Raw genomic sequence first — 57671 nt, 5'->3', positions numbered from 1 at the left:
CTCGAAGGGTTCCACGAACTCGACACCAGATTTCATCACCAGATGACCGAGAGCCTCAGTCTCGCACGCGTCGGCGAAGTGCTCGATCCGATCCGAACCCATCTCGAGCGCGTTCGCCGCACCCTGCTTCCCGAGCCCGGACGGCCTGAAGGAACGTACCGCGAGCACGAGGCAATCTACCGCGCGATCGTCGGGCGCGCCCCAGATCAGGCCAAGCTCGAGATGGCCAACCATCTCGACCGCGTCGCGCGCGAGCTACAGACATTTGTGGCGAAACATCCACTGTTCTTTGACGAATGAATGTGGTGCGGCGGGGTCGAATACGTAATCGCGACCGCCGTGGCTTGGGCGACTAGCGCCCGTTTTCCTTGGGCGGTTTCTGGATCAGCCTGCCCTCGCGAATCTCGTGCGTGGTGACGGTCTGCTTCAATGCGATGGCTTGACCAAATGCTGCATTGCCTGCGTCATAGGAACGGTTCGAATGCGGTTATGTTACCCTCGGTCCTGAAACTGAGACCTGTCATGGCAACGATCGCGGCCGGAGATCTCGAGATTTCATACAACGAGCAGAGATCGGTAGGGCGCCCCGTCGCTCCACGGATGGCCTGATGATTTGTCCACCCGGAATGGCATCGCACCCGACCTTGCTGCCGCGGGCTGGGGGGTCATGGTGCCTTCCTTGAGAGGATTCGGCGAGACGCTCTTTACGTCTGATAAGGCTTACGTCTGATAAGGCGCTAAGAACGGGCAATACGGGCGTCCTCGCATTGGACGCGACAGCCTTCATGGATGCGCTCGATATCTCGCGCTTTTCTGTTGCGGAACACGACTTTCTGCTTTCTGAGCTACTCCCATTTCCTCGGATTTTGGCTCTCGAAATCGTCCATCGCGAAGCTCCCTGTCGTGTGCGTGATGGCTCACGAGACGAAGAGTTTCGACGATGGACGATTTCCGGGAATGTCAGGCTTTTGCTGCCTCCCCGGCAGAACCTAGGATCTTGCTAGCCAGGCCGCTGTGCTATCAAGTACGGACTACTTGGCGACACAGGTGTCGATGTTCTTGGTCGTGCAAACGTCGAGGCCCGTATAGGTTGGATCGGCGGGCGCAGCCTTGCCGTCCTTGATGTCCTTCAGCGCGAACATAGTCTTATAGCCCATCTCGAACGGACGCTGTCCAACCTGGCCGAGCGAAAGCCCTTCCTTCATCTGGTCGATCTGAACCGGCAGCGTATCGGCAACCACCAACGCGAGTTCTTTCTTGGCGATCTTGTCCTTGAACGGCGCGACCGCGGCGCGATTGGCGTCCGGCAGGAATTGCGGGAAGCCGCCCGTCGGGGTGAACGCGTCCAGGTTCGGGTTCTTTGCCATGGTGTCCTGGAATTGCTGCACCGACAGCGGGAAATCGTCGTTGGTGTAGAGCGGGCAGCCGTCGATCTCCTTCCAGCCGTTCTGCCCAGTCAGCCGTTCCCCGGGCGATTGAGCAGACTCCTTGCCGGCCAGCGTGTCACGGATGCCCTTCATGCGCTCATTGTGGTTGGCAGCGGCTGCGCCGCCGGACTGGATGCAGATTGTGCCGCCTTTCGGCTTGATGGTCTGTACGATCTTGGCGATATTGACGCCGATCTCGTAGTTATGGGTCCCAATATAGGCAAGGCGCAAGTCCTTGTTCTCGGGCAGCAGGTCGGAGTCCCATGTCAGCACGGGAATGCCCGCTGCCTTAGCATTCTGCAGCGCAACGGCCATCGCAGCCGCGTTGGATGGTGACACCGCAATGCCGTCCACCTTCTTCGCGACGAGGTCTTGCACGATCTGCACCTGCTCCTCGCCGCCGCCATGCTCGCCGGGGCCAATATACATGCATTGGAAGGCCCCCTTGGACTCGGCTTCCGCCTTCTTGCAGCCGTCGCGCGCCTGGTCGAAGAACGGGTTGTTCATGTTCTTGGGAACGAGCGCAAAAGTGAACTTCTGCTGCGCGCAGGCCTGTCCTCCCATCAGCGCGGAAAATGCGACGGCAGCCATCAGTAGATGTTTATGCACGTGTCTCCTCCCTGTTTGTTGACTCCAACTTTCCGACTCTGTTGTCGTCGGCCTCCTAAACCCGCTTCCAGACAATCCACTCACGGATCGTAGCAACAAGCGACGTTCCGCTCGTCTGCATGCCGAGCAGCACGGCAATGACGATGAACATGCCGACAAAGGCGCCCTGCCAATTTGAATCGATGCCAGCCATAAGAAGCGCGTTGCGGATCACCTCGAGGAAGGCCGAGCCGATCACGGCACCGAATGCGGTTCCGTAGCCGCCCATCAAGTTGGCGCCACCGATGACGGTGCCCGCGATAACTCGAAGCTCGTAGCCGGTCCCCATCGCGTTGATAGCCGAGCCGCTGTAGCCAAGGAGCAGCAGCGAGGCGATCGAAGCCGTCAAAGCCGAAAAGACGTATGCCTGGAACTTGATCCAGTCGACCGGTACGCCGGTCAGGCGCGCAGCGTTCTCGTTGGAGCCGATCGCATAGAGATGGCGCGCCCAGGCCGTAAAGATGAAGACGGCACCGAGAATGAGGGCAAGGATCACCATCACCCAAAAATGGGAGGAGAACTCCGGCATCCAGCGCGGCGCCCAGCCGGCTGGCGGATGCAACGGCCATTTCGCCTGACCGATTGCCCTGACGATCGGCGCGTCCGGACCAAATTGGTACAGCATCTGGTTGCCAGAAAGCACGACGGCGAGCGAGCGCGCGATCGAGAGCATGCCAAGCGTCACGACGAACGACGGCATGCCAATATAGGCGACGAAGAAGCCGTTGAAGGCTCCACATGCCAGGCCCGCCAAAAGCCCGGCGGCGAAGGCGACATACCAGGAATGGTGACAGGTCAGCAGCAACCCGGTGACAATGGCAACGAGCCCCATCACCGAACCGACAGACAGATCGATTCCCCCAGTGATGATGACCACGGTCATGCCGAGGCTCATGATCGCAAGCGGAGCAAAGTTGCGCGTTATGTTCGTTACGTTATCGGCTGTGCCGAAGGTCGGCTCCAGCCAGGTCATGAAGACCACCAGAGCAAACAGCGCGGCGGCCACCCAGAATGCCTGACTGGTCATCACGCGATGGAAGGCGCTCTGCTCGCGGATGTTGACGATATCGCTGATTGCGGCGTGCGTCTCTTCGGTCGTTTGAATTGCACTAAGCTTCACGGATCGCTCCCGTAATCAGCCCGGTGATCTGCTCCGGCGAAGTCTTGGCTGTTTCCTTGTCGGCCACCTTCGAGCCACGCCGGAGCACGACGATACGATCGCAGACGGTGAACACATCGGGCATGCGGTGGCTGATCAGCATCACCGACACGCCGCTCGATTTCAGCCGCCGGATGAGTTCGAGCACCTCAGCGACCTGTCGCACCGAAATGGCCGCGGTCGGCTCGTCCATCAGGACGAGCTTGGCATTGGACAGCCGAGCCCGGGCAATCGCAACAGCCTGCCGCTGCCCTCCTGACATCTTCTTCACGAGATCTCGGGGCCGGGTTTCCGATTTGAGCTCGTCGAACAGCTCGCCGGCGCGCCTGATCATCGACTGCTTGTCGAGGATGCGGAGTGGCCAAAATCCTTTTTTGATTTCGCGCCCGAGGAAGACGTTTTCCGCGGCGGTGAGATTATCGGCCAGCGCGAGTTCCTGGTAGACGACCTCGATGCCCTCCGCCCGCGCCTCGATCGGCCTGTGGAAATGGCATGCCTTGCCATCGACGACGATGGCGCCCTCGCTCGGCGGAAAGTTTCCGGCAATCAGTTTCACCATGGTCGATTTGCCGGCGCCGTTGTCGCCCATCAGCCCGACCACCTCACCTGCCTCGACCGAAAAGCTGACGTCGTGCAGTGCCCGAATGGCACCAAAGCTCTTCGAGATACTTCGCACGTCAAGCAAAGCCACGCGTCCCTCCATCGTGCGGTGGCAGCTCTATCCGGCTGCTTCACCTCCTCGATCCATGCAATCAATATTGCACAAACGCCAATGTCGCAACATCTACTTCATGCAATCTGGGATCGCCTTGGCAGCGCAATTTCTCAGAGCGGCGCTTCCGGTTGCGGTGACGTATCGTAGGCGCCCCAGATACTTTGGTCGAAGTTGATCGTGGCTCCCGTCATCATTCCGGATTCATCGCAGGACAAGAACGCAACGGCGCGCGCAACCTCGACCGGATCGAGCAATCGGCCGAAGGGTTGCCGCGCGGCGGCTTCCTCGAGCCAGTCCGCAGTGCGGCCGTGATAGACCTGCTGGGTGTTGTATTCGCCTTCCGAGGCCATCCAGCCGATATTGAGACCATTCACTCGGATGCGGTTGCGTAGCAGCGCATGAGCCGTGTTTCGCGTCAGCGTGTCGAGCGCGCCTTTCGATGCGCAATATGCTGCGATGAAGGATTGGCCCCCCAACGCCGACATCGATGAGATGTTGACGATCGTGCCCTGCACCTTGTCGCGGCGCATGAGCTTGATCGTGTCCTGCATCAGGAAGAAGGGCGCACGGGTATTGATTGCGAAGATCCTGTCGAACAGTTCGGGGCTCGTGTCGATGATCGTGCCGCGGCTCGTGTCGCCCGCGGCGTTCACCAGGGCATCGACGTGCCCGAACGCCCTGTCCGCCTCGGCCACGACTCGGGCGCAATCCTCCGTTTTCGCGAGGTCAGCACGCACAAAGACGACTGCTGCGCCTGTGGCTGCGGCGATCGCATCTGCTTTCGCGCGGCCCTTCGCCTCGTCACGACCGCACGTGATGATGCCCTTGGCGCCACGCTCGGCGAAGAGTTTAGCGATGGCGGCACCGAGCCCCTGCGTGCCGCCCGTAACGATCGCGATCTTTCCATGCATCGAAGTCATTTTGAGTTCTCCAACGCCCGGCAGGAGCGCTGTTTAGCTTGCCGCATCGCTGCTCGATGCCTGGAAGCACGCCCCATTTGGCATCATGCGATATCGCGAACCTCGACTTTCTTGCCGGTCTTGGCGGACTCGACCGCAGCCTCCGCGAGCACGAGCGCACGGTAACCGTCGTCGAAAGTCGCCTGGATCGGCCGGCCGTTGCGAACGGCGGCAATGAAAGCGGCGATCTCGGCCTGATAGGCCTCGGCGTAACGTTCGATGAAGAAGTTGAGGTAGGGCTCGGCCGCATCGGTCGTGGTCGAGCCGTAAAACTTCAGCTCGTGCTTCTTCTTGTTATCGGAGATGACCATCCCCTCGCTGCCAAACAGCTCGATCCGCTGATCATAGCCGAACGTTGCGCGTCGCGAGTTATTGATATGGCACAGCTTTCCATCGGCAGTGCGCATGATCACCATGATTGAGTCGAAGTCGCCAAAATCAGAGCCAGTGGCAGGGTCGACAAGCGCACTGCCGGTGGCGAAGACCTCGGTCGGCTCGTCGTTCAACATGAAACGCGCCACGTCGAAATCATGGATCGTCATGTCGCGGAAGATGCCGCCCGACACCGCAACGTAATTTCGGGGTGGCATCCCGGGATCCCGCGACGTGATGACGACCTGCTCGAGTTTCCCGATTTTGCCCGCAGCACAGGCCTCGCGCGCGGCGCGGTGCCCGGGATCGAAGCGGCGATTGAAGCCAATCTGAATTGGTACGTTGCAGCCTTCAATGGCCTTACGGCATGCGCGTACCCGATCCAGATTGAGATCAATCGGCTTCTCGCACAAGATCGCCTTGCCGGCCTTTGCCGCGAGCTCGATCAGATCGGCATGCGTGGGAGTCGACGTCGCGATCAGAACCGCGTCGGCCTTCTCAATCGCATCTCCTGCAGTGGCTGCGACCCTGCAGCCATTTGCACTGGCGACCGCCTCGGCAGCAGATGTGTTCGGATCGAATACCGTCTCCAGGCGGGCTCCTTCCGCACCGGCGAGATTGCGTGCATGCAAGACGCCGATGCGCCCACACCCGAGCAATGCGAATTTGATCGCCACCCTTTCCTCCCGTCGACAAATGTTCGTTTTTTTTGCAAGAATTATTGCAAATATGCAAAAATGTCAATAATTGTTCACTAGCACAATCGGCGATTCTGCCGCGTATCGGGAGACTGAGGCCAGAGCGCGTCGATCTCCTTTGTCTTTGGCCCGTCCGGCCTGACGAGAGCAAAGCTGTCAGCAGTCGCGCACGATGACACAATGACGAGAGCACCTTGAATGCAGGACCTGAAGACACCGGAAGACTACGAGGAATTGATCCGTGTCATCCACGACCGCTATGATGACATGAGCAAATCCTATCAGAAGATAGCGGTTTATCTGACCCAGAACCCAAACGATGTCGCAGTCCTGTCGGTCAACGCCATCGCCGATCGCTGCGGCATCCATGCATCGAGTTTCGTGCGCTTCGCCCAGTCGCTTGGCTATGAGGGTTTCAAGGAGCTTCAGGCGTTGTTTCAACGGCGCCTGTCGACTGCTGCTCCCGGTTTCGAGGCACGCATCAAAGCACTGGAAATCGAGTTGGGCGCCCGCGCCGATCGCAGCGAGGTCGGTTTCCTCCGCGACCTGGTCGTCCGCGACATCGCCTCCCTTCAGGACATGCTCGCGGACGTTTCCCCGAAAGCTCTCGCAGACGCGGTGAGCCTCCTTGAGAAAGCCGATTCCGTTTTTCTGATCGGACAACTGCGTTCGGCGCCCGTCGTTGAATTCCTTCGCTACATATTGACCATGCTGGGCAAACGCTGCGTGCTGCTTGATGCGGGCGGCGGACTCGCGACACACATCGCGCGCACAATCCGCAAGAAGGACGTGCTTCTGGCGGTGTCGTTCCGCTTCTACGCAAACGAAGTCGTCAACGTTGTCGAGGAAGCCGGTCGCAACGGGATTCCGATCATTGGGATATCGGACAGCACGCTATCTCCGTTGGCCAAGAGTGCCCGCGTGCTGTTCGCCGTCCCAGAACACGAATATACGTTTTCGCGTTCACTCGCCGCTCCGATGTGCCTCGCCCAGGCTTTGACAGTCGCGCTGGCGGCGAGGCTACAGAAAAACGATGTCAATCCGCGGATTCCCACGGTTACTAGTCAGTAGAACAGCTCGAGCATGCGCGCCAAGGCCCCCTCCAGGTTTGCGGCGCCTCAGAACACCAGTCGTCGATCGGTTACAGGGGTCACTCGCACCATGTCGGGCGTTGGATGGCGGGCACGTGGAAGCGATGTGATGGTTTGCGGTTGTCCGGTCAGAGCGGCCGTTTCAATTGCGACCAGTGCGCGCAAATCGGCCAACCCTTCCTCGCCATCGGCCTCGGGCGGCGTTCCAGACTTAATGCAATCCGAAAAGTAATCTACCTGTGCGCCAAAATGGTCGATTTGCGGAAACTGGGTTTCGCGGATCTCGCCATCGCGGCGCAGGCGCAGTTTTGTCGCGGTCTCGAACCTGAAGCCGGGGTCGAGTTCAAGGTCTCCCGCCGCTCCGACAACCCGATAGTTGTCGACGTCGGCCGCCCCGAAGCTGGCGACGAATTGCGCCAAACCGCCTGAAGGGAACCGTAGCAAGGCCGCGAGCGATGCATCCACCTCGCGAAAGCGCGGGTCATCGCTTGGTCGGTGCACCATCGCCATGGCCTCGATCGGTTCTTCAGCAAAGATGTGGCGAGCCGCGTTGACGCAATAGACACCGATGTCCTGGAGCGGTCCCCCCCAACTCGCGGCCTTTAGTCTGTGATTGCCTTGCGCGGCCTGAAAACTGAAGACTGATTGAAAGAAGAGCGGCCGGCCAATGGCGCCGTTGCGGATATGTTCGAGGACCGCCACGGTTCCGGGCTCGTTGTGGAGCCTGTACGCCGTCATCAGAAACACGCCGGCTTCGCGCGCCGCAGCGATCATGGCCAGCGCATCTTGTTTGTTGGTGGCTAAGGGCTTCTCGACCAGGATGTGCTTGCCGGCGCGAGCCGCCCGAATAGCATAGTCCGCGTGCAGGTGGTTGGGCAGAGCAATGTACACCGCATCGACGTCAGAGCCCCTCAAAAGGGCATCGTATCCATCATAACCGACGATCTGGCCAATCCCATGGAAATCCGCCAATCGCGCGGCCTTGTCCCGGTCGCCGGTCACGATCGCGGTGACCTTCGAATTTGTCGACTGTCCGACTCCCGGCAGAAAGGCTTGTTGCGAGATCCAGCCCGCACCAACGACTGCATATTTGATCATCGGTTCCTCTCCCAGGACTAGCGTTCTCTCGCGCGAGAGGCTGATCGCAGCCCGCCCAGTCCTCGCTCGCTCTGTCAGTCATACAACGAGGGACGCGGCCCATATTCCAGGCAGGCCACACCATTTCCGGCAAGCGCCTCTGCGATTTGCTCCGCGATGGCCGAGGCGAGATAGCCGTCCCACGCGCTCGCTCCGACAGATACTCCAGCTTTCACGGCGCTGATCCACTCGGCCATCTGCCTGCGATATGCCTCTTCGAACCTCGGCACCCAATTGTCCGGATACGAATGACCACCTGCTCTGTCTCTGTTCAACAGCGTCAGTGACGCCGGAGCCAGCGACACTGTGCCTTGCCGACCGACCAGTTCGACATGCACATGGTAGCCGTAACCAGCGTTCACGAACACCTCGGTCGAAACGATCTCGTCTTTGTCGGTTTTCATCGTGATCATGAGGGGTTCGCCGCCGGACCCCGCTTGCACATGCGCCGAAATCATCTCCGATCCCAGAAGCCAACGGCTGGCATCGATCTCGTGGACGAACGAATTGGTGACGGCCATCGGACCGGTGAACCACTCCGGGGCGCGAACGTTTCGGTGCACGTTGTGCAGCAACACCGGTTCGCCCAAGCCGCCGGTGTCCTTGACGCGCTTGATCTCCCGATAGCCTGGATCGAACCGGCGCATATAGCCGACCTGGATGAGCCTGCGACCGAAAGCGACTTCCGCCTGCACGACGTCGAGGGCATCCGCTGCTGAGGATGCCAAGGGCTTTTCGCAGAGAACTGGCTTCCCCGCCGCGATGCAGGCGCGTGTCAGGGAGGCATGTGTCGCGTCAGGAGATGCAATCACGATCGCGTCGATCTGATCCGACGCGATCAGCGAATAAGGATCCGAAAAAACGGTTGCTCCAGAGGCAACGGCCGCCGCCCGCGCCGCGTCGGCATCAAAAATCCCCACGAGATGAGCACCCGGAGTCTCGTGCCGGAGTATCCGGGCGTGCTCCGCGCCCATAACACCTGTCCCGATGATTCCTATCCCGACGCTCATTTCACCTCCATCGCCAGGCTCGCCAACATGACCCGCCAAGCCAGTGCAAGACCTGCGTGCTTCTTCGAGCACGACGATATCGGAGCTCTGCGGTTCATTGTACGACTTCATATCCGGCCGAGGCCATCAAGCGCATCAGTTCCGCATGACCTTTCTTGGCCATCTCGAGCGGCGGACTGACCTTCGGGTCCTGTTCCGCTTCGACGACAAACCACCCTTCGTAACCGTAGGACGCGAGGCGCGCGATGATCGCAGCGAAGTCGAGCGAGCCGTCGCCCGGCACCGTGAAGGCCCCTTTCACCACCGCATCGAGGAAGCTCTCCCGCTTCCAGTCGAGCTTCTCGATAACGCTGCTGCGGATATCTTTGGTGTGCACATGGCTGATGCGGGAATGATGTTTGTCGATGACACGCAAGACGTCGCCGCCGGCAAAAGCCATGTGGCCGGCATCGAACAACAGCGGTAGCGCCTCACCCGAATTGGCCATGAGCAGGTCGAGCTCGGCTTCGGTCTCGATCGCCGCAGCCATGTGGTGATGATAGGCGATCGGCATTCCCTGCCCGGCGCACCACTCCGCGAAAGCCGTCATCTTGCGTCCATACGCCCTGATCTCCTCCTCCGAGAGCCTGGGTTTGGTATCGAGCGGCGCAGAGCGAATGCCCTGGATGGAACGAGCGGTTTCGCCGTAGATGATGCAGGGCGCCTTGGCCGCGATGAAGAACTCCATCTGGGCGCGAATGCGATCTTTTTCCCGCTCGATGTCGCTGTCGAGCAGAAGGCCGGAGAACCAGCCGCCGCAAACGGAAATGCCAAATCGGGCGAGCAATGGCCCGAGTTCCTCCATGTTCATGGGGAACCGTCGTCCGGTTTCCATCCCCGTGAAACCAGCGACGCTCGCTTGGCGCAAACACTCCTCCAGACTCACGTCATCGGACAATTCGGCCAGATCATCGTTCCACCAGGCAATGGGGGCAATTCCAAGTTTTGCTTTCATGGCTGTCACACTCCGATGCGCTGCTTCGCGCGGATCTCGTCCTGCTGCTTGCGCGCGCTTCGAACCGTCTCGCGCGAGGATACTTCTGGCACGCCGACGTCCCAGTCGGCGTCGCCAGGAGCCCACGAATACGCGTCTGAGGCGATCGAAAGCACGGTGGTGCGGTCGTTGCCTTTGGCCCATTCGAGCGCGGCGACAAGGTCGGCGAGGCTCTCGCAACGCCGTGCAGCAGCCCCCATGGACTCGGCGTGCTTGGCAAAATCAACGTGAAGAGGGGTGTCGCGATTCTGAACGCGACAATCGGTCAATAAATTATTGAACCCTGGCACGCCTTTGAATTGCTGCAACCGGTTGATCACCGCGAACCCGCCATTGTCACAGACCACGACGATCATCTTGTGACCGCTCAGAACTGTCGAGTAGATATCCGAGTTCATCATCAGATAGGTGCCGTCGCCGACCATCACGATCGGCGTTCCGCCCAGCCCGCCAGGCCCGGAATTGGCCATCGCGTGCCCCCAACCGGCCGCGATCTCGTAACCCATGCAAGAGAAGCCGAACTCGAGGTCAAAGGTGTTCGGCGACTTGACGCGCCAGCCTTTTGCTACCTCGCCAGGCAGGCCGCCGGCTGCTGAAATCAGCGTGTCTTTCTCGCCTGCTGACGCGTTCACGGCCTGGACCACCTGCGCGTAGGTCGGCACCGGCGCGTTATTCGGAGCCTGCAACGACTCCAGCAAAGCATCCCACTCCTTGAAGAGCCTCTGAGCACGCGCCATGTGGGCGGGATCGATGCGCCAAGCGCCAAGCTCGGCATCGAGTTCCGTAACCGTTTCCAGCGCGTCGCCCACGACCGCGACTGCGCGATGCTTTACCGCATCGAACCTGGCCGCATTGATCGAGATAAAGCGCGCGTCCGGGCTGAACGCGGTCCATGATCCCGTCGTGAAATCCTGGAGACGGGTCCCCACCGCAAGGATCACATCGGCTTCGGCTGCGAGCCCGTTCGCCGAGGTTGAGCCGATAACTCCGATCGGTCCCGCATGGGCCGGGTGATAATGGGTGACGGCGCCCTTCCCTGCGACCGTCTCGACAATAGGAATTCCATGCTTGACCGCAAACTCCGCGACGACATGTCCTGCCAGCGAGTAGCGCACGCCGCCGCCGGAGATGAGGATCGGCTTCTTCGCGGTCTTGAGCAGTGCGGCGGCTTCCGCGAATTTATGGCGGTCGGGACGCGGACGCGGGATGGTCCAGGTTCGAGCCTCGAAGAAGACCTCGGGGTAGTCGAAAGCCACCTCCTGGGTGTCCTGTGGAAGCGCGAGGAAGGCCGGGCCACAGTCGGCCGGATCGAGCATCGCTGCCGCCGCCTGCGGGAGCGACGAAATGATCTGCGCCGGATGGGTGATGCGATCCCAGTAGCGTGTGACCGCCTTGAACGCGTCGTTCACAGTGACGGTCGGATCGCCAAAATGCTCGACCTGCTGGAGAACCGGATCTGGCAAGCGGTTGGTGAACGTATCGCCGGAGATGAGAAGAACCGGCAAGCGGTTTGCATGAGCCGTTCCCGCCGCCGTCACCATGTTGAGCGCCCCAGGGCCGATCGACGACGTCGCTATCATGATTTGCCGCCGGAGCTTGGCCTTGGCGAAACCAATGGCCGCCAATGCCATCGACTGTTCGTTCTGCCCGCGCCAGGTCGGTAGACGATCCTGCACAGTTTCCAGAGCCTCGGACAGGCACGTCACGTTGCCATGACCAAAAATGCCGAAGACACCGGCGAACAGGGGGACGCGAACGCCTTCGATTTCAGTGAACTGTTGAGTAAGCCATCGCACCAAGGCCTGGGCCATGGTGAGTCGGATTGTGGCTCCGGTCATGTGGTCTCCTCCCTCGACGGTTTGTGGCCAACATAACCTCTTGCATTGAATATTGACAATATACTTTCTCCGCAACAATTATTGCCAATGGCGGCGGGCGACCTCCATAACTCTTCCGACCGGGCGTTGCGGCGATCGACGACAAATCTCTTCTTCAGAACGTGTTCGGGTTTCTCGCCGGTCACTGAACTGCGACCTCATCGTGAATAAGGATTCCGACATGACCAAACGGAAGCTTCGCATCGGCCTCATCGGCAGCGGCTTCATGGGGAAGGCTCACGTTTTCGGTTACTCAATTGCGATGCGCGTCTTCGACCTTCCCTTCGATCTGGAACTGCATACGATCGCCGACATCACCGACGAGGCGGCCGCGAAAGCCGCCTCCTCCCTGGGCTTCGCGCGCTCAACTTCAGACTGGCGTTCGCTCGTGGCGAGTCCCGACATCGACGTCGTCAACATCACCACGCCCAACGCGCTTCACAAGGACATGGCCTTGGCTGCAATTGCCGGGGGCAAACATGTCTATTGTGAAAAGCCACTGGCGCCGCTTGCGACAGACGCCCGCGAAATGGCGGAGGCCGCCGAAGCGGCGGGAGTAAAGACGCAAGTCGGCTTCAACTATCTCTGCAACCCCATGCTGGGCCTTGCGCGCGACATGATCGCGGCCGGAGAACTCGGCGAGATACGCGGCTACCGCGGTGTCCACGCCGAGGACTACATGGCAGACAGCGCCGGACCCTTCACCTTTCGGCACGACCCGACGGGCGGCGGCGCGCTGGCCGATATTGGTAGCCACGCCTTGGCGACGGCAGAATTCCTGTTGAGTCCAGCCGCGGGACCGATCACCCAAGTGATGGGCGATTGCGTGACGATGATCAAGGAACGTCCGGACGGCAACGGCGGACGGAGGCGCGTCGAAGTCGACGATGTCGGCCGGGCTTTCCTCCGTTTTGCCAACGGCGCCTCCGGCTCGATCGAGGGGAATTGGATTGCGACCGGGCGGAAGATGCAACACGACTTCGAGGTCTATGGAAGCAAAGGCGCTCTCGCCTTCAGCCAGGAACGATTCAACGAGCTGCATTTCTTCTCGACCGCCGATCGCCCTGGCCGTCAGGGATTCCGCCGGATCGAGGCAGGCCCGGACCATCGGCCATATGGCCTGTTCTGCGTTGCGCCTGGCCACCAGCTTGGTTTCAACGACCTGAAGGCGATCGAAGCAGCAGCGTACCTGGACGCCATCGCTGGACATCGATCGGAGCCATTCAGTTTCCGCGCTGGCCTGCGCATCCAAATTCTCGTCGAGGCCATTCACACCTCAAGTCGCGCCGGAACGTGGAAGGATGTTGGTTGAGCGTCCGTTGCGCTGTTTCGGGAGCTTTCTCGACACTCTCGACAGAACGATCCGGTACGACGAGTTCGTAATCTGAGGATGCGATAGACACAAAGGAACCTTTCATCAAGGCCGGGACCTTGCCGTCGGCATACAAGCCAGGCACAGGATTTTACATCGACGCGTCACAAGATGGCGAACCTGCTACTCTCGTCCACACGAACTGCAGCAGCGCTCACTGCGAGACGCGTCGGCAACTACGCGATCGAAATGCAATCCCAATTGCGGCTCATGCCAGACGAGACAGCACCAGTTCGCCAACCAACGGCGCTTCTTGGTGCAGTGAAAGAATGGATAGGTAGGACTATACTTGACTTCGCAGAACTGATCTCCTTAGCACCATTCGTTATGATGGCTCGCCTCTCGCGAACGCCTCGGCATCGTGTGCCGTTCTGTGTGACGCGCCACAAAACTACAATGGCAAAGTGGTACTCATATCCGCAAGGCATTGGATCAACAACGATGAATGCCGGCGCATGGGATGGGCATGTTTGGCGTAGCGTATCCAGCGCTTGCTATCGCGGCGGCAAAGTCGGCGCCGATCTCTGCCTTTTCGGCTGATTTCTCGATCATCAATGCCTCACACGTGCCGCCGCGAGGGATCAACAGGGTTAGGAGTCCGAATGACCGACTTAACCTACTACGTCACCCTATCGGTCTTGTTGCGCTGCGCCTTGCGCGGCGCGGACATGAAGGGTCTCCAGAGACACGCCGGCAGCCCCAGTTTGACCAGCTCCGGATGCAGCCAGGGCGACAACGACCCGGCCTCGTGGCCGAGCCGCCGTAAGCGGCCAAGATACGGCTTGAGCGCGGCTTTGATCGCGTCCGGATCGGTCACCGCGGTGGTCTGAAGCGCCACCTAGCCCTTGTCGTCGACCACGCAAATCACGCTCTCGTCCATGCCGATATCCAGTTAATCGGGCCTTACTTGCGCTTCACCGGATCGCTTACTCGCGCGTAGCAGACATCCTCCACTCTTGGCGGTCTGGATTTCTTAGCGAGTTTCCTGCTGCGGCTCGAACCCATTTCCTTTGAATGTCAGCGCCGCTTCTGGTCCTCTCAGAAACTCAATCAGTCCCTTTGCGTTTTCGGCCGAAGCACTTTCAAGGCCGATCGCACCGGCAAAAACAGTTACGCTCGCAAGATTGCCTGGCAGCGGACCGATCATTTGAACGCCGGCGACTGGCACAATTTCGGATGCTTGCGCAATACCTATGTCGGCGTCACCCGCCGCAACCGCCTTCGCAGCTTGGCCTCCAGCCACCAGAACGGTCTTTCCGCTCATCTGCTTTGCGATGCCCATTCGTTCTATAGCTTGCTCGGACACGACGCCACTTAGTCCGCCTTTTGCAGGATCCGAGTATGCAACTGCTTTTGCTCCTAGCAGAGCTTGCCTGAGGGCTTCTACGGAACCAATATTCGGCATTGGCATGCCGGACCTTGTCACCACTGACACCTCAGTAGTCGCCAAGGTTACGGCGCTGCCGGTCACAACCCTATTTTGCTTCTGTAGATCATTTATCATTCCTCGAGTGAGAATGACCACGTCGACGGCCTCCCCATCCGAAATCCGCTTCATAAGATCTGCCGCCACCTCGCACGTGATAAGGAGTTTATTACCCGTGTCCTTTTCATACGCAGGAGAAAGTTGATCAAGAACGGACTTCAAGGCGACGGACGCAAAGACTTTTACTTGCGCGGCCTGGCCACAAGTAATGGATGCGATGAGGCCGCCAACGGCGAGCGCTGCTGTGACACAACTCGATCGAGTTTTCATTGATATTACGACCCCGCATTGTTCGATTCAGTGGGTGGCGCACCGCGAATAAGCGCACCAGATTTCCATTGAATTACAATCGTCAGCTATTGCGCTGCATTAGCAACACTTGGCCGAGCAACCCGCACCTTGTTATCGAAATGCGCCTTTGAGCATGCGTGACGAGTGTCCGCTCAGTTTCCAGCCACTGACAACTTTATTCTACGCCTTCACAACTTCGCAGACTAAGGCCGCACCGGCGCCAGCCACGCACCGCGGGACACTGAAGCTCGCCGACACGCCACGCTCCTTGGACGTGCCAGCAGGACTACAGCGCTGGACTAAAAGGTACCGGCCCGACGAAGAAGAATATCCGAACGGACGTGTGCTTCGGTCACGGACCTTCCAGGCGCGGTTATGTCTTTTTGTCGACCGGCCGCTTCTAGACTAAGCGTCGGTAGCGCATTTTTTCGTGGGCTGGCATCCAGTCATGGTGGCCGGCACACCGGTGTTCTTGGTTGATTGACTGCGCAGCGCGAATTGCTTGGACTCCAGATCGAGTCTGGAAGACGCTCAACGGCAATCGTTCGCATTTCATGCGTAACTTACTCAGGACGATTTGGAACTGAGGTGTAGCGAATGGCCCCTATTTCCTTTTTTTGATCGCGGCGGACACCAAATCGTAGTGCCAAAAGGCTTACGATATTTGCGAACAGATCGGAAACGGACCTTTCGGCCCGCCGCGCTCTACGAACACCTCAAAGACCTATTTGGATTAGTCCGTTTTGCCAAACTGGTCAGATCAACAGACAGTCATGATGCACTTCGCCGACGCGTTCGACTGGCATTCTTTCCAACGCATCATCCCGAATGGCGTGTTTGCGATTACCCAAAATGCCGCGCCGTTATGCCGCGGAGCTACGCTGGTAGCGAGTTCACACGCGAGCCGCCCGACGATGAACTTGCCTACGCAGCGTGGATCCCGAATGGTGGCAACCTTGGTTGGCTGACCGACGTCTTCACCAGAGACGCTGGAGCGATCTGCACACCAGCCTGCCTGAACACAGCGAGTCACCCGCCCCTATGGTTGCAGGCTCACGCATTAATTCCTATTCCCTGGAGATGATAGATGTCACACTCGGCTTGTTTCGACAACACGAAGCGACGGTGTCTTCCCTGCCGCTGCAGCCTACTCCTTCGGGGGCCTTCTCTAGTGGCAACCATCGTCATGCTGCTGACGCCTGCTGCATGGAGCAAGGCCCGCTCAGAGTTCGGACCAGCAACAGAACCTGTGCTTGTCATCAACAACGGAGCGAACGAGCAGCGCTTTACGGCCGCCCAATTGCTGAACAGGCCAGACGCCGTAATGTTGAGCGCAACGGGTGACATCTATCATAACACCGTCGTCTATCGCGCCGTGCCGTTTTTGGCCCTCTTGAGCAACAGCGTTGATCCGAAATTCGATACCGTCGAAATGGAGGCACGAGACGGCTTCGTCAGCCAAATTCCGTTTACGCTGATCAAGCGCGGCGCAATCGGGGGATCCGTCGCTTATATTGCCGTCGAAGATCCTGCGCATCCCTGGCCGCCATTGCCGCAGAAAACAGAGACGGCTGGTCCGTTTTACCTTATCTGGGACGATCCGGAGAAATCAGAAATCGCACGCGAGCAATGGCCCTATCAGTTGACCCGCGTGACCCTCGTCGAGAGCCCGGTTCACCGCTGGCCTCAGATCGCGGTGCCGGCGACGACGGCAGCCGACGCTCCGGCTCGACGCGGGCAAGACGTTTTTGTTGCGCAATGTCTGCCGTGTCATCGGTTGAATGGAGGCGGCGCGAGCGATACTGGACCCGACTTCGGACGCCCGATGTTTCCGACACAATACCTGACCGATGCCGGATTGCGCGCCATCATCCGAGATCCGAAGGCAGTCCGCACCTGGCCAGCTCAACAGATGATCGGCTTCAGCAAACGTAACATCTCAGACGCGGACCTCGGTGCACTAGTCGCATATTTGCACACCATGGCGACGACCTCAGGGGAATGCCTCAGTCAAGCAAACGATTCGTCGTGCACGCGAAAGTGATTTGATCTCGATAGCGCGCTACGAAAGGATTCCAGCCCGCAGGTTTCCTGCTGCGCGACGGATACCTCAAGCCTTGATCGGCCGCGCAGATCCGTCCGGATGCCTTGACGAACATGTTAGCTGGGGGCATTCGGCTGCTGATCATAGACAGCCGGCGGTCGATCTATACTGTGCAGGTCGGCATTGGCCTGATCTTTTTTGCTCATCGCAGCTGATCGGGATTTCGCGAGAGCGCAAGGCTTGATGCGGCTGGTTGCCTCGTGCCCACGGCGATGACAAGCTAGCTTCACGAGCTGACGCATCCGATTTCGCTCGCCTACTCCGGGTGGGCGCTGTCCGCCGCGCTTCGTGGAGCTACTCGTTCGTCCAGATGACAGGTATGCACAACCGCGCTCCGTGCAATTTGGATACGTCTGCCCCATGAAACGTGCCATTTTTCCTCCAATCGCAACCACATGGAGCGCTGCGGTCGCATGAACTTCGTTGAGTATCCAATTGCCGTCGGCGCAAAAGCCTCAGCGGAGGAGGAGACTGGCATTCTAAGATGTTTTCGTTCACCGCAGCCCCTTTCCGATATTCTCGAGGCAATCTGGGATTGCGATATTCCGAATGCTAGATTCGCAAAGTCGCTTACAATCAAGTGCGCCCCCGGCACCTCTCTTCAGCTAATTGGTCAATATCGACGACCGGCGGAGATACATCAACGCGCCAAGCTCCTGCCAGCGAAGTGCGCGACCCACATTCAATCGCATGCCGTCACCTTGCGCCCCACCGGAGGGCTTGGCGTTATCATCGTTTCTCTTAGGTCCGACGCGGCGAGCCGCGTAGTCCAAGCTCCGATTAGGGAGTTCGCAAACGCCACTGTTTATCTGGGAGATTTGTTCAGGGCTTGGGAAGTGGCAATGTGCGATGAAATGCTCGCGGCGGCACAGACGAGTGAAGAGCGCGTTGCCGGCGTCCAGGCCTTCCTGCTTCAACACCTTCGCCCCCATACAGATAACCTCGCTAACCGCGCGGCCTGCTTTCTCAGGAGAAACCCAACAATACAGATGAGTTCACTTGCAGCGAGGCTTGGCACCAGTTCACGCAACCTTTCGCGTGCCTTCAGTGCTGCTTTTGGCCTGAGTCCGAAGCGGTTTGCGCGGTTGGCTCGTTTCCAGAAGATCCTCGCAGAACGCCGCCGCGGCCGATCCTGGGCACAGACCGCCTACGCCTGTGGTTTAACCGATCAGGCGCACCTTATCGACGAATTCCACGACCTGGTAGGCGAAGCGCCGACAGATTTTTTCGCTCACGAGCTTAGCGTCGGCGCCTGCGGTATGGACGAAGCCAACCTCATTATTCAGCGCGCCGCGCCCATTGCTCGGCCGATCACAGTTCCTTGAAGCGCATGGCCGAAACCGGCCAAGATCGAATTCGATGATTCCATGTAACTGATGCCGGAATTGAAGCCCAACCAACATCGTCGAGAGTCCCCACGACGGTCTCGAACGCCACGACGACTGCGTCGAACGAACGTGTCGTGCGGTAGACGAGGTGGTTAACCGATAGCTGCGTTATCATCTTTTCTCCTTAGGGCTCGGATCTCAGGCTGTTCCGCCACGTTCCGCACTGGTGCTCTTAGCGACCCGGTCCCTCCGATTGTTATTCAGTCTGTTGCTTCTCGCTCGAAGGCATAGCGGGCTTCCAAGCCAAGTAGTGCCGAGCGTAGCGACGACGCAGCTCCATTTTTTGCACCTTACCCGTGGCACCATAGACGAGCGCTTCGACAAAAATGATATCGTCGGGAAGCCACCATTTCGCAATCTTGCCTTCGAGAAAAGCGTATATAGACGCTGCCGTGGCCGGGTTGGATGCAGCGGGGACGATCAGAAGCAGTGGTCGCTCTTCCCATTGCGGGTGAGGAATTCCGATCAACGCAGCATCTGCAACGCCGGGGCAGCTAACCGTGAGATTCTCTACATCGATGGAACTGATCCATTCACCACCTGACTTGATCACGTCCTTGGCGCGGTCCGTTAGACGAATGTGATGGTCGTTGTCCATGACGGCCAGATCCCCAGTGTTGAACCATCCGTCTTCCAACAATGGACTTTCGTCGCGGAAATAGCCGCTTGTAACCCAGGGACCCCGGACCATGAGCCGCCCGACCGACACGCCGTCTCGTGGCAATTCGTTTCCATTCTCGTCCGCAATCTTGATATCGACGCCGTACATCGGATGGCCCTGTCCGGCTTTCCGCTTCAATTGCGCGTCCGCAGCAAGCCGGGCGGTTTTCCCCGAAGGTTCGGGAAAGGTCGCGGCGGGGCTCGTTTCAGTCATGCCCCACACGTGGCAGACGGAAACGCCCATTCGCTCGAACCCCTCTATCAGGCTCAAGGCAGGTGCCGAACCTGCGACAACGATTCGTCTCAAGGAACCGGCACCTCGCCCTTCCGCCTCGAAGTGCTGCAACAATCTTGCATACAAGACCGGCACGCCGGCGGTTACCGTCACTTCTTCTGCTTCGATCAAATCGCCGATGCTCGCAGCATCCAGCTTCGGACCTGGCAGCACCAACTTGGCCCCGACCATCGGTGCAGCGTGCGTGAACCCCCAAGCCCCGTTGGCGTGAAACATCGGGGTCATGGGAAGGACCGCGTCCAGCGCTGTGAGGCCCCCGAACGACGCGCTGCAGATCGATAGGCAATGCAAGACATCCGACCGGTGCGAATAAAGCACTCCCTTAGGATTGCCGGTGGTACCCGACGTGTAAAAAAGAGACGATGCGGACAACTCATCGAATGAGGGCCAGGTGAAGTTTTCGTCACCCTCGTCAACAAGATCTTCGTAGCTGCGAACGTTGGGAATAGTTGTTGAAAGCATGGCCGCCCGATCTGCCAACACCACAAATAGCTCCACCGTCGGCAGTTCTCCGGCAAGCTTCTCGACCATCGGAACGAAGGAGGGTTCGATGAATAGAACCTTGTCCTCGGCATGTGCGGCGATGTAATGAATTTGAGCCGGCAGCAGCCTTGGATTAATTGCGTGCCATACTGCACCCATTCCGGTGACAGCATACTCGATCTCAAAATGACGATGAGTGTTCCAGGCCAGGGTCCCTACCCGATCGCCCTGGACGATGCCGAGTTGCCGAAGCGTGTCGGCAAGCTTTCGTGCGCGCCGCGCCGCGCTCCCATAAGTCTGGCGATGTATAGGCCCTTCGGCGAAACGCGAGACGATTTCGACGTCACCGTGGAATCGACTTGCGTGCTGCAACAACGACGACAACAACAGCGGTTGATTTTGCATTAAACCCTTCATAGCCTCGTACCCCGAGCTGCCTCGTTGCGTTATCCGAAAGCCACTACTTCCTTCAGATGTGAAAATCGGAGCTGGCGATCTCATCGAACGCCGTTCGCCGGATGCTCAACAGATTGAAAAGCGGAGTTAGGACGACGACCAGTGCAACGTTAAGGACCACCGTATAGAGCGCGGCGTAACCCGGGAACACGTAGCCGGCGATCTTGAGAGGATAAGTCGGCGTAAGGTTTACTGCGACAGCCATTGCTGTTCCGGCGATGGTTCCCGCGGCCCAGCCGACAAGCAGCGCCCAGCCGTTAAACCAACTCGTATACGCGCCGAGCACCACCGACGGAAATATCTGAATAATCCAGATTCCGCCGAGGAGCTGTAGGTAGACTGCGTACTGCGTTGGCACCGCCATAATAAACGCCAAGGCGCCGAATTTGACGATCAGCGATACCCGCTTCGCCATTTGCGCTTCCTGCCTATCCGAAACAGACTTGTTGATGAACTCTCGGTGAATATTGCGCGTATAAAGATTTGCTGCAGCGATCGACATGATTGCCGCCGGCACCAAAGCACCCATACCGATGGCAGAAAAGGCAACGCCGACAAACCAGGATGGGAAGCTATTGAGAAAAAGGGCCGGCACCGCGAAGTTGTTGCCGAACCGTTTGAATCCGTCGGCGTATTCGTGAAGCGTATTGACTCTGGCCGCGATGGCGAAAAATCCGAGGAGCGCGAGCAAGCCTAGCAGGAACGAATACGCCGGCAGCAGTGCAGCGTTCCGACGGATAGCGCGACCGCTGCTAGCGCTCAGAATTCCCGTGAGAGAATGGGGATACAGATAGATTGATAGTGCCGAGCCAAGCGCCAGGGTCGCATAAGCGCTGTATGCGCCTGTGCTCCCAGGGCCGGGAGCCGCCAGAAGTAATTTCGACGACGGCACCGCCGCAAAGATCTTTCCGAAGCCGCCGAGTTCGATTGGAATAATGATCACGGCGGCGAAAGCCGTGATGTAGATGAGTATATCCTTGACAATTGCGATGGAGGCCGGCGCCCGTATACCACTTGAGTAAGTGAAGGCCGCCAGGACCATGAACGCAATAATCAGCGGCAGATCGGCCAACAATCCCGTCCCGGAAACACCCAGCGCGCTAATGATGATCTGTAGGCCATCGAGTTGGAGGGCCATGTAAGGCATCGTCGCCACAATACTGGTAATCGCCACCGCAAGAGCCAGCCAACGATTCCCAAAGCGGCCGCGCACGAAGTCACCGGCGGTGATATAGTTGTGCTTGTGACAGACATGCCAGAGACGCGGGAACACCAGGAAAAAGATTGGATAGGCGACTATCGTAAACGGAACCGCGAAGAAAGCGATGGCCCCGGCGCCAAAGGCGAGTGAGGGAACGGCAATGAAAGTGTAGGCGGTGTAGATATCACCGCCTATGAGAAACCAGGTGATGACCGCACCGAAACGTCGGCCGCCGAGCCCCCATTCATGCAGCAAGTCGAGATCGCCTTTTCGCCACCTGGCCGCGGCAAAGCCTAACCAAGTGACTAAGCCAAATAACAATGCGAAGACGCTGAGAGCAATCCAGTTGACTTCCGACACAACGGTTTCCTGCTGGTTCTAAGGAGGGCTCAGTGTTCAGCCGTGCCAGACCGCTACTCGTCGGTTGCAAAGTGGACGATCGCGGTGAGAATAGCGCCGATGACCACCCAGGACAGCTGATACCAATAGAAGAACGGCATGCCGATCAAAGCGGGCTCCGCCCTGTTGTAGAAGGGCGGCCAGAGGACCGCGATAAATTGGACGAGCAAGAGCAGGCGCCACCAGCTCCACTCTTGCCGCTTTTTGCGCGATCCAGCCATCGTGCCTCCTGGGGGCGGATCCAATCGGCTGCGTAACCGGCGGGATTCAAAAACCTGCCGGAGATTCAACGCCTGTGCTCCTTGAGCCAGTTCGCCTCTTCCTCAGGTGTGGTTCCGGGCAGTATCAGACCGAATTCCATTCCGTGGCCCGGCGGAATCTCCGCGACAATGATGGCGAGAGCATCACTTGAAATGCCGCCGATCTTCACGGCCGCATCATTGAGTTGCTTCAGCATCGAATGTTTCGTTTCCATGGTTCTCCCTGGTCGAATATGGCAAAGCAGGAATACAGTGGCAGAGGGCGTCTCAGCCAAAAAGCCGCTTCCCTCCGGATAGGTATTGAAGATGACTCGTACAAAGTTTCTCGGCGCTCCCGTCGCACTGCAGTGAATGTCTGTGACGGCCCTTGCCAGTGACTTTCTTTGATCTTGAGAGAAGGTGCCTTGCTGCGAGGTCCAAACGTAAACGGGCATTAGAACTATCCTTTCATGTGGTCGGGCTGGCGCGACCGGGTGTGCTTGCTTGCCTCGCGGAGCCGCGATTGTTATCAACCGCGGGCTGCCGCTATGTCACTTCAACGCCTTTCTCCTTGATAGCCAGTGATCCGCGACGGATGCGCCTGCTCGCTCTCAATTCTGATCTGGGACCGTTACCAGCGAGGTCGCCTTGAGTTTGTGCTCGGCCTGGAGGATATGTCCCGCGCGCTCTCCGATGATCACACACGGCGCCATGGTGTTGCCGATCGTGATGCGCGGCATAATGGAGCCGTCCGCGATGCGAAGGCTTTCAACGCCGCGCACTTTAAGAGAGCTGTCGACGACGGACATCGAATCCTGGCCCATCTTGGCCGTGCACGTCTGATGCCAATAGGTAACAGCGGCATTCCGGATAAAGTCCTCGAGGTCTTTGCCCCTCAGCTTGCCCGGCATGATCTCTCGTTTCGTGAAGCGCTTCATGGCTGCGGAATTGCCGACCGCGCGGCACAGTTCGACGCACGAAATAGCGGCCGTCATATCGTCCGGGTGAGACAAGAAGCCGGCTTCGATCTGAATGGGGTCCTCTGATCTAGCGCCGGTGAGCCGAATTCTGCCTCTGCTCTTGGGCCGCTCCAGCCCCCCGAACAACGTCCAACAATTTGTTGGCGGCTGGAATCTCGCCGCGTTCTCCAAGCTTGTCTTCGTAAACTCCGCCAGGCAAACCTGAATATCGGGATGGTCCAAACCTGAATCGCTCTGGCAGAAATACGTTACTTCCACTCCAGTATTGTGCGGCGTCAAAAGCTCGGGGGACTCCCAGACGCAGTCGAAACCGACATGATCCTGGAAGTTCGCGCCGACACCAGGGAGATGTTGGATGACCGGAATTCCAAAGCGCTCCAGTTCGGCTCTGTCTCCAACACCAGACTGCATGAGAAGCTTCGGCGTGTGGCACGCGCCAAGCGAGACAACGATCTCGCTGCTCGCATGGATACGATGCGGCGCGCCGGCATGCGATATCTCGACACTCGCTGCACGCTTGCCGTCGAAGATGATACGGTTGACAACCGCGCGTGTGAGGACCGTCAGGTTCGGTCGATCCATATACGGAAATACGTAGGATCGAAAGACGGATCGCCGCTTTCCGTCACTGACCCTCATATCGATGACGGATGCACCGCTCTTGCTCTCCATCATACGGCCATTCTGATGCTCGAAGATCGGAATCCCATTCGATTGACACCCATCGAGGACCGCCGAAACAATAGGATTTGGCGCACGCGCTGGCTGCACATGGACCAGGCCGCCCGTGCCCCGGTACTTCGGATCGGCGATGCCGTGCCAGTCCTCGATCTGACGATAGATATTTAAAACTGAATCGTAGCTCCAAGCCGAGTCTCCAGCCTCGGAGGCAAAATAGTCCCAATCGGTCTTGTGCCCGCGAGCCCAAATCATGACATTGATACTTGACCCTCCCCCGAGCACCTTCCCCATGGGCAACGGAACCGCGCGGTCGTTGAGATGCGGATTTGGCTCGGCCACAAATCCCCAATCTCGCTCACTGCCGAGATTCATCGGCCATTGGCCGGCTTCCAGAACGCTGGGTCCGACATCGTCCCCGCCCGCTTCGACCAACAGCACGCTCACATTGCCGTCCTCAGCAAGACGCCGGGCGACGACCGATCCTGAGGATCCTGAGCCGCAAACGATGAAGTCGTAATGCGACTTAAGGTTCGAGCGGAGTTGCTGCTGGTTTGCGCGTACGCTGCTTAAAAACTCTGCTGACCCGTCACTCATGTAATTTCCTTCATTGCGCAACTGGAGCAGGAACGTCGCCGAACATCGGCTGCGTTTGTTTGCATGATACATATAATTCTATTGACGTACCATTCTCGTTTCAGGAAATACGGAATCCAGTTACCGTTGAAACAAACAGAGGAGGAGTGCCTCAAGCATTGCAAATTGTCCGCAGAAGTATAATCATCATATAAACAAGCGCTGGCAGCGTTCGGGCGCCGTCCCGGCGCTAGTCGCGCAATGAAGGAAACTCGTTCGGCATTGATGCCGATTGGAGCTCAAGATGATCTTTGTGAACTACTTGCAATACGGCGAGCGCGAAAGAATCCTCGAGCTACGGCCCGCGCATCAAAAGTACCTCTTCGGACTCCTGGAACAGGGGAAGCTGGTCGCCGCCGGATCATTCCCGGGGGACGTTGGTGGTCTTTATCTATACGCGACGGACAGCCAAGAAGCGGCAGAGCTTCTAATGGCGGATGATCCCTATGTTCAGGGGAACGCCATTGCGAGCTTTCGCATCACGGCCTGGGAGGTACATGGCGTGAATCCCGACCTCCTCCGCGTGTCCAAGAAGATCTCAGGACGGCCTTCACGATTCAATCGACCGGCGTAGAGACAACGCTTCGTGAAGCGGAGGGGTGAGCTTCTGAGCTTCTGGAGCAGTCACGTCGAAGCCTCCAGCGCATTGAATCGATCGCCGCCCAAACGAATCGTCACGGGCCTCGCTCGGGCCTCCCTTACACCATCATCGCCCTCACGATCGTTCGGTCTTGGTTACCGTAAAGTCGCGACTGCTATTGGGAGTTGTTGCGTGCCTGTGAGATCGAAGATCACCTATTATGCCCGCTGCAGCAGAAAGGCCGTGAGTTCGTTGGGCACGTCGAGCATCACATCGTGCCCGCATGGAAGCTCCTCCCGCCACCAGCGTCGCTCGGCCGCCTTGGCGTAAAACTGACCGAACGGACCGTCATAGCCTCGTGCCAGAATGTACCCGATGGTTGGGATGCTGTCGCAGGCGCCGCTAATCCGCGCCTGGGTTTCACAACTGGACAGCGGATGTATCGTGCACTGACGGTCCACCCAGGCGGTATCCGCCGCATTGACAGCGAACTGCGCGGCCGGCATCGGAGGGATCTTCCAGCCATCGCCGTGGGCTGTAGCTAGTTGCCGCATAACGTTGCCGCCATCGGGCATGTAATCGAAAAGGGACTTGCCGTTTTCGGGAACAAAGGCGTCGAGGTAGATCAGCGAACGAATCCGGTCCGGCATTCGGTCGGCGACATGGCGCACAACGGCACCGCCGTAGGAATGTCCGACCAGGACGATGTCGCGCAGGTCCTCCCAAGCCATTAGATTGGTCACATCGGCGACATGGGTATCGAGGCCGACGTCGCGGCTCAGCAGGTGAGAGCGTTCGCCGAGGCCTGTTAATGTTGGCGTGAACACCTGGTGGCCTGCGGCAGTCAGCAGGCGACGCACCCGCGCCCAGCACCAGCTACCATGCCATGCGCCGTGGACTAAGACGTAATCGGTCATTGTGGAGCGTTCCTTGAAGGCCGTCGCCGCGACGCGCGGCGATCTGAACGTGAGCGAAACGGAGCTGCGCGTCGCACAAAAACGCCAACCCGAACTACATGCAGCGTTATGTCTCAGCCTTCGCCGCAATCGCAGAACTCCACAGCGATCCGGGATTGGCGCGATCGGGATACAGTTCCAGCATCCGGTCATAAAGCTCGCGGGGGCTTTTGGTCGCGTCGTTCAATCGAATGAAGTCTCGGATATATTGGCGGGTTTCTTTCACATTCCTCGGACTATCATCGTTGCTGGGAATCTTGTGTCCGGCAACCACGGCCAACGGCTTCAGGGCTTCTATCTTGTCAAGCGCAGTAAGCCACTCTTGCCGAGTTTGCCTGTTGGATTCGTTGAGAAAGAGGTGAATGCCGTTATAGACGGCATCGCCGGCGACGACCAGTCCGATGGATGGGACATGAAGACATGTCGTATCGTCCGTATCCGTATGGCCGAGTCTTACAACGTCCAGCTTGTTTCCATCCAGATCAATCTCATTGCTCGCAAGCGGATCCGCGATCGAAATGACGTCTGGAATTTGATTGGGGAACAGCCTGCGCCAGCGACCATTCAATTTCTCCGGCGTACTCTGAAGCTTCATTCGTGCGACAATCTCTGGAGTCGCCAGTGCTTTCGCCTCCGGAAAGCGATCCTGCAGCACTTTGATTCCGAAAAAATGATCGCCATGGGCATGGGTGACGTAAATGGCTTTCAGCGTCTTTCCGCTCGCAACAATGGCGTCCGCCAAACCGTTGGTTTGCTCCACGGTGAGAAAAGTATCTACCAGCACCGCGTCCCGCTCTCCATGAATCAAAGTCGACGAATTCGCGACCCACTGCAGAGATTCCTTGCCGGCGGGCACATCGCGGTTCAGGCCATGGCGGGTGACCGTAAACACCTTGTACTTCAACGAGGCCCGCTCACCCTGCGGATTGGCCATGGCTGCTCCCGGCGTCATTGGAAGCATAGCCGAAGAAACCAGTTTCATCACCTCGCGCCGATTCATAAAAACCGCGTCTTGAAACGTATTCATACATGATGGTCATCATATATGAGAGCATCTGGCACGTTGCGCCTGGCGTCAAGACACTGCTCTGTGAAATGAACGAGCGGGGTTCACCGGGTGCATCCGATTGCCGGAGATCACGAAGCACATCACGGGATTGTATGATGACCGGCCTGCCCTCCGTCGACCTGAAGTGTCTCTCCGGACACAAATCCCGCTGACTCCAGGTACATGATCGCGCCCACGATGTCGGACACTTCTCCCATTCGACCATCGCCGCACCGATTCCCTGCGACGCTGCCGTTATGACCTCACTGCTTCCGTTGTGGTCATCGTTCCACCTATCCGTTGATGGTATTGCCGGACCACGTGAACTCGAAACAGCCGCGATGCTTCAGGCTGCACCACTGGTCAGAAGAGGCTCGTAATCCGGTCGTTTCAGCATGGTATGAAGCTGACGTCGACGGACACCCATATTGCCGCCGCCGAAGATCGGAAGAGCGAGCGCGTCCTGTAGCAGGCGTCCGAGCGGACCTTCGCGGTCGTAGCTGTCGACCCCGACGACGTGCATCAGATCGGCAATCACGCGAACGGCGGCCTCAGAGCCGCAGATCTTGGCTTGGATCGCCAGTTCATCGGCTGCCGGGAACCGCGTATCGACAGCGTGGCATGCGCGCCAACTCAAACATCGCGTCGCCTCGATCATCATCTTGGCGTCGGCCAGCGCGTACCCCACCGCCTGATGCTCGATAATCGGATGAACGCCGCCGCGCCGTTCGGTGCGCGCGAAGTGTAGTGCAAAGTCGAATGCCGCCCGCATAAGGGCAACGGCGAAGATTCCGACCAAGGCCGAGGCGCCGGTAAAGCTCGCTGCGGTCAGCGCGAGGCCGCGGCCTTCTTCCCCAAGCAGATTGTGTCGCGGCACGGAGACATCCACAAAACTAAACTCCGGCACCAAATGTGCCCGATGCCCCAGGGTGTCGATCGCTCGTTCGAAGACAATACCGGATGCGGGTCGTTCAACCACGATCACGGAAATAGCTCTTTCAGGCCGCGCATCGGGATCGGTCCGGCACACGACGGTCAAGATGTCCGCGCCTTGACGATCCCAGCCGGTCGCCGAGGAAACCCATTTCTTGCGGCCATTGATGATCCAGGCGTCGTTCTGGCGCCGGGCGACGGTGCGCACCCCCTCGCCTGGCGGCGGCGACCCGGCGTTCGCGCTACCGCCCGGTTCGCTGGAGCAGCATCCGGCCAACGGCGCGCCGTTCTTGCTCAAGAACGGACCGAGCATCCGGGCACGCTGCTCCGGCGAGCCCGCGAGCAGGATCGGAAATAGGCCGAGCACGGTCCCAACCATTGTGAGGGTGACGCTCGCATTCACGCAATAGAATTCTTCGGCTATGATGGCCATGTCGACGAGGCTGGCATTCTCGCCGCCCGCTGGAGCTAGAATGCAGTTTCGCAAATAGCCGGCCGCGACCATCGCTTCGTACATCGGCCGGGTCGCCAAGAATCGCTCCTCGGGGGTGGGGAGAAACTCAGCGCTCGCTGCAGTCGATAGTACATCTGCAGCGAACCGGCGGGATTCGAGTTGGAGACGGCGCTGCGATGGTGTCAGAGTAAAATCGATGGCCATTTGGCATTCCCAGGTCTTGATGACGGTGTGTCGTTCGCGACATGGGTATGCGATCGGACTCGGAAAATCTTGGATAGGAGCGCACCATTGATCGGTTTGTGGCGCACCGGGAGCGACGGCTGCAAAATGAATGATCGCCACCGCGCTGCAGACTTAGTCGCGGCTCACGGCCCTGATGCGGCGAAACTCGCTCGGTGTTGCGCCATTGCTGCGCTTGAATAGCCGATTGAAGTGCGAAATGTCCTGGAAGCCCGCCGCGAACGCGATTTCCGCTATCGTTCGATTATGACTGTGGTCGAGCAGATCGCGGGTGCAGGCGATAATCCGACGGCCGTTGACGTGCTCTGCGACCGAGCGGCCAGTGGTTGAAAACACCCTGTGCACGTAACGCACCGAGCAGCGGAATTTCCGCGCAAGGGTTGCCGCGGAAAGCTGCGGATCGCCGCTGTGACGATCGATATGGTCCAACATCATCGACAAGAGCACCGATCCCTTCGGCGTGGGCGGTGCTTCGGCAAGTACACCGGTCGCATGGGATATCAGATCAACAAGGTGCGCAGCACCAAGCTCGGCGAGCTTCGAATGAGTCTGCGCGTTGAGGCAAAGCTCGGAGTAGTCTGCAAGTGTGCGGGAAAGAGCGCGGCCAAGCGCGGTCGCTGACAGAGAGAGCCGCGGTCGGTCGGAAAAATGAGCAGGCAGCAGATGCCGTGGTACGGCAAAGCAAAATAGTTGAAAATCCCAGGCGTTTGCGATTTCAAATGGCTCGGTGGTGTCAACGAAAGCAAGATCTCCGGGGCCGCAGACCTGCTCGTGGCCGCGCTGCATGTAGCGACCAACGCCTTCGAGTTGAAGATTAACGAAGCACAAATCTTGGTCGCTGTTCGCAATATGCGAGCGCAACCGAAGAACCCTGTGTTTGCTCGCGATGACGCGGGAAATTCGGATCGGCGCAGCGTCGGTCCTGGATATCGCACCCCGAAACGGATGCTCGGTCAATTGGCGCGGCTCCAACCGAACAAAAGCGGCCGCGAGATCATCAGCCCAACTGCCGAAGGGTTGATCCGCTTGACACCGTTTTGCCGACCACTCCATACGGCCTCGCGACAAACGTCGTGATCTGACACTCACGCTAAGAGCATACGACAGTCGTTAGTCGGAACGGATCACATCTTTCGGAGGAGTTTGAGCGCGCGCCAAGCGAAGTCCCGAGTATCATCGGCCCCGCTGCAGTTGACCGAAGAACAAGGTCGCAACACCGACCGAGCAGAAGCCCCCACGACGGAATCATCATTAGCCCCGGAAACCAAGCATTACGACCAATCTTCCTTCGTCGTCTGGAGTGCTTCGTCGTCGAGGGCGAGCCAGCTCCGAAGCCAGCGGCCGGTCGATCTGACGCCATAGTCTGACTCGCGATCTCGACGGCTGCAGATTGCTTGGCGAGGACCAAACCAAATTCCGATGATGCATATCTTAAGGCAACCGTGCGCGACGACCCGTTGTCGCAACGCTGGCTCGCGAACCGCGATGAGCTCTTCCAGTTATCGTTGACCGTCTAGGAGATTTTGAGGAACATGGGAGGTTGCCATCTTATTGGCGCCGGTCCCCCCTTCGGTCGCCATCGTCGACATGCTCACCCACCGACCAGAACGAATCCGGGTGCACAGCCGTGCCATACGCGGCAACTCCAACAATCAAGCACGCACCAATGCGTGCCATCGCGAGGGAAAGAACGGCGGCGAATGAGTCCCACAAAGTCTCTTTCGCGGGTAGAGGACCCTCGATGTGCATTTGCCAATCCTGCGGACTGCTTTGCCAAGAGATATGGCGCTTTCGTATTACCGCTTCGTTCCGACATTGACGAAAGTGGTTACGACTGTAGCGCAACGGGCCTAGACCTCATGTCCTTGAGTAGAAGTTCGCCACATTGGGCAAGGCTCTATACGCCAGACAACCCGCCTTTCGGCGTTCTTATCGTTCGAATAGTAGATGGTGCACCGCGGGCCCCGGCAGAAACGGACTCGGCTCGCCACGGACCCATGCCTCGTGGCCAGCGAGAAAGAACGGCGACAACGGATGGCCACTCTGGCCGCCCGGCATCTGCAGAATGCCTGTCTCTTCATGACCTGGTGCGATGACCATGCGTTCGGATGCGCCGAATTCGGGCGCCTGTACCCGGGGCATGTTGACGTCTCCCGACAGTAAGTCGCGCGGTACGGCGAGCCACCTGGCGAGCCAGGGCATGAATTGCACGAAAGGATGAGCGATCGCTGCGCGGTTGGCGGCTCCCCATTGCGCGTCCCGAAGCTGCGCGCCATCTTTTGTCTCAGCGGCAACGGCCGCATCGATCCGACCGAGCAGGAATTCACGCCAGTCGCGCGTGCCTGACGGCACCCAAGCGTGCTGTTTTGCCAGCGCTTCCATCACGGCTTCGACGCGAGGACTCGCCGCACGGTAACTCGCCCCTGGATCCACCTGCCGAAGTTCGGCATCGAGGCCGCCGAACCAAGCGTCGTACATTGAGCGATAGAAGCTGCGCACGAGCGTGTAACCGACCGAATCGGCATCGGCACGCCCGTTCCATTGACCGACCAGCCGGCGCATTTCCGCGCGCTCGGGATGACCGACAAGTGCCGCATCGTCAAGCGCATCAAGCAGAAGCTGCCGCCATGAAGCGATCCACAGGGCACGGTCGTCGAGTTGGATCGCGAGCAGCGAGCGCTCGTCGAACTGGTCACCCATCAGGAGAGCGTCGCGGATCTGGCTGGCGCGTGCGCCCATATCGGCGTCCTTGCCACCGATCTTGTCCTGGTCGGCGCTGCTCAGTTGGCGGTTATTGGCGGACCAAAGAAGACCGAGCGGAGGATCGAGTAGGGCCGGATAGTCGTCCGGGACTAGATAGTCGGCCCACGTGCGATCGTCCCGGCCAGAGATCGGAAGCCCGTCGCCGGACCCCGAGCGCCGCGGCAGCGGACCGGCCAGCGTCCAACCGATGTGGCCATCTCTGTCGGCAACGATTATGTTCTGCGTTGGAATGCCGCTTGCCTGGCCGGTCTTCATTGCCGTTGCCGCGTTGTCTGTATCCTCCATGCGTAGCAGGTTGAGGTTCACAGCATTCGGATCCTGTGTGACCCAGTGAACCGCGTAGATCTTCTTTGCCACCTCGATCGCCGGCCCCCATCCCGTCTCGACGATCGGCAAGTCGACAGGTCGCGCGCCCTTCACCGCTATTCGCTCCACCTCCCGAGTGGCCCGCTCCGTGGCGCCGCCCGCCACGTGATAGGTAAGTGTCTGCATCGTATCATCGTCGAGACCAATTAGATCCAAGTAGTGTCCCGAGCTGTTGGTGAAGCCCCACGCGACGTGGCCGTTGCTGCCAACGATGATGGCCGGCGCGCCCGGCAGGCTGACGCCGGTGACTTGGCGCGGCTTCCCGGTCGCATCCGGATGGATTAGCGAAAGCCGGTACCAGATGTTCGGCAGCCGCAGGCCGAGATGCATATCGTCGGCCAGCAATGCCTCGCCCCGGCGGCTGCGGGGCCCCGCGACGGCCCAGCTGTTGCTTCCGAACGTCATGATGTCTTCGCGTTGAGCCGCCGACGGCCCGCGGTACCTTTGCCAGCTGGGTGCGGTAGCAGGCACGATGGGCATCTTCACCGTCGGACTCGCCGCCTGATCCAATGGCGCATCCCAATGGCTAACGTCGGGCAGCAGGAATGAGAAGACGTCATCGGACAAGCGCTGGCGCAACAGCTCGCGCGCCAGGATGGATTGCAGTTCGTGGTATTGTAGATCGAAATACATCGCGTAGACGACGAGGACCGAATCCTCCGGCCGCCAAGACACGGGCGTTACCCTCAGCACGAGGTACTCGAAGGGGCGAGCGAACAGCGCGTTCAAGCCGTCGTTGACCCCGCGCGTATAGAGATCGATAACGCGGCGCTCGTCCGGCGGAGCGGCGGCAAGCGCGGCGGCGGCCCGTTTTCGGAACTGGTACAGGCGGTGGCGGCGATCCAGCTCGAGCGCGGCCGGTCCAAACAGTTCCGCGAGTTCGCCCGCCGCCGTGCGGCGTAACAGATCCATTTGGAAGAAGCGATCCTGCGCGTGCAGAAAGCCAGTGGCATAAGCGAGGTCGCCACGATCGGCGCCGCGGATCGTGGGAACGCCCAGCGCGTCTCGATCGACCGCTACGTTGGCGGACAGCTCGCTCGCGTGAACGACACCATCGAGCTGCGGCAGACTTGCACGAAGCGTGATCCAGGCAGCGACGAATGCAGCCGCAGCCAGGACAACCGGGATCGGCGCGACGTCACGGCTACGCAAAGATCTCGTCTTCACTCTTTGTATCCGATCCTGCAGTCCCGCATACTGGGGCTAGCGGCCATTTACGTTGGGTCGCCGGGGCTGGCGTGGCGCGAGCCCGCCGGTCTGTAGTCCCTGCAACAGCGCAAGACATCAGATCAAAGCGGCACTGGACGTCCCATACTCCGTCACCAACGTTGTTTGGTAATCATGATCATCGACCGAATCGAGATGATCTTGGTTACGAGCGAAACAAACCTCGCATGTGCATGACAGCTAGATCATGGAGAATCAGACGACCACACGGCGTAACACCAAACTGCGTGCCATGATGGGCTTGTGGCGTGAGACGTCTTGCTGAAATATCGCGATATAGCCGCGAAGACACGGTTCATTTTCTTCCTGGCGACACCGACCACAGGGGCCACAATCGCAAATTGGGCTGAACTCCTGAGCCGCAATACACAATTCAACGACATGAAAATAATGAGGTCGTCTGATTATCTCGCGAACATCCAAAGGGATTGGATTGCCGCTGAGTTCGCGACGAAAATTCCGTCGTATTGTGCAAAAGCGCGACTTCCTATGGTTGGCTGAGCAAGATGGTTGTCGATCAGACGAGCGCTTCCAGTCTCTGCAACAAGCCGCCGCTTCTTGCCGTCGAAACCGATCATATCGGCATTGCAAAGCCAGCGGACCGACATGCCGTTCAATACCAAGCGTTCGCGACAGCGTTCCGCAATGAAGCAACTAGTAACAAATTGATGTTGGTCAATCGGGGCTACGCATACTTGAGCGACAAGCAGTGGGATCAGGCGTTAAAATATTTCGACGAAGCGACCCGTATCGACCCTGATTATGTCTCCGCTTTAAAAAACCGCGGAGCTGTTTATCTCGAAAGACAGGACTGGGAGCGGGCTATCAAAGACTACGATAGGGCGATTCAACTCGAACCATGTTATGCTGAGCATTTCTGTAATCGTGGCGTGGCCTATTTCGGCCGTTTGGATTATAATCAAGCTATTGCAGACTTCACCACGGCCATCCATCTCGATTTCTACGATAAGCCATTTGCTCTTTACGTCCGCGGCAGAGCCAAGCAGCGACAGGGAGACCTAGCTGGGGCGGAGGCGGACATGGCTGAGGCAAGACGGATCGATCCGAAAGTTGACCAGCGCGCAGTATGGTAAGGTCGGCGTCAGAGCGCGCGCTGAGCCACGGCCACAGGACGCGCCCGACGACTGGGCGCGTCCCAGGTACTAACGGGCCTGGTGGTCCAGCGACATCCGAGCCTGAACGCGAAGAAGCAACGCAAGGGGGTCATCGTGAGCGTTTCCGCGCGATTTCGATGTTACGTTCGCAACGATCCCGCTGCCTTGGCAACTCCCTTACCGGACAGGAGGATTGGTGTTGCTCCAGGTCGGCACCGCGTTTGTCACGCCAACCGAGGGCCAAGAATAGGAGCCCACTGAAGGGGCGGTGACAGTTCCGATCGATGTTCCGGATGTCCCATAGGTCCTGGGTTGCGGTGCCGACAATCCCTGGGTCCGATGGAATTGCACGGTCGAGACGTAGTGCCTGAGGTGCCTGGACTTCTTCGCTTCAGCGGAAAAAGGTGGAAGCGCCAGCCCTGCGGTCACGAACGCGGCAATCAATAACCTCGTTGTCATCATGGCGAATCCTTTCTCACGTAGCCGGTGGCCAACGCGCGTTCTTCACGACTTGATGTTATAGACCCGGTAGAGCACACGTAATGTTGTTGGAGCGTAACAATCTCAGCGGCTGAATGAAGCGAAGCGGCAAACGCGAACGCCCCGCGTGCCTCAACACCCCCGGCAGATCGATCCCTCCAGCATCTTTTGCAGTCGCGCATCTTCCTGATCGATTGCGGCATCGGTCCCGAGTGGCGGACCTTTCATGGCATGCCCGCCTGCGCCGGAGGACGGCAGCGCCGTGCCGAGTGAATTCGTTCCTGGCGTCGCGGCGCTTGTACCGAGTGCGCCACCACCCATCGACATGTGCGGTCGTATTGATCCCATGCCGCCGCGGGCAGAGGCGGCGGTAGCAGAGAGGACGAGACAAAGGGTGAAGCAAGAAAGGAACAACAGCCTCATGATTCATGCTCCAGGTCGTTCCAGTGATCTGGATTTGAATCTAGGCACTAAGCGCGCGTATGCCGCGCACATTCGCGAGAGCAATCATAACAGAGAAGGGAGGTTCCGAAGCAGATGACCCGACACGGCGCGACCGCCGCGGCCGCAAGGCGAGATCCGAACCTACACGCTGCCAGGACTCCGAGTTCTCGTCTATCGCCCCTTGCCGGACGCGATCGATGCCGCCGATGGTGCGCAGCCGCGGCTCGTGACGAACCCGCCGCCAATCGTCGCAGATGCTGTGCATCACTCCCGACAGGACCGCCAGAATCGGGACGACGAACGGCTAGACGCGCGATCCGTCGAGAACGCGCACGATCGCCTCATGCAGCACGTGGGCTCAGCCGAGCCCTGCCGGCAGCCCGCGACTCCATATTTTTTGGTAAGGCCTCCCATTTGAGCCAAGACGTTCAGCCGCACCAGATCGGTCTCGGACAGCCCTCGATCGCGGCCGGCGGCGGTGCGACCAGCCTGCGTCATCCCTCCTGCTACCAAGCAACAGCGGCTATGTCGCCTGCGCGAAAAATATCATCCGGAGCAGATGGGTGTAGTCGGACTCGAACACCATGATCGCGACGAATACCAGCAGCACCGTCGGCGGCAGCAGGATCGCGTAGGCCAAAGCGAGCCGTTCCCAGGCCATGTGCATGAAGACTGCGACGATCAGGCCAGCCTTCAACACCATGAACAGCAGGATCAGTGACCATCTGAGATGACCCTGGAGGCCGAAATAGTCGACAAGGTACGAGCAGGTGCTGAGGACGAACAACCATCCCCAGACCACGAGATAAAGCTTGATCGGATGCTGCTGGCCCTCTGCATGCGCGGCTCCTGATGCGACCGCATGATGCCCGTGATCCTGCAGCGAATGTTGCTGCGCTTCCGGATGTACCGCGATGTTTGTCATGCTGCGACCTCACCAGAGATAGAAAAGCGCAAAGATGAACACCCACACCAGATCGACGAAGTGCCAGTAGAGGCCGGTGATTTCGACGATCTCGTAATGCCCTTTCCGGCTGGTGAAAAAGCCGCGCCTTCCGACATCGAAGTCTCCCCGAAGAACCTTTCGCGCGATGGCGATCAGGAAGATCACGCCGATCGTCACGTGCGTGCCATGGAAGCCCGTGATCATGAAGAAGCTCGAACCAAACTGCGCCGCCCCCCATGGGTTGCCCCACGGCCGAACGCCTTCCATGATCAGCTTGGTCCATTCGAAGGCTTGCATTCCGACGAACGTAGCGCCAAATGCCGCCGTGACAAACATCAAGGCTGCAGTCTTCACGCGGTCGCGGCGATAGCCGAAGTTGACGGCCATCGCCATGGTGCCGCTGCTGCTGATCAGGATGAAGGTCATGATGGCGATGAGGATGAGCGGAATTTCTCTGCCCCCGATCCTGAGAGCGAAGACCTCGCTGGGATTGGGCCACGGCACGGTCGTGGACATTCGCGCCGTCATGTACGACAGCAGAAAACAACTGAAAATGAAGGTGTCGCTGAGGAGGAAGATCCACATCATGGCCTTCCCCCAGGACACGTTCTTGAAAGCGCGCTGATCCGAGGACCAATCGGCAGCGATGCCTCGCAAGCCTCCAGCCCGCGCCGGCGGTTCCAGGTTGTTTATCAGCGCCGTTTCTGCCATCTCGTCCTTGCCCTTTCGAGATCACGATCCGATTAGACGGAATCGGATCGTGACCTCATCTCTTGTTTGAGCATAATCTCCGCGCAAACGCCTTCGGCGTTTGTCGCGAGGGAAAACCGGTTTCCACTTTTCCGGATCATGCTCTAGCTCAGCAACTGGCGGCAAATCTCCACGACATTGTCTGTCCAGCCCGTCAGCAGGCCGAGCAGAACCAGCCAGACCAACAGCAGGAAGTGCCAGTAGATGGCGCAGAGCTCCACGCTGAGGCGCACCTGCGCCACCGGCGCGCCAAGCCACACCTTGGCCGTCGTCCTGCCGAGGGCGACCAGGCCGCCCATCAAATGCAACCCATGCACAGCAGTGATCAGGTAGAAGAACGAGTTGGCTGGATTGGACGCGAGGAAATACCCCGCAGCGCTCAGCTCGCGCCACGCCAGGAGCTGCCCAATCAGGAAAGTAATGGCGGCTGCGCCGCCTGCGCACAGGCCGAAGATGACGCCGCCAATGTCGTCCCGGCGCGCGGCCATGTATGTCCCTTGCAGCGCCACACTGCTCAGGACCAGCACGGCCGTGTTGAACCACAGCAGCCTCGGCATCGGCAGCGCCCGCCAGTCCGCCATGGTCATGCGCATCGAGTAAGCGCTGATGAAGAGTGCGAACAACGAACCGACGACCGCGAGAAACACGCCCAATCCGATCTTCGCGGCGGGGGGCGATGCAGTGCCTGCCTCGCGAAGATCGACCATCACGCCTTGCTCCAGCCATGGCTTGGCTGTCAGCCGCTGTTGCGAGAGCCACCACCCCGCGATAGCCGCCAATCCAGCCATGAACAGGATAATGGCGCTCACGGGTGGGCTCCCCGCGCCGACCATCCGGCCGGCGGCTCATTTTGCGGTACGAAATCCTGAGGCGCGCCGGGGACGCTGTAGTCGTAGGCCCAGCGATAGACGATCGGGAGCTCCTTGCCCCAGTTGCCGTGCGCCGGCGGCGTTTCGGGAGTTTGCCATTCCAGCGACGCGGCTCCCCAAGGATTGCCGCCTGCCTCTTTGCCCTTGAACAGGCTCCAAACCAGATTGAACAGGAACACGAGCTGGGCGAAGCCGACGATCAGGGCCGCCACGCTCATGAACGCATTGAGGTCATGCGCCGACGCCGGAACGAAGGCTGTTTCGCCGATGTCATGATAGCGGCGGGGCATGCCCAGCAGGCCCAGATAGTGCATGGGGAAGAAGATCGCATAGGCCCCGAGGAACGAGACCCAGAAGTGGAATCGTCCAAGCGCCTCATTGAGCATCCGTCCGGTGACTTTCGGATACCAATGATAGATGCCACCGAATACGGCCATGATTGGCGCAATACCCATCACCATGTGAAAATGGGCGACAACGAACATCGTGTCGGACAACGGAACGTCCACGACCACGTTGCCAAGAAACAGGCCGGTGAGGCCGCCGTTCACGAAGGTGATGATGAACGCCAGCGCGAACAACATCGGGATGGTGAGATGAATGTCACCACGCCAAAGGGTTAGCACCCAGTTGTAGACCTTGATCGCGGTCGGGATGGCGATGATGAGCGTGGTCGTGGCGAAGAAGAACCCGAAATACGGGTTCATGCCGCTCACATACATGTGGTGCGCCCACACCACGAAGCTGAGGGCACCGATCCCCACGATGGCCCACACCATCATGCGATAGCCGAAGATGTTCTTTCGGGCGTGGACGCTGATCAGATCGGAAATGATGCCGAAGGCCGGTAAGGCAACGATGTAGACTTCGGGATGGCCGAAAAACCAGAATAGGTGCTGGAACAGGATCGGGCTGCCGCCGCTATACTGCTTCAGCTCGCCCATCTCGACCAGCGTCGGCATGAAGAAGCTGGTTTCCAAAAGACGGTCCAGCAGCAGCATGACCGAGGCGACGAACAGCGCCGGGAAGGCCAGCAGCGCCATGACGGTGGCCGTGAAGATCCCCCACACCGTCAAAGGCATGCGCATCAGCGTCATGCCGCGCGTGCGACCCTGCAGCACCGTCACCACGTAGTTCAGGCCGCCCATCGTGAAGCCGATGATAAAGAGGATCAGGGAAGCCAGCATGAGAATGATACCCCAATCCTGCCCGGGGGTACCGGAAAGAATCGCCTGTGGCGGGTACAGCGTCCAGCCGGCGCCGGTGGGACCGCCGGGCATGAAGAAGGTCGAGACCAGCACCAGGACGGCGAGCAGGTAGATCCAGTAGCTCAGCATGTTCACATAGGGGAACACCATGTCGCGGGCGCCGACCATCAGCGGGATCAGGTAGTTGCCGAAACCTCCCAGAAACAGCGCGGTGAGAAGATAGACCACCATGATCATGCCGTGCATGGTGATGAACTGAAGATACTGGTTCGCATCGATGAATGAAAACGTGCCGGGGAATCCGAGTTGCAGCCGCATCAGCCAGGACAGCACCAGCGCGACCATTCCGATCGCCATCGCCGTGATCGAGTACTGCACAGCGATAACCTTGGCGTCCTGAGAAAAGACGTACCTCGTCCACCAGCTTCGCGGATGATAAAGCTCGACCTCACCCACTTCAGCAGGTGGGATGCCTGCGACGGTGTCCAACGGGATATCGACCATGGGAATAACCTCCTTGGTCCTCTCTTTGGCAAAGAGTCCGCCTGACGATGTCAGGCGTCTCCTCGTCGATCTTCACTCGCTCTCAGTTTTATAAGCGGCTTTCGCGACGTTGCCCCGCCCCGACAACTCGGCGAACGTCCGCTGCTTCTCAAGCCAGGCGTGATAGTCTTTCTCTTCCTCGACGATGACCTTGCTCCGCATTTGCGCATGCGCAACCCCGCAAAGCTCAGCACAGAGCACATCGAACGTTCCGGCGCGCGTGGGCGTGAACCAGTAATAGGTCACTGAGCCCGGTATCATGTCCATCTTTGCGCGGAACTCGGGCACATAGAAATCATGCAGGACGTCGATCGAGCGAAGCAGCACCTTCACCGGTTTCCCGACCGGAAGGTGCAAGTCATCGTTTTGAACGACAATGTCGTCTTGTCCGTTTGGATCGTCAGGACGCAATCCCATCGGATTTTCGGGGCTGATGAGGCGAGCATCCGATGTCCCGAGCCGACCGTCCTTGCCGGGCAGCCGATAGCTCCATTGCCACTGCTGTCCCATGACCTCGATTTCGGTCGCACCGGCCGGGACGGTGACAAACTGGTGCCAGACAACGAGCCCGGGTGCCAGCATGGCGGCGACGCCGACCGCTGTCGCGACGGTGAGCCAGGATTCGAGCTTCTTGTTTTCGGGATTGTATTCGGCCCTCTGTCCCTCCTTGTGACGAAAGCGGAACACACAATAGGCCGTGAACAAGACGACCGCGGAGAACACCGCTCCGGTGATCCAGAACGTCAGGGTGATGGTGTCGTCGATGTAGCCCCAGTTTGAGGCAAGCGGCGTCCACCACCACGGGCTCAAGAGGTGAAACAGCACCGAGGCAACTGCAATCAGCAGCAATATGATTGCGACAGCCATTCCCGATCCTCCTTGCCATTCGAGGCTAGGGGATGAACGACGGGCGGAGCTCATGTTGGAGCGATGGCGTGTCATTCACCATCGCAGCGCTTTTGCCTCGCCCATTCTGTCGGTCGCGACCTTCGAACGAGACAAAGATCAAACGCCGGGACCGCAATCTAACCGCATTCTCTTCACAGCTGGGGGCATTCAGTTGTTTGATGATGATATCCGCCGCGCCCGGCGTCAATAGAGTCGATATGGAACCGTGCTTCCCGGCGCGGGCGGCCCGAACGTATAGCCTGCAGGAGAACGCCCATCGCGCGTCGATCATTCGACGACGCGACGCAGCAATCGATTGTGCGGATGCACAAATACTCTCGATCGCAAGTGTCAGCTTTGCTTCTGCCGGGCATCGCGCTAACCTTTCTTTACCGGTCGCGACAGCGTCGCCCGACAAAGCTTCTTCTCGTTGACCTGGTTTGCCGGGCTCGATCGCGATTTTCGCGCACGAGACGGATGCGCGTATTCTCGCGAGCGCTCCGTTCCCTGCAACCATCGGCAAGGAGGCCGGAGCCATGGCCACGGTATTCGCAAGACCGAAACTGCAGTTCTTTGGCGTCTCTACCACCTACGTCGTTCGCAAGATCACCCTCTCCGATCTTGGCGACGCGTTGCGCCTGGGCTGGGAAGACTTCAAGGCCGTTCCGACGCACGCCATCGTCCTGTGCGTGATCTATCCCGTGCTCGGACTTGTCCTGTTCCGACTGGTCCTTGGCCACTCGGTGCTGCCGTTGCTCTTTCCGCTTGCCGCCGGTTTCACCCTGGTCGGCCCGTTCGCCGCCCTTGGCCTCTACGAGCTGAGCCGCCGTCGTGAGCGCGGCGAAGAAGCCGCCGCCTGGGATGCAATGCGCGTACTGCGCGCACCGTCCTTTGGCGCCATCTTCGAGCTTGGCGTCCTCCTTCTCGTTCTGTTCGGCGTCTGGATCGTCGCCGCGGACGCGATCTACATCTCGATCTTCGGCTATGCTCCGGCCGCGAGCATCCCTGATTTCGCGCAGCGCATACTGACGACATCTCAAGGCTGGTCGCTCATCATCATAGGCTGCGGCGTCGGCTTGCTGTTTGCCGTGGTCGCCCTGTGCGTCAGCGTCGTCTCGTTTCCGCTGATGCTCGACCGGCACGCGACCGCCATCGACGCGATCCGCACCTCGATGCAGGCCGTGATGATCAATCCCATCGAGATGGGTGCGTGGGGGCTGATCGTTGCCGCATTGCTGGCAGTGGGTTCACTGCCGTTCTTCGTCGGTCTCGCCGTCGTTCTGCCGGTGCTCGGTCATGCCACGTGGCATCTTTATCGGAAGGTCATCAGACCTGACCCGAATCCCGCGGAAGAACAGCCCGGCCCACCGATAGGTCACCGCTATGCGGCGGATTTCCCGGTCTCACTGTTCCCGTGGAGCCGCGAGCGCTAGTTTGGTGATCATTCGCCGCGGCGACGGTTGCCCGCATCTTGGGCGGGATCGAATTATGCTGACCAAGAGCACACTTGTTTCGATCTGAAGCCGGCCATCTTGGCGCCTCCAAGATGGTTGGCTCGTCGTCGCGCGTCGCTACGACCGTTATCCCACATCAGTGCCGCTGATGGTGCGAGGGTCGCCGCTGCGCCCCAGCCGGCCGCAGCCCGGCTCCGGGCTCGTCCAATCCCTCCATTACACCGCCACCCTTATCCGCTCGCGCGGCCTTGATGAGCAGCTTGATCTCGTGGGCCGTGATGGACATCGCCCGCCCGTGCAGCTGCCGTATCTCCTCATCGGTCGCGGCGATGATGTCCTCGCTCAGGGCTTCGAGCAGGCGGACGAGCTCGAGGCGTGGGTGCCAGCGTGTCATGGCGCACTCCAGTGTCGTTGATAGCGCAGCAGCCTGCGTCGCATTCGCCGCCGCGCGGTGTCATAGTCGAGCGCGGAGATGTTGTAGGCCCCGCAGATGTCCTTGGCCTTAAGCCCGTTGGCCATGCCGTCGATGATCTTCAACGCGACGGGATCGCCCGCAAACAGCCGGAACACCTCGGCCAGCCCTGCGACCGCGACAGCCACCCGCTCAGGATCTGCCAATTCATCGACCGGCTCGGCTGCCGGGCCACCCTGGCTATGGTCGTCGCGGCTGACGAGCAGCCTCTGCTCGTGACGAACCCGCCGCCAATAGTCGTCGCAGATGCTGCGCATCACCCCCGACAGGAACGCCAGGATTGGAACGCCGAGCGGCCAGACGCGTGATCCGTCGAGAACGCGCACAATGGCCTCATGCAGCACGTCGACCCAGCTGAGCCCTGCCGGCAGCCCGCGGCTCCACAATTGCGCCAAGGCCTTCAGCCGCACCAGATCGGTCTCGGACAGCGCCTGGATCGCCGAGGCGGCGTCGGCCGCGGTGCGCCCCACCGCGGCGGCAGCTCCAGACATATCCGTCGATCGTTCCATGACCTCTAGTATGCGGCTCAGTCGGCATCGCGCGGACAGCGTCTCGAAAAATATTTCGACCTGTCCGCAACCGTTGATTTGCGGCCGCATCAACTCCATCAGCAACTGGAGAGAGAGCCATGGACGACATTTCGGCGGCGCGCCGCTGGTATGCCGAAGATCTGCGCCGCAAGACGCCGGTGCTACGCAACCTGCATGTGATCGACGCCTTCGCCGCTGTCCCGCGCGAGCCGTTCGTCGGTCCCGGGCCCTGGCGTATCATCCCGCAGCCTTATCAGGAGCCGTTCCTGACCCCGGACAGCGACCCGCTCTGGCTCTATCACGACGTTCTGGTCTCGATCGACGCGAGCCGCAATCTCAACAATGGCATGCCCAGCTTCTGGGCGCGCAATTTCGAGCAGATGGACATCGCGCGCGGCACGCGCGTGCTGCAGGTCGGCGCCGGCACCGGCTATTACTCGGCGGTGCTCGCCGAGATGGTCGGGCCTGGCGGTCACGTCACGGCGGTCGAGATCGATCCGATGCTGGCGGTGCAGGCCAAGGCCAATCTTGCGCTCTGGCCACAGGTCGAGTTCGTTTCCGGCGATGGCCGCGCGATCGATGCCGGCGCATTCAATGCCGTGATCGTCTTCGCTGGCTGCACCCACCCGGCACCGCAATGGCTCGATGGGCTGGTCGAAGGCGGACGCCTGCTGATGCCACTGACCACGGACTCCTGGTCGGGCTTTCTGCTGAGAGTGATCCGGCGGGGCACATGCTTTGCGGCGTCATCGATCGGTGGCGTCAGCATCTATCCCTGCGTCGACGGACGCGACCAGGAGGGAGCCGAACGGTTGAAGGCCGCGCTCGCTGGCATCGGGTCAGGCAAGGTCCCGATCCGCGCATTGCACCTGGGCGATCCACCACCCGCCGACGCCGAAAGAGTCTGGTATCACGGGCCGGGGTTTTGGCTGGAGCGCGAGGCAGCGGTGGCGGACGCGGCGTGTGGCCCGTGATCGACGCGTTGTGCGCAATGCGCTCGTGAGACATGGCTCCGGCACAATCGCGTTGGAGGATGATGGAATTTCCTGCGTCCACATGTTGCGAAGCGTGCAACTGCATGTCCTTACGCCCGCGCCTTCCGCAGCGCCTCCTCCAGCCGCTCCTTCTCCCGTCGCCAGCGCTCGGCCTCGGCGTCCGCGCGTTCGTCGATGGCCGCGCGCTCGGCGTCGATCGCCCCTGCTCTCGCCTCGTGCTCGCGCCGTGCCTTGTCAAGCGCAGCTTCCGCTTTCGCGACCGCCGCCTCGCGGCGGGCACGCAGCTTGGCCAGGGCGGCCTCCTCCTTGCGGCGCGTAGCGTCGCGCTGCTTTTGCGCCCACGCGAATGCCAGTGCAGCCTTGCTATCAGCCGCCTCGTCAGTTGTCCGCGACGATGGTCGTTGAGATGCGCGGTGAGATTTCCGCGGCCGGCCAGGCTCCGGGCCGGGCAAAGTCGTCGGCAGGCCGGCATGCTCCGCGAAGGGTTCGTTGCTGCCGACGGGCCGCCTGAGCACGATGCCGGGCTGTGCCATCGTTGCAGCAACGATGCCGGGATCGTCGGTTTCACGGGCGGCGCCCTGATGGAAGAGATTGCTGCTGGCGCCCCACGCCTCCAAGGCAGCCTTCATGGACGGCGCGGCGACCGCCAGATCGAAGAAGCCGAGCGAGGTTTGAAAGGTCTTGAGTTTTCGTGCAGGTTTTCCTGCGGGTCTGCTTGCAGGTTTCTTTGGCATGCCGCCCGTGCGGAGTGAGTTGGCGGGTACTTATAACACGGACACGCGAGGCCGCCGGGCGAGTGGCTCTCGCCGATGCCAACTGAGCTCAACAAGGCGCGAGGAAAGCCCCGGATGGCAGAGGCTCTCCCGCGCTGCACGAAGCTCTCTTGGACGTTTACTTGGACATGCCTTTAGACATGCTGCCGGCCTGGTTGGTTCCCGGGCCGACATTGCCCTGGCTCGACGGATTCGCACTGCTGCCGGAGCGCGTGTTGGCGCCCGTCGTCGTCTCAGACGAGGTCGACGAATGATGCTTGGTCTTGTGCTTCGCCTCAGCGGCGAACGGCGCCGCGGCAAGGGTGGTGGCAACGAACACGGCAATTGCGAGCTGGGTCTTCTTCATGGACGGAACTCCATTCCGGTTGAACTCACGCAGGCCAACCCGCCCGCGGGGCGAGAGTTCCCGGCGGGCCGATTAAGCCTTGTTGAGCTCCTGTTGAAGACGCAGCCTTTGCGTTGCGATGCATTCAGCTTCAGGCCGACGCTGGTACGGACGCTGGCTCCGGCTCTGTCTTCGGGAACGGCCTGAATGTCATCGCGATCAGGAACGCGCCGAGCCCCATCAGCCAGGAACCGATATAGAGCCAAGCGTAGCTGGCAAAGGTGTCGTAGATCAGCCCACCGGCCAGCGGCCCCGTCGCCATGCCGAGGCTGCCGGCCATCGCGGTTCCGCCGATGACCGTGCCCATCATGCGCAGCGGAAAGTTCTCCCGCGCAATCGCCGCGTAGAGCGGCATGGTGCCGGCATAGATGAAGCCAAACACCGCGGCGACGGAATAGAACGCTGCGAGCTCGCGCACGAAGACATAGGCCAGCGCGCCGAACGCCTGTGCGAGCAGGCCGAGCACCAGCACGCGCTTGGCGCCGAAGCGGTCGCCGAGCAGGCCGAACGCGATCCGGCCGCCCATACCTGCCAGCCCCTCGACGCTGTAGATCGTCACCGCCGCGATCAGCGGAATACCGCAACTCACCGCGTAGCTCACGGTGTGAATGATCGGGCCCGAATGCGTGGCGCAGCAGAAGAAGTTGGTGGCGAGCAGGATCATGAACTGCGGCGAGCGCACCGCCTGGGACAGCGTCATCTCGGATTGCGTGGCGTCAGGCCCGGACGAGGCGGCTGCGGCGCGCTCCGCCGCCGGCGCACGGCGCACCAGGAGCGACACCGGGATCATAATGGCGGCGACCACGGCGGCAATGATCTGCATCGAGGTCCGCCAGTCGTGGTGCGAGACCAGCCAGGCTGCGAGCGGCGACATCGTCATCGGCGCCATGCCCATGCCGGCCGAAACCAGCGAGACGGCAAGGCTGCGATGGGTCTCGAACCAGCCGGTGACGGTCGCCATCATCGGCGCGAAGATCGCCGCCGTCGCGCCGCCGACCATGAGGCCGAACAGCAATTGAAACGTGATCAGCGAGGACGCCAGGCTGGCCAGCGCCAGGCTCGCCGCGAGCAGGACCGAGCCGGTCAGCACCACCGGAAGCGGCCCGATGCGGTCGGAGAGCGTGCCCCACGCCATGCTGGTGAACGCCATGGCCAGGAAGCCGATCGTCATCGCGCTCGACACTCCGGCGACCGACCAGCCGGTATCGGCGGCGATCGGCTTGAGGAACACCGGGAGCGAGAACATGCCCCCGATCGCGACGCAGCCCAACAGGCCGCCGGCCGCGACGATCACCCAGCGATAACGCGATGTGCTCATTCTTCGTCTCCGTTCCCATACCCGTATGGCTGGAAGACGAACCGGAGGCGGCCGCGACGACACGGCCGCTCAGTTTTTTCGTCGCGGGTTCCGGAGAAGCCGTCGCGAAGGCGTGTCGGAACGCGCGTTCAGGCCGGCGTCATCCCGTGCTGGCGCTTGGTCTCCGCGGTCTCCTCCGAGGCGAGAAAAGCGATGAAGGCACGCGCGGCGTCCGGCTGCGTCGCCGCCTTGCAGAGGCCCGCGGCGAACACCGTGCCGGGCTGCAGCGACGCCGGCAGCAGGCCGACCACGTCGATTCCCGGCGCGCCCATCATCTCGCTGAGCTGCTGAAAGCCGAGCTCGACCTCACCATCGGCAAGCAGTTTGGCCACGGGGATGCCGGGCTTGGCCTGCACGATGCGGTCCTTGACCGCGTCTTCGAGGCCCCAGTCGCGCGCGAGCTTCAGCACATGGGTGCCGCTCGGGCCGGTGGAGATGCCGATACTGCGGGCGCTCGCCATCGCGGCGCGCACGCCGGCCTCGTCGAGCTCCGGCCGCGGCTGGCCGGCGCGCACCGCCAGCGCCATCGGCGACTCCGCCATGTTGACGATGCTGCCGGCCACCAGGAAGCCGTCGGCTTCGAGCTTCGCCAGCGCGTCGGAGGCGAGCACGGCGACATCGAACGCTTCGCCGGCACGGATGCGCTTGGCGGCATCGACGCCGCCGACGGATTCGATTGCGACCGTCTCGCCGGTCGCCTCTTCATGGGCAGCCGCAAGCTCGGCCAGGATCTGCCGCGTCGCCATGGAGGAAATGCCGGTCACGCTCATCGATCACTCCGTTGAAAACCGTTTGCCGACGCCGGCTCACGCCTTGTGGACATGCTTGTCGACGTCCTTCTGCAATTCCTTGGGCACGTTGCGCTCGAGATCCTCGAGCCACGCCGTCGCATTGCCATCGGAGGGCGCGCGCCAGTCGCCGCGCGGCGACAGCGAACCGCCCGCCACCACCTTCGGGCCGTTCGGCATCGCCGAGCGCTTGAACTGGCTGAAGGCGAAAAAGCGCCGCAGGAATACTTCCAGCCAATGCCTGATGTCGGCGAGCGCGTAGGCGCGCCGCTTGTTGGCCGGAAATCCCGGCGGCCAGTCGCCGGCCTCAGCATCCTTCCAGGCGTGATGCGCCATGAACGCGATCTTCGACGGGCGGAAGCCGTAGCGCAGCGTGTAGAACAGGTTGAAGTCCTGCAGCTCATAGGGGCCGATCGCGGCCTCCGTGCTCTGCGGCGTCTCGCCTTCGGCCACCGGCACCAGCTCCGGCGAGATCTCGGCGGCCAGCACCTGCTCCAGCGTCTTGCCGACCTCGTCGGAGAACTGTTTTGTCGCAACAACCCAACGGATCAGATGCTGGATCAGGGTCTTCGGCACGCCGGAATTGACGTTGTAATGCGACATCTGATCGCCGACGCCATAGGTGCACCAGCCGAGCGCAAGCTCGGAGAGATCGCCGGTGCCGAGCACGATGCCGCCGCGATCATTGGCGATGCGGAACAGATAGTCGGTGCGCAGGCCCGCCTGCACATTCTCGAAGGTGACGTCGTAGACCGCTTCACCGCGGCCGAACGGATGGCCGATATCCTTGAGCATCTGCGTCGCCGCCGGGCGGATGTCGAGCTCGGATGCGCTGACCTCGAGCGACCGCATCAAGGCGTGGGCGTAGGATTTGCTCGCGCTGCCTGAGGCAAAGCCGGGCAGGTTGTAGGCGAGAATGTTCGACCGCGGCAGGCCGAGCAGGTCCATCGCCTTTGCCGCGACGATCAGCGCATGCGTCGAATCGAGCCCGCCGGAGACGCCGATCGCGATGCGCTTGGTGCCGGTGGCACGCAGCCGCTGCGTCAGCCCCGCGACCTGGATGTTGTAGGCCTCGTAGCAATCCTGATCGAGCCGCGCCCGCTCGCTCGGCACAAACGGAAAGCGCTCAAGCTTGCGGACGAACCCGATGTCATCGGCGGCCGGCTGCAGCTCGAAGCCGATGCGGCGATAGCCGGCGCCATCCTTGCCACCATGCTTACCGCCATTCTTGGCGTGCACGCGGGCATTGTCGTCGAACGTGCCCATCAGCGCCCGCTCCTGGCGCAGCAGGTCGAGATCGACGTCCGCGAAGATGGTCTGGCCGGTCTGGCGGAAGCGCTCGCTCTCGGCCAGCAGGACGCCATTCTCGAAGATCGAGGTCTGGCCGTCCCAGGCGAGATCGGTGGTGGATTCACCGACACCAGCGGCAGCATAGATGTAGGCGGCAAGACAGCGCGCCGAGGTCGACTGGCACAACAGCGAGCGCGAGCTGGCGCGGCCGACGGTGATCGGGCTGCCCGAGAGATTGGCGAGCACGGTGGCACCGGCGAGCGCCAGCTCCGAGGCCGGCGTGACCGGGATCCACATGTCCTCGCAGATCTCGACGCCGATGACGAAGCCGGCGACGTCGGCCGCCGCGAACAGGAGATCGGTGCCGAACGGCGCCATGGTCTCCGCGACCTCGATCATCTCGTCCCGAAGGCCGGCGCCGGAGGCAAAGTGGCGGCCTTCGTAGAATTCGCGATAGGTCGGCAGATAGATCTTCGGCACCACGCCGAGAACCTCGCCGCGATGGATGACGACCGCGCAATTGTAGATGCGGTTGCCGAAGCGCAGCGGTGCGCCGACGATCAGCACCGGCATCAGTTCGCGCGAACCTTGCGCGATCGTGGCAAGCGCGCGCTGGACCGCATCCAAGAGCGGATCTTGGTTAACGAGGTCCTCGATCGCATAGCCGGACACGCAGAGCTCCGGGAATACGGCGACCGCGGCTGCCTCAGCATGGCAGCCCTGCGCCGCCTCCAGGATCGCCGCCGCATTGGCCGAAGGGTCGGCAACGCGCGAGGCAGTCACGCAGGCCGCAACCCGGGCAAAACCATGCCGGTAGATCGATTGGAAGCTCATCGTATGCGCCATCTCCTCATCGTCCTTTATATGACATGGCGCATCGGAAGGACCAGAGCAAGCGAGCCGCGCCCGGCGCAGGGCTCAGAGCCCTCAGGCGCCGCAGCATAGGTGGTTTGCCGGTGATCCCGCCACTATACCAAAGGAAAGGCGAAGCCTTGCCCGGGCTCGGTTAAACTTGCGCGACGGCAGCACCAGAGCGCGCGGAGTTTCGCATGATTGTCACGGACAACGCCGGCCCGACCAGGCCCTTCTTTCGATCACACGTTCCGCAGGCATGGCTGGCGGTCGTGCTGATGCTCGGCGGGTGGCTGGTCAGCACATTCGCTTTCGCCGCGGATGCCCCTGCGCCCTCGCCCGAGAAGCTCGAGCGGATCACGCAGTTCTTCGACAATGAGGTGACAAGCGGTCGGCTACCCGGCGCGGTGGTGCTGATCCAGCAGCACGGCAAGCCGGTCTATCTGAAATGTTTCGGCGTGCGCGACGTCAAGACCGGCGTGCCGATGACCCCTGATACGATCTTCGCGCTGCACTCGATGACCAAGCCGATCACGAGTCTCGCCGCGATGATGCTGATCGACCAGGGCCGGCTGGCGCTGTCCGATCCGGTCGCCAAATACATTCCGGCCTTTGCCGATACGAAGGTCGGCCTCGAGACGCCAGGTATGGACGGCTCTCGCGTGCTCAAGCTGGTGCCACCGGTGCGGCCGGTCACCATCATGGACCTGCTGCGCCACACCTCCGGCATTACCTATGAATATATCGGCGGCGCGCTGATCGAGCACGCCTACATGGCCGCGCACCTGTTCGGCGGCCGTTTCGACAATACCGAATTCGCCGATCGTATCGCCGCGCTGCCGCTGGCCCGCCAGCCCGGCACCTTGTGGCGCTACGGCCATTCGACCGACGTGCTCGGGCGCGTAATCGAGATCATGTCCGGCCAGTCGCTTTATCAGTTCGAGAAGCAGCAGATCCTGGATCCCTTAGGAATGACCAGCACCAAATTTCTGCTGACCACCCCGGAGGAACGCGCGCGCATGGCCGAGCCGCTGCCGGGCGATCCGATCCTGGTCGCGGCCGAGCGCGGCCGCCGCTCCCACCCCGAATGGGAATCCGGCGGCGGCGGCCTGGTCTCGACCGCCACCGACTATGCGCGCTTCGCGCAGATGCTGCTCAATGGCGGCGAACTCGACGGCAAACGCTATCTCAGCCCGGCCGCGTTCAAGGACATGACGACGGACCATATCGGTCCTGGCTCAGGCGTCGAGCGCGACTTCTTCTATTTCCCCGGCGACGGTTTCGGCTATGGCTACGGGCTCGCGGTGCGGGTCGAACCGGGCGATGCCAAACCGCCGGCGCCGGGCTCGATCGGCGAATTGAAATGGGACTCCGGCAGCGGCACCTATTTCGGCGTCGATCCCAAGCTCGACATGGTCTACATCCTGATGGAGCAGACCCAGAACGAGCGCGGCCGCATCACGCCGGCCTTCAAGAAGCTGGTGTATGACGCGTTCGCCACGCCCAATTGATAGCCCCATGAACCTCTTCGTCATCGGCTTCGGCTACACCGCCGGCCGCTTCGTCCATCTCTACGGCGATCGCGTCGCGCACATTTCCGGCACGGTGCGCACGGCAGAAAAGCGCGCGCGGCTTGCGCCGCTCGACATCGACTTGTTCGACGGCACGACGGCCGCTGCCGAGTCGATCGCGAACGCCGCGCGCGCCGACGTCATTCTGATATCCGTCCCGCCCGGCTCCGAAGATGATCCGGTGCTCGGCGCGTTCGGTGACGCCATCACCACGGGCCATGCGCAGCGCGTCGTCTATCTTTCCACCATCGGCGTCTATGGCGACCATCAGGGCGGATGGATCGACGAGGACACGCCGCTCGCGCCGGAGCACGATCGGGTCAAGGCGCGGGTGCAGGTCGAAACGCAATGGCGCGCGCGGCTCGGCGACCGCCTCGCCGTGCTCAGGCTCGGTGGCATCTACGGACCCGGCCGCAATGCGCTGGTCGAACTGCAGCAGGGACGCGCGCGGCGCATCGTCAAACCGGGCCAGGTGTTCAACCGCATCCATGTCGACGACGCGGCCGCCGCCATCATGGGTGCGATCGCACGCGCGCACGGCGGCGCCTGGAACATCTGCGACGACGAGCCGGCGCCGCCGCAGGACGTGATCGCCTATGCCGCATCGCTGATGGGCGTGCCACCGCCGCCCGAACAGCCGTTCGAGACGGCGGAGCTGTCGCCGATGGCCCGAAGCTTCTATGCCAGCAACCGGCGCGTCCGGAATATCCGGGCCAAGTCCGATCTCGCGCTGACATTCAGCTATCCGAACTATCGCACCGGCCTCGATGCCTTGTGGGCGGCCGGCGAAGGCCGCGCCTGAACCGCGAGCCGGCGCCTATCCTACGGGGATTTCTCAACCTCGCCGCTAGGGCCGGCTAACGCGTGAGCGAGCCCGCGCGCGAACAATCGCAATGCCGCCTCTTCAGCGGGAGGCTTGTCGGGCGCGTCGCGCCGCGCCAACGATCCGTCGATGCGCAGCATGGCGAGCCCATGGGCAAGGCCCCAAGCGGCCACCGCGGCATGCTCGATCGCCGCGGTGTCACGCGTTGAAGGGAAGTCCCCCGCAAGCGCGGCCCGGATCGGCGCAAAGCTCGCATGTTTTGCCTCGGAGACATGCGGATAAGCATGCCAGTCGGCCACGCCGACGCCGAACATCAGCCGATAGAGCTGCGGATGGTCAGCGGCAAAGCCGATGTAGTCCAGGCCAAGCGCGATCATGCGCGCCTCTCCGGCCGGCGCGTGCGCGGCCGTCTCGGCCTGCGAGGTCGCGAGCGCGCGGAATCCCGCCTCGGCAACGGTGGCCAGCAGATCCTCCTTGCCGGAGAAATGATTATAGGGCGCCGACTGCGACACGCCGGCCGTGCGCGCCACCGCGCGAAACGACAGCGCCTCGGCCCCCTCCCGCTCCAACAGCTCGGTCGCCGCCGCAATCAGCGCGCGCCTGAGATCGCCGTGATGATAGGGACGCGGCTCTTTCACTGGACGCTTTCGGGCGCCTTTTCCGCGGCTCAGCTTCGTCATTGCATTCCAATGTTGACAGTGATCATATTTTCCATAGAGTAATGTTATCAGCGTTCATATTGCGGACAAGGGCCGCGGACAGGGAGTGCACAGCCATGGACGAGCAACGGACCGCTCCAACCCCGTCCCGCCGCAAGGCGCTGACCTTGGCCGGTTTCGCCGGTGGGCTCGCGCTCGGTGCTGCGGGCGGCGTGGCGCTGGCGCAGGCGAGCCGTGCGCCCGCCCCCACCATCGTCGAGGCGCCCAAGCGCTTCGCGGGCAAGGTCGTGCTGATCACCGGGGCGACCTCGGGCATCGGCCGTGCCGCTGCGCTGGCGTTTGCGCGCCAGGGCGCCGCGGTCGCCTTCTGCGGTCGTCGCGAGACGCTGGGGCGCGAGGTCGAAGCTCAGATCAGGGAGGCGGGCGGGCGCGCGCACTACATCCGCGCCGACGTGCGCGAGGAGGTCCAGGTCGCCGACTTCGTCCGTGAGGCCGTCGATACCTTCCAAGGCTTGGACATCGCGCTCAACAATGCCGGCATCACGCTCGAAAAGCCGCTGCACGAGTTTGCCGCGGCGGAGTGGAACGACATCATTGAGACTAACCTGCGCGGCGTGTTCTTCGCGATAAAGTATCAGATCCCGGAGATGCTCAAGCGCGGCGGCGGCACTATCCTCGTCACCTCGTCGTCGAATGAGCACCGCACCAGCGCCCGCCGCAGTGTCTATACCGCGACCAAATCCGGCCTGATCGGCCTGGTCCGGTCGGCCGCGCTCGACTATGCGGACAAGGGCATCCGCATCAATGCAATCGTGCCGGGCACCACCGACACCGCGCTGGTCCGCCGCGTCGGCGGCACCGAGGCGATGCCGGATGCGATGTGGGAGATCGCCGCCGCCCAATGGGCGCGCAGCAACCTGCCGGGGATCAAGCGCATGGCCAAACCGGAAGAGATCGCAGAATTTGCGGTCGCGATGGCCGCGCCGGAGCTGACCTATATGACCGGCTCCGCGCTCGTCGCGGACGGCGGCTCGGGCTCCGGTTAATTACGCCGGCTAATTAGTTATATTCGATTCCGAAGTTCGCGAGTGCCGCACACGATGCGACGTTCGGAATTTGAGGACGAGGCCCGTCGCATCTCCGTGCTTGACCCACGTCAATTGCGACGCAAGGCACGGTGATAGTGTTGTGATATCGGCGCGACGCGGGGTCCAAAGGGGGCTTCAGACTCCTCGCGCTTCGTTCGCGGCCGCGCATCACAGATCACAGGAGCTCGCCATGAGCGACCGCCGTTCGAGTTTCGATGTCACCGATCCAGCCGTCTTCTTCCGCATCATGCTGGGCGCGCTCTACCTTCCGCACATCGCGTTCAAGCTGATGGACCTCAACGGCGCGCAGGCCTTCTTTGGCAAAGCGGGTTTTCATCCGGCGCTGTTCTTCGTCGTGCTTGCGCTCGTGATGGAGAGCGTCTCCGCGATCGGCCTGATCTTCAACCTGTACCTGAAATATACCGGGCTGATCTCGGCCGGCGTGATCGCGGTTGCGGCCTATGCGGTGATCGCCACCAAAGGCCCGGGCTGGCTCTGGAATCTCGGCGGTGTCGAATACCTGGTGCTGTGGTGCAGCGGCTCCTTCGTTCTCGCCCTGAATGCCTGGCGCAAGGAAGTCGCACAATATGGGCGCGTCTTCCTGCTGCAACCGGCCTGAGCGAGCTCACGGCAGGTCTGCAACGAACAAAGGCCGCGCGATGCGCGGCCTTTGCAGTTTCCGATAGCTCGGTTCGATCGAACCGACGCTCAATCCGCCAGATATTTCTTCATGTCGTCCCGCAGGCCGTCGCGCAGGTCGGCACGCGCCATGGCGAAGGCGATGTTGGCGCGGAGGAAGCCCGATTTGGAGCCGCAATCGTGCCGCTCGCCCTCGAACTCCACGCCGTAGAATTTTTGCGTCTTGGACAGGCCGATCATCGCATCGGTGAGCTGGATCTCGCCGCCTGCGCCGCGCTCCTGCGTCGCCAGGATCTTGAAGATCTCCGGCTGCAGGATGTAGCGGCCGGTGATGGAGAAGTTCGAGGGCGCCGTGCCCTTGGCCGGCTTCTCCACCATGCCGTCAACCTCGAACATCTTGCCGTCGCGTTTGCCGACGCCGCAGATGCCGTATTGATGGGTCTGGTCGGCAGGGACCTCCTGCACCGCCAGCACGTTTGCCTTCTCCGGCAGCTCGCTCGCAGCGGCAATCATCTGGGCGAGGCAGCCCGGCTTGTTCAGCACCAGTTCGTCCGGCAGCACCACCGCGAACGGCTCGTCGCCGACGATGTCGCGGGCGCACCACACGGCGTGACCGAGCCCAAGCGGCGACTGCTGACGGGTGAAGCTGACGGCGCCGGCCTCCGGCTGGTCGCGCGCCAGGATTTCCATCTCGGTCTTCTTGCCGCGCGCAGCAAGCGTCGCATCGAGCTCGTACATGCGATCGAAATGATCCTCGATCGCGGTCTTGTTGCGCCCGGTCACGAAGACGAAGTGCTCGATGCCGGCCTCCTTGGCCTCGTCGAACACATATTGGATCAGCGGCCTGTCGACGATGGTCAACATCTCTTTCGGCATGGCCTTGGTAGCGGGCAGCACGCGGGTGCCGAGGCCGGCGACCGGAAAAACGGCTTTGCGGATTTTCATGGGATGGGACTAGACCTTGCAAAGATATGAATGCGAAATGGATCGCATCCTGGTAGCGGGTTTTGCAGCCGAGAACAAAGGCAGATGTTGGCCGGCGGTTCCATGAACGCCAGGATGTAGCCGGAAAATTCGCCTACGGCTGAAACCGGAAGTTCCTTAATCTGCTGGTAACCCAGGCAGGGCCTCCTGGATGCCTGATTTGTGAGGCAGCGAGCTAACTATGGAAAGACGAACCGAACCATCCGCGATTCTGCTCGCCGGCGCGCTTGCATGCGCCGTCACGGTCGCCTGCTTAGGTCCGGTTCGGGCCCAGTCGAGCGGCGGTCCGTTGAACTTCCTCGACAATCTCTTCACCGGCACTTTCGCCAAGGGGAACGCGACCAATTCGCAGGCCACGCAGCCGGCACCGAACGGTGGGCCAGTACCCTGGAGCGGTGAGGACGGCGCCTCCGGCCATCCGCTGATGACGGCCAGCGCGATTCGCGAGGCGGCCGCCAATTTCGACAATTGCATCGCGGGCATGTGGCCGGATGCCGCACGGCGCGGCATCTCGCAGGACAGCTTTCAGCGCTTCACCGCGGGGCTGTCTCCCGACCTGCGCATCATGGACCTCTTGGACGCGCAGCCGGAGTTCACCAAGTCGATCTGGGACTATCTCGACATCCTCGTGAACGACAACCGGCTCGCCAAGGGCCGCGAAGTGCTCACGACCTACAAGGCGCAGTTCGATGCGACCGAGCGGGCTTACGGTGTCGACCGCTATATCATCGCCGCGATCTGGGGCATCGAATCGAACTACTCCACCCAGATCGGCGACCGCAACGTGTTGCAGTCGACCGCGACGCTCGCCTGCATCGGCCGCCGCCAAGCCTATTTCAAGGACGAGTTCCTGTCGGCGCTGGAGATTCTCCACCACGGCGACTTGAAGCCCGAGCAGATGCGCGGCTCATGGGCCGGCGCCTTCGGCCCGACCCAGTTCATGCCGACCGCATTCAAGCGCTACGCGGTCGATGCCGACGGCGACGGCCACCGCGACGTGGTCGACAATGCCGCCGACCTGATCGCCTCCACCGCCAACAACCTCAAAAAGGACGGCTGGCAGGCCGGCCAGAGCTGGGGCTACGAGGTGGTGGTGCCGCAGGGCTTCAATTACATGCTGGCCGATCGCGCCAAGGTGATGAGCCTGGCGCAATGGGAGCAGATCGGCGTCAAGCGGCCCAATGGGCAGACTTTCCCGCGCCCGACCGAGAAGGCCTATCTGCTGGCGCCGGCCGGCGCCCAAGGGCCGGGTTTCCTGATGATGCAGAACTTTCGCGTCATCATGAAATACAATCCGGCCGAGGCTTACGCCCTCGCCATCGGTCATTTCGCCGACCGGCTGCGCGGCGGCCAGCCCTTCGTGCAGGCCTGGCCGCGGGACGAGCGCACTTTGTCGCGGGCCGAGCGGCTGGAACTGCAGCAGCTGCTGGTTCAGCGCGGATTCTACCAAGGTACGCCAGACGGCCAGTTCGGCGGCCAGACCCGGGAGGCCTTGCGGAACTTCCAGGCCTCGATCGGCGCCCCGGCCGATGGGTTTGCCTCCGCCGAGGTATTGGAGCGCCTGCGGGGGCGTTAACGCTGATCCTAACCGGATCTTACCTCCGGCGAGCGGGAACAAGACCGGCGGCGAATGCCCGTTTGCGGCCTGATTTGGCTGCTATTATATGGTGACGAGCGATTTCGCCGCGTGATCGGGCCGCATGTCCAAGCTGAAGTCCCTTCTCAAGGTCTTGAACGAGCCCGGCCTCCTGGTTGTGCTCGCGGTGGCGATCGCGATGCTGGTCGGTATTGCCGGGCCCGCCTCCGCACAATTCTTCAATTTCAACCCGTTCGGCTCGCCGCCACCTCAGCGCCAGGCGCCGCGCGGCGGTGGCTGGTTCGGCGGCGACTTCTTCTCGCCGTTCCGAGAGCCGCAACAGCCCAAGAAGGTCTACCAGGATTTCTCGAAGGCGCCGCCGCCGGAGAAGCGCGACAATGCGCCTGAGCGTTACGTGCTGGTGCTCGGCGACAGCATGGCCGACTGGCTCGCCTACGGACTGGAAGATGCCTATGCGGAGCAGCCCGACATGGGCGTCACGCGCAGGATCAAGACCACCTCGGGCCTGATCAAATACCAGCCGAAGGGAGATCCCGCGGACTGGGCCGCCGCCGCCAAGGGCATTCTCCCGGGCGAGCGAGCGGATGCGATCGTCATCATGCTCGGCCTGAACGACCGCATGCCGCTCCGCGAGCCGGTGGTCGAGAAAACCGACAAGCCCGACGACAAGAAGCCGGCCGACAAAGCCAAGAAGGATGCCAAGGCGAAGGGGCCGGACGGCAAACCGGATCAAAAGGCCGATGCCGCAGCCAAGCCCGACGACAAGCAAGTCGACAGCGAGCTGCCGCAGGATGATGCCGAAAGTGG

At 60.9% G+C, this 57671-nt stretch carries 50 protein-coding genes and 2 pseudogenes (2 of these 52 only partly in view); 15 read left to right on the top strand and 37 right to left on the bottom strand.

Going from position 1 to position 57671, the window contains the following annotated elements; translation table 11 throughout:
• Positions 1-300, top strand: partial view of a GntR family transcriptional regulator gene (locus ACQR1W_RS07200; protein ID WP_434850127.1) — the 3' end only. Its footprint begins 414 nt before the window's first position; 300 of the gene's 714 nt are visible here — the last part of the coding sequence; the start codon falls outside the window, past its left edge; its stop codon occupies positions 298-300.
• 731 nt (positions 301-1031) lie between these two features.
• Here the strand turns inward: ACQR1W_RS07200 and ACQR1W_RS07195 are convergent.
• The 5 genes from ACQR1W_RS07195 to iolG all read right to left on the bottom strand — a co-directional run bounded on the left by ACQR1W_RS07195 (position 1032) and on the right by iolG (position 5957).
• On the bottom strand, positions 1032-2036 hold the full coding sequence (locus tag ACQR1W_RS07195) for a substrate-binding domain-containing protein (RefSeq protein WP_008967701.1): 1005 nt from the start codon (positions 2034-2036) through the stop codon (positions 1032-1034).
• A gap of 55 nt (positions 2037-2091) precedes the next feature.
• On the bottom strand, positions 2092-3081 hold the full coding sequence (locus tag ACQR1W_RS07190; protein WP_434850126.1) for an ABC transporter permease: 990 nt from the start codon (positions 3079-3081) through the stop codon (positions 2092-2094).
• 103 nt (positions 3082-3184) lie between these two features.
• Complete coding sequence (locus ACQR1W_RS07185; protein WP_434850125.1) at positions 3185-3925, bottom strand: ATP-binding cassette domain-containing protein; 741 nt, start codon at positions 3923-3925, stop codon at positions 3185-3187.
• A 134-nt stretch (positions 3926-4059) separates the two neighbouring features.
• On the bottom strand, positions 4060-4869 hold the full coding sequence (locus tag ACQR1W_RS07180; RefSeq protein ID WP_434850124.1) for an SDR family oxidoreductase: 810 nt from the start codon (positions 4867-4869) through the stop codon (positions 4060-4062).
• An 83-nt stretch (positions 4870-4952) separates the two neighbouring features.
• Positions 4953-5957, bottom strand: coding sequence for an inositol 2-dehydrogenase (gene iolG / locus ACQR1W_RS07175; RefSeq protein ID WP_434850123.1), 1005 nt, complete (start codon positions 5955-5957; stop codon positions 4953-4955).
• 219 nt (positions 5958-6176) lie between these two features.
• On the opposite strand from iolG, the gene ACQR1W_RS07170 reads away from it, so the two are divergent.
• Positions 6177-7049, top strand: a complete 873-nt coding sequence (locus ACQR1W_RS07170; protein ID WP_434850122.1) for a MurR/RpiR family transcriptional regulator — start codon at positions 6177-6179, stop codon at positions 7047-7049.
• Between the two features lie 47 nt (positions 7050-7096).
• Here ACQR1W_RS07170 and ACQR1W_RS07165 read toward each other — a convergent pair whose 3' ends face one another.
• The 4 genes from ACQR1W_RS07165 to iolD form a co-directional block, all read right to left on the bottom strand.
• Complete coding sequence (locus tag ACQR1W_RS07165) at positions 7097-8167, bottom strand: Gfo/Idh/MocA family protein (RefSeq protein ID WP_434850121.1); 1071 nt, start codon at positions 8165-8167, stop codon at positions 7097-7099.
• 74 nt (positions 8168-8241) lie between these two features.
• The gene (locus ACQR1W_RS07160) at positions 8242-9216 is read right to left on the bottom strand and encodes a Gfo/Idh/MocA family oxidoreductase (protein ID WP_434850120.1); all 975 of its coding nucleotides are present in this window, start codon (positions 9214-9216) and stop codon (positions 8242-8244) included.
• Between the two features lie 94 nt (positions 9217-9310).
• Positions 9311-10210 (bottom strand): myo-inosose-2 dehydratase, encoded by a 900-nt coding sequence (iolE, locus tag ACQR1W_RS07155; protein WP_434850452.1) that lies wholly within the window; start codon positions 10208-10210, stop codon positions 9311-9313.
• A gap of 5 nt (positions 10211-10215) precedes the next feature.
• The gene (iolD, locus tag ACQR1W_RS07150) at positions 10216-12087 is read right to left on the bottom strand and encodes a 3D-(3,5/4)-trihydroxycyclohexane-1,2-dione acylhydrolase (decyclizing) (protein ID WP_434850119.1); all 1872 of its coding nucleotides are present in this window, start codon (positions 12085-12087) and stop codon (positions 10216-10218) included.
• Between the two features lie 220 nt (positions 12088-12307).
• Here iolD and ACQR1W_RS07145 point away from each other — a divergent pair, with 220 nt between their 5' ends.
• Complete coding sequence (locus ACQR1W_RS07145; RefSeq protein WP_434850451.1) at positions 12308-13438, top strand: Gfo/Idh/MocA family protein; 1131 nt, start codon at positions 12308-12310, stop codon at positions 13436-13438.
• A 688-nt stretch (positions 13439-14126) separates the two neighbouring features.
• Here ACQR1W_RS07145 and ACQR1W_RS07140 read toward each other — a convergent pair.
• A pseudogene (locus ACQR1W_RS07140) lies at positions 14127-14378 on the bottom strand (IS110 family transposase); the annotation flags it as partial.
• 93 nt (positions 14379-14471) lie between these two features.
• Positions 14472-15254, bottom strand: coding sequence for a substrate-binding domain-containing protein (locus ACQR1W_RS07135; RefSeq protein ID WP_434850118.1), 783 nt, complete (start codon positions 15252-15254; stop codon positions 14472-14474).
• A gap of 1192 nt (positions 15255-16446) precedes the next feature.
• Here ACQR1W_RS07135 and ACQR1W_RS07130 point away from each other — a divergent pair.
• Positions 16447-17319, top strand: coding sequence for a c-type cytochrome (locus tag ACQR1W_RS07130; RefSeq protein ID WP_434850117.1), 873 nt, complete (start codon positions 16447-16449; stop codon positions 17317-17319).
• Between the two features lie 473 nt (positions 17320-17792).
• Positions 17793-18704 (top strand): helix-turn-helix domain-containing protein, encoded by a 912-nt coding sequence (locus tag ACQR1W_RS07125; protein ID WP_434850116.1) that lies wholly within the window; start codon positions 17793-17795, stop codon positions 18702-18704.
• Between the two features lie 259 nt (positions 18705-18963).
• Here the strand turns inward: ACQR1W_RS07125 and ACQR1W_RS07120 are convergent, their stop codons facing one another.
• The 5 genes from ACQR1W_RS07120 to ACQR1W_RS07100 form a co-directional block, all read right to left on the bottom strand.
• Positions 18964-20610, bottom strand: coding sequence for a long-chain fatty acid--CoA ligase (locus ACQR1W_RS07120; protein WP_434850115.1), 1647 nt, complete (start codon positions 20608-20610; stop codon positions 18964-18966).
• Between the two features lie 64 nt (positions 20611-20674).
• Positions 20675-22222: a monocarboxylate uptake permease MctP gene (gene mctP / locus ACQR1W_RS07115; RefSeq protein WP_434850114.1), complete on the bottom strand. Its 1548-nt coding sequence runs from the start codon at positions 22220-22222 to the stop codon at positions 20675-20677.
• Positions 22223-22275: 53 nt separating this feature from the next.
• Positions 22276-22482 carry a DUF3311 domain-containing protein gene (locus ACQR1W_RS07110; RefSeq protein WP_434850113.1) on the bottom strand — a complete coding sequence of 69 codons (207 nt, stop codon included), beginning with the start codon at positions 22480-22482 and terminating at the stop codon, positions 22276-22278.
• A 65-nt stretch (positions 22483-22547) separates the two neighbouring features.
• Positions 22548-22955: a tautomerase family protein gene (locus ACQR1W_RS07105; protein ID WP_434850112.1), complete on the bottom strand. Its 408-nt coding sequence runs from the start codon at positions 22953-22955 to the stop codon at positions 22548-22550.
• 156 nt (positions 22956-23111) lie between these two features.
• Positions 23112-24755 (bottom strand): GMC family oxidoreductase, encoded by a 1644-nt coding sequence (locus ACQR1W_RS07100; protein ID WP_434850111.1) that lies wholly within the window; start codon positions 24753-24755, stop codon positions 23112-23114.
• 283 nt (positions 24756-25038) lie between these two features.
• Here ACQR1W_RS07100 and ACQR1W_RS07095 point away from each other — a divergent pair, with 283 nt between their 5' ends.
• A complete protein-coding gene (locus ACQR1W_RS07095; RefSeq protein WP_434850110.1) occupies positions 25039-25368 on the top strand; it encodes a YciI family protein in 330 nt (109 codons plus the stop codon).
• Positions 25369-25592: 224 nt separating this feature from the next.
• Here ACQR1W_RS07095 and ACQR1W_RS07090 read toward each other — a convergent pair whose 3' ends face one another.
• The 6 genes and pseudogenes from ACQR1W_RS07090 to ACQR1W_RS07065 all read right to left on the bottom strand — a co-directional run bounded on the left by ACQR1W_RS07090 (position 25593) and on the right by ACQR1W_RS07065 (position 33304).
• Positions 25593-26291 (bottom strand): alpha/beta fold hydrolase, encoded by a 699-nt coding sequence (locus tag ACQR1W_RS07090; protein ID WP_434850109.1) that lies wholly within the window; start codon positions 26289-26291, stop codon positions 25593-25595.
• Between the two features lie 106 nt (positions 26292-26397).
• On the bottom strand, positions 26398-27357 hold the full coding sequence (locus ACQR1W_RS07085; protein ID WP_434850108.1) for an MBL fold metallo-hydrolase: 960 nt from the start codon (positions 27355-27357) through the stop codon (positions 26398-26400).
• Positions 27358-27479: 122 nt separating this feature from the next.
• Positions 27480-27602: pseudogene (locus ACQR1W_RS07080) on the bottom strand (3-oxoacyl-ACP reductase); the annotation flags it as partial.
• Between the two features lie 122 nt (positions 27603-27724).
• Positions 27725-28969, bottom strand: a complete 1245-nt coding sequence (locus tag ACQR1W_RS07075; protein WP_434850107.1) for an acyl-CoA dehydrogenase family protein — start codon at positions 28967-28969, stop codon at positions 27725-27727.
• A gap of 153 nt (positions 28970-29122) precedes the next feature.
• Positions 29123-30061: a helix-turn-helix domain-containing protein gene (locus tag ACQR1W_RS07070; RefSeq protein ID WP_434850106.1), complete on the bottom strand. Its 939-nt coding sequence runs from the start codon at positions 30059-30061 to the stop codon at positions 29123-29125.
• An 876-nt stretch (positions 30062-30937) separates the two neighbouring features.
• Positions 30938-33304 (bottom strand): penicillin acylase family protein, encoded by a 2367-nt coding sequence (locus tag ACQR1W_RS07065; RefSeq protein WP_434850105.1) that lies wholly within the window; start codon positions 33302-33304, stop codon positions 30938-30940.
• A 566-nt stretch (positions 33305-33870) separates the two neighbouring features.
• Between ACQR1W_RS07065 and ACQR1W_RS07060 the strand changes: the two genes are divergently transcribed.
• Positions 33871-34458, top strand: a complete 588-nt coding sequence (locus ACQR1W_RS07060; RefSeq protein ID WP_434850104.1) for a tetratricopeptide repeat protein — start codon at positions 33871-33873, stop codon at positions 34456-34458.
• A 198-nt stretch (positions 34459-34656) separates the two neighbouring features.
• Here ACQR1W_RS07060 and ACQR1W_RS07055 read toward each other — a convergent pair whose 3' ends face one another.
• The 6 genes from ACQR1W_RS07055 to coxB all read right to left on the bottom strand — a co-directional run bounded on the left by ACQR1W_RS07055 (position 34657) and on the right by coxB (position 40586).
• On the bottom strand, positions 34657-34941 hold the full coding sequence (locus ACQR1W_RS07055) for a hypothetical protein (protein WP_434850103.1): 285 nt from the start codon (positions 34939-34941) through the stop codon (positions 34657-34659).
• Between the two features lie 985 nt (positions 34942-35926).
• The gene (locus ACQR1W_RS07050; RefSeq protein WP_008967683.1) at positions 35927-36328 is read right to left on the bottom strand and encodes a cytochrome C oxidase subunit IV family protein; all 402 of its coding nucleotides are present in this window, start codon (positions 36326-36328) and stop codon (positions 35927-35929) included.
• A 9-nt stretch (positions 36329-36337) separates the two neighbouring features.
• Positions 36338-37060: a heme-copper oxidase subunit III family protein gene (locus tag ACQR1W_RS07045; RefSeq protein WP_434850102.1), complete on the bottom strand. Its 723-nt coding sequence runs from the start codon at positions 37058-37060 to the stop codon at positions 36338-36340.
• Between the two features lie 143 nt (positions 37061-37203).
• The gene (locus ACQR1W_RS07040) at positions 37204-37908 is read right to left on the bottom strand and encodes a cytochrome c oxidase subunit 3 (RefSeq protein ID WP_434850101.1); all 705 of its coding nucleotides are present in this window, start codon (positions 37906-37908) and stop codon (positions 37204-37206) included.
• Complete coding sequence (gene ctaD, locus ACQR1W_RS07035) at positions 37905-39680, bottom strand: cytochrome c oxidase subunit I (protein ID WP_008967680.1); 1776 nt, start codon at positions 39678-39680, stop codon at positions 37905-37907. The genes ACQR1W_RS07040 and ctaD overlap by 4 nt, the downstream gene beginning before the upstream one ends.
• A gap of 72 nt (positions 39681-39752) precedes the next feature.
• Positions 39753-40586 carry a cytochrome c oxidase subunit II gene (gene coxB / locus ACQR1W_RS07030; RefSeq protein WP_008967679.1) on the bottom strand — a complete coding sequence of 278 codons (834 nt, stop codon included), beginning with the start codon at positions 40584-40586 and terminating at the stop codon, positions 39753-39755.
• 557 nt (positions 40587-41143) lie between these two features.
• Between coxB and ACQR1W_RS07025 the strand changes: the two genes are divergently transcribed.
• Complete coding sequence (locus ACQR1W_RS07025) at positions 41144-42040, top strand: DUF2189 domain-containing protein (protein WP_434850450.1); 897 nt, start codon at positions 41144-41146, stop codon at positions 42038-42040.
• A gap of 157 nt (positions 42041-42197) precedes the next feature.
• On the opposite strand, the gene ACQR1W_RS07020 is transcribed toward ACQR1W_RS07025, so the two are convergent.
• Together ACQR1W_RS07020 and ACQR1W_RS07015 are read right to left on the bottom strand one after the other, a co-directional pair.
• The gene (locus ACQR1W_RS07020) at positions 42198-42455 is read right to left on the bottom strand and encodes a hypothetical protein (RefSeq protein WP_434850100.1); all 258 of its coding nucleotides are present in this window, start codon (positions 42453-42455) and stop codon (positions 42198-42200) included.
• Complete coding sequence (locus ACQR1W_RS07015; protein WP_434850099.1) at positions 42452-43024, bottom strand: sigma-70 family RNA polymerase sigma factor; 573 nt, start codon at positions 43022-43024, stop codon at positions 42452-42454. Before ACQR1W_RS07015 ends, ACQR1W_RS07020 begins: the two co-directional genes overlap by 4 nt.
• Before the next feature lie 137 nt (positions 43025-43161).
• On the opposite strand from ACQR1W_RS07015, the gene ACQR1W_RS07010 reads away from it, so the two are divergent.
• Positions 43162-44037 carry a protein-L-isoaspartate O-methyltransferase family protein gene (locus ACQR1W_RS07010; protein WP_434850098.1) on the top strand — a complete coding sequence of 292 codons (876 nt, stop codon included), beginning with the start codon at positions 43162-43164 and terminating at the stop codon, positions 44035-44037.
• Between the two features lie 110 nt (positions 44038-44147).
• On the opposite strand, the gene ACQR1W_RS07005 is transcribed toward ACQR1W_RS07010, so the two are convergent.
• From ACQR1W_RS07005 to ACQR1W_RS06985, 5 genes are all read right to left on the bottom strand, one after another.
• Positions 44148-44792: a cell envelope biogenesis protein TolA gene (locus ACQR1W_RS07005; RefSeq protein WP_434850097.1), complete on the bottom strand. Its 645-nt coding sequence runs from the start codon at positions 44790-44792 to the stop codon at positions 44148-44150.
• Between the two features lie 157 nt (positions 44793-44949).
• The gene (locus ACQR1W_RS07000) at positions 44950-45177 is read right to left on the bottom strand and encodes a hypothetical protein (protein WP_434850096.1); all 228 of its coding nucleotides are present in this window, start codon (positions 45175-45177) and stop codon (positions 44950-44952) included.
• A gap of 130 nt (positions 45178-45307) precedes the next feature.
• Positions 45308-46534 (bottom strand): MFS transporter, encoded by a 1227-nt coding sequence (locus ACQR1W_RS06995; RefSeq protein ID WP_434850095.1) that lies wholly within the window; start codon positions 46532-46534, stop codon positions 45308-45310.
• A 128-nt stretch (positions 46535-46662) separates the two neighbouring features.
• Positions 46663-47343, bottom strand: coding sequence for a substrate-binding domain-containing protein (locus ACQR1W_RS06990; RefSeq protein WP_434850094.1), 681 nt, complete (start codon positions 47341-47343; stop codon positions 46663-46665).
• A gap of 36 nt (positions 47344-47379) precedes the next feature.
• Positions 47380-49485 carry an NAD(+) synthase gene (locus ACQR1W_RS06985; RefSeq protein ID WP_434850093.1) on the bottom strand — a complete coding sequence of 702 codons (2106 nt, stop codon included), beginning with the start codon at positions 49483-49485 and terminating at the stop codon, positions 47380-47382.
• Positions 49486-49781: 296 nt separating this feature from the next.
• On the opposite strand from ACQR1W_RS06985, the gene ACQR1W_RS06980 reads away from it, so the two are divergent.
• Together ACQR1W_RS06980 and ACQR1W_RS06975 are read left to right on the top strand one after the other, a co-directional pair.
• Positions 49782-51014, top strand: coding sequence for a serine hydrolase domain-containing protein (locus ACQR1W_RS06980; protein WP_434850449.1), 1233 nt, complete (start codon positions 49782-49784; stop codon positions 51012-51014).
• A gap of 7 nt (positions 51015-51021) precedes the next feature.
• Positions 51022-51876, top strand: a complete 855-nt coding sequence (locus tag ACQR1W_RS06975; protein WP_434850092.1) for an NAD-dependent epimerase/dehydratase family protein — start codon at positions 51022-51024, stop codon at positions 51874-51876.
• Between the two features lie 20 nt (positions 51877-51896).
• Here ACQR1W_RS06975 and ACQR1W_RS06970 read toward each other — a convergent pair whose 3' ends face one another.
• Positions 51897-52535 carry a TetR/AcrR family transcriptional regulator gene (locus ACQR1W_RS06970; RefSeq protein ID WP_434850091.1) on the bottom strand — a complete coding sequence of 213 codons (639 nt, stop codon included), beginning with the start codon at positions 52533-52535 and terminating at the stop codon, positions 51897-51899.
• A gap of 137 nt (positions 52536-52672) precedes the next feature.
• Here ACQR1W_RS06970 and ACQR1W_RS06965 point away from each other — a divergent pair, with 137 nt between their 5' ends.
• Positions 52673-53602, top strand: coding sequence for an SDR family NAD(P)-dependent oxidoreductase (locus ACQR1W_RS06965; protein WP_434850090.1), 930 nt, complete (start codon positions 52673-52675; stop codon positions 53600-53602).
• Between the two features lie 232 nt (positions 53603-53834).
• Positions 53835-54263, top strand: a complete 429-nt coding sequence (locus ACQR1W_RS06960) for a DoxX family protein (RefSeq protein ID WP_434850089.1) — start codon at positions 53835-53837, stop codon at positions 54261-54263.
• Between the two features lie 89 nt (positions 54264-54352).
• On the opposite strand, the gene galU is transcribed toward ACQR1W_RS06960, so the two are convergent.
• Positions 54353-55228 (bottom strand): UTP--glucose-1-phosphate uridylyltransferase GalU, encoded by an 876-nt coding sequence (gene galU, locus ACQR1W_RS06955; protein ID WP_434850088.1) that lies wholly within the window; start codon positions 55226-55228, stop codon positions 54353-54355.
• 220 nt (positions 55229-55448) lie between these two features.
• Here galU and ACQR1W_RS06950 point away from each other — a divergent pair, with 220 nt between their 5' ends.
• Together ACQR1W_RS06950 and ACQR1W_RS06945 are read left to right on the top strand one after the other, a co-directional pair.
• Entirely contained in the window at positions 55449-56843 is a 1395-nt protein-coding gene (locus ACQR1W_RS06950; protein WP_434850087.1) for a lytic murein transglycosylase, read from the top strand.
• A 124-nt stretch (positions 56844-56967) separates the two neighbouring features.
• A protein-coding gene (locus ACQR1W_RS06945) for a DUF459 domain-containing protein (protein WP_434850086.1) crosses the window boundary here: on the top strand, positions 56968-57671 show its 5' portion. Its footprint extends 1024 nt past the window's final position; 704 of the gene's 1728 nt are visible here — the first part of the coding sequence; its start codon is at positions 56968-56970; its stop codon lies beyond the right edge, outside the window.

Source organism: Bradyrhizobium sp. HKCCYLS1011, assembly GCF_051167795.1.
Taxonomy (GTDB): Bacteria; Pseudomonadota; Alphaproteobacteria; order Rhizobiales; family Xanthobacteraceae; genus Bradyrhizobium.
The sequence above is the reverse complement of the archived record's forward strand: the minus strand, read 5'-3'. Positions and strand labels throughout refer to the sequence as shown.

Excerpts from the sequence above, each read along its gene's own strand:
- ACQR1W_RS07110 (WP_434850113.1), bottom strand. The coding sequence starts at position 22,482 with ATGGCTGGATCGCGCAAAAAGCGGCAAGAGTGGAGCTGGTGGCGCCTG.
- iolE (WP_434850452.1), bottom strand. The coding sequence starts at position 10,210 with ATGAAAGCAAAACTTGGAATTGCCCCCATTGCCTGGTGGAACGATGAT.
- ACQR1W_RS07085 (WP_434850108.1), bottom strand. The coding sequence starts at position 27,357 with ATGAATACGTTTCAAGACGCGGTTTTTATGAATCGGCGCGAGGTGATG.
- ACQR1W_RS06950 (WP_434850087.1), top strand. The coding sequence starts at position 55,449 with ATGGAAAGACGAACCGAACCATCCGCGATTCTGCTCGCCGGCGCGCTT.
- ACQR1W_RS07020 (WP_434850100.1), bottom strand. The coding sequence starts at position 42,455 with ATGACACGCTGGCACCCACGCCTCGAGCTCGTCCGCCTGCTCGAAGCC.
- ACQR1W_RS07025 (WP_434850450.1), top strand. The coding sequence starts at position 41,144 with ATGGCCACGGTATTCGCAAGACCGAAACTGCAGTTCTTTGGCGTCTCT.
- ACQR1W_RS07100 (WP_434850111.1), bottom strand. The coding sequence starts at position 24,755 with ATGAGTGACGGGTCAGCAGAGTTTTTAAGCAGCGTACGCGCAAACCAG.
- ACQR1W_RS06975 (WP_434850092.1), top strand. The coding sequence starts at position 51,022 with ATGAACCTCTTCGTCATCGGCTTCGGCTACACCGCCGGCCGCTTCGTC.
- ACQR1W_RS06980 (WP_434850449.1), top strand. The coding sequence starts at position 49,782 with ATGCTCGGCGGGTGGCTGGTCAGCACATTCGCTTTCGCCGCGGATGCC.
- ACQR1W_RS07125 (WP_434850116.1), top strand. The coding sequence starts at position 17,793 with ATGAACTTCGTTGAGTATCCAATTGCCGTCGGCGCAAAAGCCTCAGCG.
- ACQR1W_RS06995 (WP_434850095.1), bottom strand. The coding sequence starts at position 46,534 with ATGAGCACATCGCGTTATCGCTGGGTGATCGTCGCGGCCGGCGGCCTG.
- ACQR1W_RS06960 (WP_434850089.1), top strand. The coding sequence starts at position 53,835 with ATGAGCGACCGCCGTTCGAGTTTCGATGTCACCGATCCAGCCGTCTTC.
- ACQR1W_RS07075 (WP_434850107.1), bottom strand. The coding sequence starts at position 28,969 with ATGGCCATCGATTTTACTCTGACACCATCGCAGCGCCGTCTCCAACTC.
- ACQR1W_RS07135 (WP_434850118.1), bottom strand. The coding sequence starts at position 15,254 with ATGAAAACTCGATCGAGTTGTGTCACAGCAGCGCTCGCCGTTGGCGGC.
- ACQR1W_RS07120 (WP_434850115.1), bottom strand. The coding sequence starts at position 20,610 with ATGCAAAATCAACCGCTGTTGTTGTCGTCGTTGTTGCAGCACGCAAGT.
- ACQR1W_RS07145 (WP_434850451.1), top strand. The coding sequence starts at position 12,308 with ATGACCAAACGGAAGCTTCGCATCGGCCTCATCGGCAGCGGCTTCATG.
- ACQR1W_RS06990 (WP_434850094.1), bottom strand. The coding sequence starts at position 47,343 with ATGAGCGTGACCGGCATTTCCTCCATGGCGACGCGGCAGATCCTGGCC.
- ACQR1W_RS07170 (WP_434850122.1), top strand. The coding sequence starts at position 6,177 with ATGCAGGACCTGAAGACACCGGAAGACTACGAGGAATTGATCCGTGTC.
- coxB (WP_008967679.1), bottom strand. The coding sequence starts at position 40,586 with ATGGCTGTCGCAATCATATTGCTGCTGATTGCAGTTGCCTCGGTGCTG.
- ACQR1W_RS07010 (WP_434850098.1), top strand. The coding sequence starts at position 43,162 with ATGGACGACATTTCGGCGGCGCGCCGCTGGTATGCCGAAGATCTGCGC.
- ACQR1W_RS07160 (WP_434850120.1), bottom strand. The coding sequence starts at position 9,216 with ATGAGCGTCGGGATAGGAATCATCGGGACAGGTGTTATGGGCGCGGAG.
- ACQR1W_RS06965 (WP_434850090.1), top strand. The coding sequence starts at position 52,673 with ATGGACGAGCAACGGACCGCTCCAACCCCGTCCCGCCGCAAGGCGCTG.
- ACQR1W_RS07070 (WP_434850106.1), bottom strand. The coding sequence starts at position 30,061 with ATGGAGTGGTCGGCAAAACGGTGTCAAGCGGATCAACCCTTCGGCAGT.
- ACQR1W_RS07005 (WP_434850097.1), bottom strand. The coding sequence starts at position 44,792 with ATGCCAAAGAAACCTGCAAGCAGACCCGCAGGAAAACCTGCACGAAAA.
- ACQR1W_RS07180 (WP_434850124.1), bottom strand. The coding sequence starts at position 4,869 with ATGACTTCGATGCATGGAAAGATCGCGATCGTTACGGGCGGCACGCAG.
- ACQR1W_RS07105 (WP_434850112.1), bottom strand. The coding sequence starts at position 22,955 with ATGCCCGTTTACGTTTGGACCTCGCAGCAAGGCACCTTCTCTCAAGAT.
- ACQR1W_RS07090 (WP_434850109.1), bottom strand. The coding sequence starts at position 26,291 with ATGACCGATTACGTCTTAGTCCACGGCGCATGGCATGGTAGCTGGTGC.
- ACQR1W_RS07095 (WP_434850110.1), top strand. The coding sequence starts at position 25,039 with ATGATCTTTGTGAACTACTTGCAATACGGCGAGCGCGAAAGAATCCTC.
- galU (WP_434850088.1), bottom strand. The coding sequence starts at position 55,228 with ATGAAAATCCGCAAAGCCGTTTTTCCGGTCGCCGGCCTCGGCACCCGC.
- ACQR1W_RS07050 (WP_008967683.1), bottom strand. The coding sequence starts at position 36,328 with ATGACAAACATCGCGGTACATCCGGAAGCGCAGCAACATTCGCTGCAG.
- ACQR1W_RS07015 (WP_434850099.1), bottom strand. The coding sequence starts at position 43,024 with ATGTCTGGAGCTGCCGCCGCGGTGGGGCGCACCGCGGCCGACGCCGCC.
- ACQR1W_RS07055 (WP_434850103.1), bottom strand. The coding sequence starts at position 34,941 with ATGATGACAACGAGGTTATTGATTGCCGCGTTCGTGACCGCAGGGCTG.
- ACQR1W_RS07165 (WP_434850121.1), bottom strand. The coding sequence starts at position 8,167 with ATGATCAAATATGCAGTCGTTGGTGCGGGCTGGATCTCGCAACAAGCC.
- iolD (WP_434850119.1), bottom strand. The coding sequence starts at position 12,087 with ATGACCGGAGCCACAATCCGACTCACCATGGCCCAGGCCTTGGTGCGA.
- ACQR1W_RS07000 (WP_434850096.1), bottom strand. The coding sequence starts at position 45,177 with ATGAAGAAGACCCAGCTCGCAATTGCCGTGTTCGTTGCCACCACCCTT.
- ACQR1W_RS07045 (WP_434850102.1), bottom strand. The coding sequence starts at position 37,060 with ATGGCAGAAACGGCGCTGATAAACAACCTGGAACCGCCGGCGCGGGCT.
- ctaD (WP_008967680.1), bottom strand. The coding sequence starts at position 39,680 with ATGGTCGATATCCCGTTGGACACCGTCGCAGGCATCCCACCTGCTGAA.
- ACQR1W_RS06985 (WP_434850093.1), bottom strand. The coding sequence starts at position 49,485 with ATGAGCTTCCAATCGATCTACCGGCATGGTTTTGCCCGGGTTGCGGCC.
- ACQR1W_RS07060 (WP_434850104.1), top strand. The coding sequence starts at position 33,871 with ATGGTTGTCGATCAGACGAGCGCTTCCAGTCTCTGCAACAAGCCGCCG.